Genomic DNA, 57,671 nt, shown 5'->3' on the forward strand with positions numbered 1-57,671 from the left:
GGTACATCTCCTCCGGCGTATCGTAGTAATTCTTTTTCCCCCGCAGATGTCCGGTCATTCCCTGATAAGCCTTCACAATGAACTGGAACGCCTCCGGCGTCTGGTTGACCCATTTCTCGTAATTTCGGACCGGCTGAACCGCGTAGAAGGAGCTGTCAATTTCCACAATGGGAAAATGGGCGCTGTAGGCGGGCAGGCGGTCGGCAGGTTTGATTTTGCCGTACAGCTCCTCATGGTCTCCGAAGCCGGTCAGCCCGATCTTGATCATAGAACCCCCTCCATGTCGCATGAACCTGAATTCTGCCGAACGGATCGGCTAACTCTTATTAAACTGAAAACCCGCCTATGCAAACAACAGGAGAACAGGAATGACGGAAATCAGTGCAGGGACAGGAAAGAACTGGAGAAAAAGGGGCTATGGAAGCTGGTATCACCAAAAGAGCAGGCGGATATACCCGGCGGGTGCCATTTATTCAAATATAAGAATTTTTGTTTCACGCTATAAATTATCCTCCTATTTCTCGCTGAAACGGTACCGTCCTTTGAAAGGACGGCGAAGCCGTTTCTACTTGTTATGCAGAGGGAAAGCGTGAGGTGACGCGCGGGGCAGGAAAAGATGGGCTTCTCCTCCATCACATGGGCTTGAAGCGGGTGATGGAGGAGACGCCATACAGATGAACGCTATTGCGGCCGTTACGCTTGGAGGAGTAGAGGGCATGGTCTGCTTCCGAGAGCAGCTCCTCCAGTGAGATCGAACGGCGGAAGGCTTCAGTCACGCCGAAGCTGGCTGTGATTTTAATTGTTCCTGTGATGGTGGAAAAGGTGCTCTGCTCGATGTCCCTGCGGATACGCTCAGAGATCAGGGCTGCTTCCTTCAAGGGGGCTCCCGGCAGACTTAAGACGAACTCCTCCCCTCCGTACCGTCCGAAGATATCTCCCTCCCGTACATGCTGGCGGCATACGCTTACTACATGCTGTAAGGCCATATCCCCGTGATGGTGCCCGTAGCGGTCGTTAATGCTCTTGAAGAAATCGATATCCAGCAGGATGACCGAGAAGGGGGCGGCGGAGCCGGCAGCTTCCTGCAGCCGTTGCCGGCTCAGCTCCATGAAGTGGGTCCGGTTGTAGATGCCGGTCAGGCTGTCGATGGTGGCAAGCTGCAGCAGCTTGTCCTGGAGCAGGGTGCGTTCGGTAACATCAATCAGCATGATCATCCGCCCGGCAAGATGGCCGTCATGCTTCTGGACCGGAGAGGAACGGACCTGATAATAGCAGACTTCTCCGCCGGAATGCCATACCAGCTCCTGCTCCTCGCAGATCTGCGGATTGGAATTCATTACATAATCGACAGCTTCCTTGCCGGCAGGCAGGAAGAGCTGGGCCAGCGGGCGGCCGATGGCGGAGGCATCCAGATCCTCAAGCATCTCGGCAGCGGCCCGGTTATAATCCACCAGCTTGTCGGAGAGGTCCATGACCAGTACGCCGTCGCGCATGCTCTCGAACAGATTCTCGCGGGCAATCGGTGCGGCAGTCAGCATCCCTCTGGACAGAATGGCCCATATGTACAGGGACGAGGTTACGCTCATCACAACGGGTACAGGGTCTGTTCCGTATGGAGTCAGGTCCATCAGATAGAGGAAGGCTCCCAGCGCAGGCAGGAATTGTCCGACAAAAATAATCAGCATCTGCCGCAGATAAGCCCGCCGCATCCGCCCCCAGCGCCAGAGGATCAGGCACATACCGGCCAGCATACAGCCGAAGGTCAGACTGCCCTGCACGATATACCAGGGTCCCATGACGATATCCACCAGAGGTGCAGGCGCGCCTTCCCGGAAGTATATAGCCTTATAGAACAGGTGATGGGAGTCGTTGGTCCAGACAAGCACCGTGGAGATCACGGGGACGGAGTAGAGGAGGACCAGCAGTTTTCGGGAGACTAGCTTCTCTAAGCCCACGAAGTGCATGATCATCAGCAGACTGGAGGGCGCGATGTACGGCATTCCGAGATACTCCAGCTTGATCCAGAACTTAATCTGTTCCATCGAGTTCCCCGAGAGCTCGAGCGCGAAGGCGAATGTGTACACCGCCGAGGCGGCGGAGCTGACGATGAATGCGCGCAGGCCCGAGAAGTCAGTCTTCCTGTAAAAAGCAAACAGGGCGAGCAAGGCGTTCAGCACACCGGAGATCGAAACGATAATAATGTAGTTGGAAATCAGAGATGCCATGGGGAGCGCCTCCATGAATTGGGATAAGCATTGGACATTGTGAATAGTCTCCTGGACACAAAATGAAATGCAATGGCAAAGCCGTTTCCACTTATAGTTACTTACTATTTTTATCGGCAATCAGCTCTATTATTTACACTGTAAGCGGCTCCCTAGACAAAGTGACGGAATTTCACAGTCTCAATGTTACGCTTTGTCTAATGTGGGATTCGCAGGCAACGTGTAACATGTTAATTAATCCTACATGGGATGAGGAATAGGACGGTAGTTAAGATAATTATGTGATGTTAATTAACATTTAATAGATTCAGGAATGGAGGGGGACTGGAAATGTCACTAGTAGCAGCAAAAATTCCTGAAATACAGCTGGAGCATGTCGAAATGCGTTACCAGACGGAGACGGCAGATGTGCTGGCCCTGCATCAGGTAAGTCTCGATATTGCCAAGGGGGAGTTCGTCTCCCTGCTGGGTCCTTCCGGGTGCGGAAAGACTACTCTTCTGAGGCTGATGGCAGATCTTATAACACCAACGGCTGGAAATATTATGGTGGCAGGCAAAAACGCCAAGGAGGCCCGTCTGGCACAGAAATACGGTATTGTGTTCCAGAGTCCGGTGCTGTATGACTGGCGGAAGGTCAAGCATAATATTACACTGCCGCTGGAGCTGCTGGGCGTCAAGAAATCGATCCGTGAGGACAAAGCGCTGGAGCTGCTTGATCTCGTGGGCTTGCAGGGGTTCGCCGATAAGTATCCCTGGCAGCTCAGCGGGGGGATGCAGCAGCGTGTAGCCATTGCCCGGGCGCTCTCCATGGAGCCGGAAATCCTGCTCATGGATGAACCGTTCTCGGCGCTGGATGAATTCACGCGCGAGCGGCTGAATGAAGAGCTGCTCTCCGTCTGGAGTAAGGTACAGAGCACGATTGTGTTCGTTACCCACAGTATTCCCGAATCGATCTTCCTGTCGGACCGGGTGTTCGTCCTGTCTCCGCATCCGGGCAGGCTCTCGGCGGTTGTCGATATTCCGCTGCCCCGTCCGCGTACGGCGGACATGAGGAACAGTCCGGAGTTCTTCGAGCTGATTGCCCGTATCCGCGACAGCTTCGAAGGGGTGTAGTGATGAAGCTGAACCGTGCGTTAATGCGGAACCGCGCGCTACCGCTGTTTGTCTGGATCTGCGGCCTGCTGGTGCTGTGGGAGGCGGTCTCCTGGTGGCTGCTGCATGTGGCGAAGACGCCGCTGGCCCAGTCCAAGCTGCCTTATGTCCACGAGGTGGCGCTTACTCTGTGGCAGTACAGCGGCACCCTTCTCCGTGAAGGGGGAGCTACCTTCGGCAATGCCGGGGTGGGCTTCCTGATCGGAGCGCTCTCTGGAGTGCTGCTGGCCGTGCTGATGAGTCTCTCCCGGACGATAGAGCAGCTTGCCTTCCCGTATGCGGTTGCTTCGCAGATGATTCCGATTCTGGGGCTGGCGCCGATTATATACGGGATTGTGCGGGATGAGCAGCTGTCGCGGATCATCATCTCCGGCTATATCACCTTCTTCCCGGTGGCGCTGAATATGCTGCGCGGTCTGCGGAGTGTGGACCCCTCTGCCCTGGAGCTGATGCACTCTTATGCCGCTAAACCGTGGGCTGTATATTGGAAGCTGCGCTTCCCGGCAGCGCTGCCGGGGCTGTTCAGCGGGCTGAAGATTGCAGCGCCGCTGGCTGTAACGGGTGCAATTCTGGTTGAGCTCATGGGTGCACAGCGCGGGATCGGGGTCATTATGCTCCGCAATCTCTATTACGGACCCTCCCATACGTATATGTTCTGGTCTACGGTACTGGTTGGTGCTATGCTGGGCATGGCCAGCTATTGGCTGATGAGTCTGGTGGAACGTCTGGTAGCCCCCTGGCAGCCGGAATTCCGTCCCCAAGGAGGCAGCCGCTAATGGAAAGTAATACGGTTCGCGAATTTCCGTCATCTAACAACGTTATTACGCCAGATACGGACCAAGGCGGAGATCCATGGAAATTCCTGAAATGGCTGAACCCCGGGTTCGTGCTGCCGCTGCTTGCCGGAGCTTTGTTCCTGCTGCTGTGGGAGCTCCAGATCTTTCACCGCATCTTCGATCTGAAGAAATATCAGCTCCCCTTGCCCTCCGCCATCGCTGAAGCGATGCGGGACAATCTCAGTCTGCTGCTCTCTTATACAGGGTATACCCTCACTGAAGCCGTTCTTGGTATGCTGATCGGCTCCGGCTGCGGCTTCCTGATTGCCTTGGCTGCTACGGCCTGGCCCCGCTGGGGCGGCGGCAGCCTCACGATGGTAGCTGCACTCAATGCCGTGCCCATAGTGGCGCTTGCCCCTATCATGAACCTGTGGTTCGGGGACGGCATCGGCTCGCGGGCGGCGATTGTGACCGCGACCACGATGGCGGCTATGGCGATCAATGCCTACAAGGGCATGGCGGCTGTGGACCCGCTGGCGCTGGACCTGATGCATTCCTATGCGGCAGGCAAACGGGCGGTATTCCGCCATCTGCGGATTCAGAACAGTCTGCCTTATGTATTCACCGCCTTGAAGATCAACGCTACAGCGAGCATGATCGGGGCGATTGTCGGAGAGTTCTTCTTCTCCTCGCGGGGGCTGGGTTATCTGCTCTCGAATTCCATCAAGGTGGCGAAGATGCCGCTGGGCTGGTCCTGCATCGTGCTTGCCGCGGTTGCCGGAGTAATCTTTTACCTGGTCGTAGAGCGGCTGGAGAAGGTGTTTATCAAGTGGCACCCTTCCCGGCGTACGTAGTGTGTAATTCCTGCATAGGGCAACAAGAACGCAATCATACTGTGTTAGGCCGTCTTACAAAAAAATGATTGGTAGGGGGAGTTGCTATGATGAAGGGCAAACAGGGCAAATATCGTGGAGGATTATGGCTTGCGGCGGCTCTAATGCTGATCTCGCTGCTTGCGGGCTGCGGCGGCAACAACAACGCCAGTCCCTCCGGAGCAGAAGCAACTGCGGGGAATGCGGCAACCACAGAACCGGCGGCTGAGCCGGTTACCGTGAAGCTTCAACTCAAATGGGTGCCTCAGGCCCAATTCGCCGGGTACTTCCTGGCGCAGGACAAAGGGTATTATGCGGCGGAGGGCCTGAAGGTTGAGATTCTGCCGGGCGGGCCGGATATCGTGCCTGAGCAGCAGGTGGCCGGCGGTTCGGCCGATATCGGGGTGGACTGGGTGGCGAGTCTGCTGACCAGCCAGGAGCAGGAGATGCCGCTGGTGCAGATCGCCCAGATTTTCCAGAAGAGCGGGCTGGTGCTGGTATCCAAGAAGGAAGCAGGCATCACTACACCGGCTGATCTGAAGGGCAAGAAGGTGGGCAACTGGATGGGCGGCAATGAGTTTGAGCTTCTGGCGCTTTTTGATAAATACAAGCTGGATTCAGGCAAGGATCTGAACTTCACCAAGCAGGGCTTCACGATGGACCAGTTCCTCGGCGGTGAGCTGGATGCGGCCTCGGCCATGACCTATAACGAATATCAGGTGGTGCTGGAGTCGGGCATTAAGGCAGAGGACCTCAGTGTTATCGACATGAATGACGAAGGTGTGGCGATGCTCGAAGACAATCTGTTCGCCAATAAGGAGTGGCTGGAGGGTAACAAGGAGACGGCGGCCAAGTTCGTCCGCGCTTCCCTGAAGGGCTGGGCGGATGCGATTGCTGATCCGGAAGGAGCTGTGGACAGTGTGATGAAGCTTGCGGAAGCGGGCAGTACAACCCGGGAGCATCAGCTGACGATGATGACAGAGGTTGCCAAGCTGATCCAGCCGGAGGGCTTCGATGCTTCCAAGCTGGGCTATACGGATGCTGCCGCCTTCCAGCAGACCGCCGATATCGCGCTGAAATTCGGGGTCATCAAGACGGCTTCCAAGGTGGAGGAGGCTTACACGAACGAGATTGTGGAGATGGCGGCGAAATAACAGGCAACAGGATTCCTTCATAGCTGAAGCAGATGGCCGCCTGGTAAGGCGGTCATCTCTTCTAGGGTAGCGGACGAACACAGGAAAAGAGGTGCGGACGATGACACTGCTCACGGGGCAGGCCAGTAAGGTGAAGAACTATATAAATGGAGCTTGGGTGGAGTCCTCCTCCGGGCGGCAGGAGGAAGTGTTCAACCCGGCGACCGGCGAAATCATTGCCTATGTGCCGATCTCCAGCCGGGAGGAGCTGGATGCAGCCGTGCGGGCAGCTTCCAGAGCTTATTCCGAGTGGAAAAGAGTCGCCGTTCCGCGCCGGGCCCGCTATTTCTTCCGGTACCAGCAGCTGCTGGTACAGCACAGCAAGGAGCTGGCGGAGCTGATCACGCTGGAGAACGGTAAAAGCCTGGAGGAAGCGCTGGGCGAGGTGCAGCGCGGCATCGAATGCGTGGAATTCGCCGCTGGCGCTCCCACGCTGATGATGGGCAGCCAGCTGCCGGATATCGCGACAGGCGTAGAGTCCGGCATGTACCGCTATCCCCTGGGAGTTGTGGGCGGCATCGCCCCGTTCAACTTCCCGATGATGGTGCCCTGCTGGATGTTCCCGCTGGCGGTAGCCTGCGGCAACACCTTTGTGCTGAAGCCCTCCGAGCGGACACCACTGCTGGTGAACCGGCTGGCCGAGCTGTTCGCAGAAGCGGGCTTCCCGCCGGGGGTGCTGAATGTGGTGCACGGGGCGCATGAGGTGGTGGATGGCCTGCTGGCGCATGAGGAGGTGAAGGCGGTCTCCTTCGTCGGCTCGCAGCCGGTGGCGGAATATGTCTATAAGCAGGGGACTGCGCACGGCAAGCGGGTGCAGGCGCTGGCCGGCGCGAAGAATCATTCGATCGTGCTGAAGGATGCCGATCTGGACCATGCGGTGAAAAATATCCTGTCCGCAGCCTTCGGCTCGGCGGGCGAACGGTGCATGGCCTGCGCTGTAGTGGTGGTGCAGGAGGACATTGCCGATGAGCTGGTGAGCCGGATCACGGAGGCAGCGGACGGGCTGAAGATCGGGAACGGCAAGGAGGAAGGTGTGTTCCTGGGCCCGGTCATCCGGCAGGCGAACAAAGACCGGACGATTGATTACATTGAAGCTGGGCTTGCCGAGAAAGCGGTGCTGGTGCGGGATGGCCGCAAGGATGCTGCGGCTGCGGGCAGCGGCTATTTCCTGGGCCCGACAATCTTCGATCATGTGGTGCCGGGTATGAAGATCTGGCGTGACGAGATCTTTGCGCCGCTGCTGTCAGTGGTGCGGGTGAAGAATCTGGCGGAGGCGATAGCGGTCACCAATGAGTCGCCCTTCGCCAACGGGGCGTGCATCTATACCGACAGCGCCAGGGCGGTCCGTGAGTTCCGCGAGGAGATCGATGCCGGGATGCTGGGTGTCAATCTGGGCGTGCCTGCGCCGATGGCATTCTTCCCTTTCTCAGGGTACAAGAAATCGTTCTATGGAGATCTGCACGCGAACGGCCGTGACGGTGTGGAGTTCTACACCCGCAAGAAAATGATTACCGCGCGTTACTAAAAGAAGGAAAGCCAAGGAGGAGAGTGTGCCGTGCAGAGTCTGGGCAAAGAAAGTGAGCTGGCGGTTAAGAAGGACCAGCGGTATTTGTGGCATAATATGACTCCTTACAGTGAGCAGCATCCGCCGATGATTGCCGCTTCCGCAAGCGGTTCTTGGGTTACCGATATCGACGGCAACACATTCCTGGACGGCATGTCCGGCCTGTGGTGCGTGAATGTGGGGTACGGGCGCAAGGAGCTGGCGGAGGCGGCGTACAACCAGCTGCTGAGCCTGCCGTATTTCCCGCTGACGCAGAGCCATATGCCGGCCATCGCGCTGGCCGAGAAGCTGAATGAGTGGCTGGAGGATGAGTATGTCATCTTCTTCTCCAATAGCGGCTCGGAAGCGAACGAAGCAGCCTTCAAAATCGCCCGCCAGTACCAGCAGCAGACCGGCCAGCCTGACCGCCATAAATTCATTGCCCGCTACCGGGGCTATCACGGAAGCTCGCTGGGCGCCCTGGCGGCGACCGGGCAGGCGCAGCGCAAGTACAAGTACGAGCCGCTGGGCGGCGGGTTCCTGCATGTAGCGCCGCCGGACAGCTACCGCCGTCCGGCCGGCATGACCGAAGAGGCGTTCAACCTCCAGTGCGCGCAGGCGATTGAGGATATGATTGTCTGGGAAGGCGCAGAGTCTGTAGCGGCGGTAATTATGGAGCCGGTCATTACCGGCGGGGGCGTGATTGTCCCGCATCAGGTCTATATGGACCGGGTGCAGGAGATCTGCCGGACCTACGGCGTGTTGCTGATTATCGATGAGGTGATCTGCGGCTTCGGGCGGTCCGGCCGCAAGTTCGGACATCACAATTTCGGAATCAAGCCCGATATTGTCACAATGGCGAAGGGGCTGACGAGCGGCTATCTGCCGTTATCGGCTACCGCTGTGCGCAAGGAGATCTATGAGGCCTTCAAGGATAACAGCGATGACTACGGGCACTTCCGTCATGTGAACACCTTCGGCGGCAATCCGGCCGCCTGTGCGCTTGCCCTGCGCAACCTGGAGATTCTGGAGCAGGAGCAACTGGTCGAACGCGCCGGAATTCTGGGCCGCAGGCTGGAAGGCGGGTTCGCTGGGCTTCTGGAGCATAAGCTGGTTGGCGATATCCGCAGCTTCGGGCTGGTTCTGGGGATTGAGCTGGTGGCGGATAAGGCCACCAGAGTGCCTGCTGAGCTAAGTGTGGTTAAAGGAATTCTTGCCGACTGCAAAGCCAAGGGGCTGATCATCGGCAAGAACGGCGATACGGTGGCTGGCTTCAATAATGTGCTCACCTTCGCTCCGCCGTTATCCTCGACGGATGAGGATGTGCAGTTCATCATCGATACCTTCACAGCTGTGCTGAACGGGAGCTGGGCAGAGTGAATTTCTCCGGGTACAGGAACTGGTAGGCGCGCAGGGCGACCTGAATGGAGATCCGGTTCTCCGGGAGCATGAAGTCCTCGCCGAGCAGCTCGGTGATTTTGTCCAGCCGGTAGTAGAGGGATTGCCTGACGATGAAGAGGCTGCGGGCGGCGATCTGCTTCGACCCGTCATGATCGAGGTAGACGCGCAGCGTCAGCAGCAGTTCGCTGCCCTTCGCCTCATCATGGTCAATCAGCGGGCCGATATAGCTGCGGATGAAATTCTCCAGCGTCTTGCCGTCGTTCAGGCTCAGCAGCAGCTGGAAGACGCCTAACTCCTCATACATGAGGACCGGCTTCTGGTAACAGGAATAGAGGGACAGCGCTTGTACAGCTTCCTGGTAACCGGCATGAGCATGCTTCAGGCCCTTGTGGGACTTGCTGACTCCAATGACGAGCTGCAGGTCCTTCAGCTTCTCATCCGCACGGATATGCTGCAGGGAATCAAGCGCCTGCTGCAGGCGCAGCTTGCCGGGCAGCTTGGACTGGATATCCAGTGCAATGACGGTCAGCCGGTTGTTCTTCAGGGTGATCAGCGGCCGGAGGGAGTACTTCTCGAAGATGGAGCGCAGGATGAGTGAGAGATGGAAGGTGATGGATTCCCAGTCATTCTCCGAGCTGTTCCATTTGACATCCCGGGGATTCTCAATCTCGATCAGACAGACCCGGTAGGGCAGCTCATTGACCAGGTTGAAGTCCGGGCCGACCAGCCCCTTGAGCCGGTTGTCGTCCTGAGTGCGTCCAGAGGCCAGCTCATCCACCCACAGATTCTCCGAGAACAACTTCCGCTCCTCCATGTACCGCGTGCGCAGCAGCTCCTGTGCGATGGATAAGGAGGCGGAATCGAGCAGCAGACAGTCGAATTCCTGCGGCTTGTGATTACAGACCATCAGGATATAGGCCCAGGTCTGATCCAAGGCTCCAACGGGCTTCACGGCGATGGTCTTGTGGCCGTATTCGCGGATATAGGGGGCCGCCTCGGGCTGTACCCCTTCCATCTCTTCGCTGAAGGTCTCGAAGAAGCCCAGCAGCGGGCGCTGCTCCTCGGGCGCGAGGGCCGGGAAGAAGAGAGGTTTACCTTGCAGGTGCATATAGAGAATCTGTGTGCGGGTGCTTTTACATAACAATTGCAGGACCTTAAGGGTCCCCTGGGAGGTTAGGGTCAGCCGGTGGAATTCGCGGGAGATGCTCTCCAGCTCTTGCAGCATCCGGTGATGGCGGTTGATGATGAGAGAATGCAGATCGAGTGTAATGTCGACGAACCGTACAGTGCGGGTGAATTGAATCAGCGGAAAATCATGCAGGTTTGAAAGAGCGATCATCTCCTGCGGAATGGCACTGAAGTAGGCTCCCAGCTCAATGCACAGGCAGGCGGCGTTCTTATCAATCAGATTCTGCATGAAGGACAGGGCGGCGTCCAGATCCGTGCTTGCGCTCATTCCGGTAGTCAGAATCATCTCTTCCCCGTGAATCAGACTCTCCAGGCTCGCGCTCTCCAGCACATGCACCCAGCGGACTGCCCGGTTCAGGCCGTTTCTTCCCCCGATCAGCTCAGCTTCAGCGAACAGCGGCCGCTTCAGCGCGTCGCGGATCGTAAATACAAGTTCAAAGTCCATAAGCTTCCCCCTCGTTAACATAGTTCTCAGGCCATTCTCACAGGTAAAAAATAGACTTTTGAAATTAGACAATCTGTCTAATGTAACGAAAAAACGAATTGACTATAGTTTGAATATAATATGTCAGGAAACTTAACTCAAATTGGAGTGTGATTAGCAATTTTATCGGCTTGAAGTTTATTTTACTACAATAATTCTTACAAGTATGCAAAATATTAAGGCGATCATCGTAATAATGTTATATTATATAACATAAATCGAAGCCGAGAGTGGAAGCTACTTTGGCCAGAAGGAGGGGTACCCAATGGAGCAATCTTCACCGTTAACCACATTTACACCTGAGCTGTTCATGCGTAATTTTGCCGAGGCAGAGCCGGGGCTTACCCGCAAGGGAGCTATCGAAGAATCCAACCGCTGTCTGTACTGCTATGATGCGCCCTGTATCAAGGCCTGTCCGACCAGCATTAATATCCCTTCCTTCATCAAAAGAATCGCTACCGACAATCTCAGAGGGGCGGCGCAGACCATCATGGACGCTAATCCGGTCGGCGCAAGCTGCGCACGGGTATGTCCTACGGAGGAGCTGTGCGAGGGGGCCTGTGTGCTGAACGGCGCTTCCGCACCGATTGAGATTGGCCTGCTGCAGCGTTATGCCACGGATTGGGCGATCCGCAGCGGACTTCAGCTCTTCCGTGCAGGTGAGCCTAACGGCAAGAAAGTAGCGGTGATAGGCGGCGGACCGGCAGGTCTGTCAGCGGCCAGAGAGCTGGCGCGCGAAGGCTTCCAGGTGGTGATCTATGAGGCGAAGCCGCTGGCCGGAGGTCTGGATACCCACGGGATCGTCTCCTTCCGGCTGCCGCAGGACATTTCGCTCTGGGAAGTGGAGCAGGTGGAGGGGCTGGGCGTAGAGATCCGCACGGGAATGAAGGTGGGCGTGGATATTTCCATAGAAGAGCTTAAGGCCGGATATGATGCCATTGTGCTGGCGGCCGGGATGGGTTACGTCCCTCCGCTGGGGATTGAAGGCGAGAAGCTGTCTGGTGTCTATGATGCGATCGAACTGGTGGAGACCACCAAGACCGGGATTCCTGCCCTGGAGCTGATGGGACAGCGTGTGGCTGTCATTGGTGCGGGCAATACGGCCATTGATGCGGCCACCTGCTCGGTGCGGCTCGGCGCGGCGAATGTGAAGATGATCTACCGCCGGACGCGCGGGGAGATGACGGCTTATGATTTTGAATATGAATTCGCCAAGCAGGAGGGGGTGGAATTCAACTGGCTGACGCTGCCGAAGCGGATTGTCGGGGATGAGCTGGGGAATGTCGCGGCACTGGAATGTGTGCGGATGGAGCTGACCGGTGAGGCCGGGCCGGATGGACGCCCCTCTCCCGTGCCGGTGGCAGGCTCGGAATTCCTGCTCCCGGTGGATGCTGTAGTGGTGGCTATCGGCCAGAAGCGGCGGATGGACCTCATTGAGGCGCTGGGGCTTAAGCATAAGTGGGGGGTAGTGGAGATTGATCCCGCGACCGGCCGCACCTCTGATCCGCAGATTTATGCTGCCGGCGATATTGTTTTTGGGGCAGGGACGGGGGAGGCCATGGTGGTCTCAGCCGCGCAGCAGGGCAAGGAAGCTGCCTATGCGATTGTGAAGCAGTGGTCAGGCCGTCAGGACAGCGTAGTCGGCTCTGCCGTATAACGCGGATTTCATAGAAGGGGGAGGGAATGGCAATGGCAGATCTCAGTATTGATTTTGCAGGCATCAAGTCACCGAATCCGTTCTGGCTGGCCTCTGCGCCGCCTACCAATACAGGCTATCAGGTGCAGCGTGCGTTCGAGGCAGGCTGGGGAGGCGCGGTGTGGAAGACGCTCGGAGAGCCAGTCATCAATACCTCGGCCCGGTTCGCCGCCGTTCATTTTGGCGGCCAGCGTGTAGCGGGCTTCAACAATATTGAGCTGATTACCGACCGTCCGCTGGAGGTCAACCTGAAGGAAATCTATGAGACGAAGCGGAGATTCCCGGACCATACGATCATTGCTTCCCTGATGGTGGAGCCGAAGCGGGAGAAGTGGCATGAAATTGTGAAGCGCGTGGAGGCTATCGGCGTAGACGGTCTGGAGCTGAACTTCGGCTGTCCGCACGGCATGGCTGAACGCGGCATGGGCGCGGCTTCGGGCCAGCAGCCTGATTTGGTGCAGGCGCAGACCGCCTGGGTCAAGGAGGTGGCAACCACCCCGGTCATTGTGAAGCTGACGCCGAACATCACCGACATTACCGTGGTGGCCCGGCATGCCATCAAGGGCGGGGCGGATGCAATCAGCCTGATCAATACCATCAACAGTCTGGCCGGGGTGGACATCCACAGCTGGAATACGATTCCGAATGTCGGCGGCCAGGGAGCGCACGGCGGTTATTGCGGCCCGGCTGTCAAACCGATTGCCCTTAGCATGGTGGCAGAATGTGCCCGGGACCGTGAGGTCGGCGTACCGATCTCCGGCATCGGCGGCATCTCCACCTGGCAGGATGTCGTCGAATTCATGCTGATGGGCTCGACAGGGATTCAGGTCTGCACAGCGGTTATGCATCATGGCTTCAGGATTGTGGAGGAGATGATCGACGGTCTGAACCATTACCTGGACGAGAAGGGGCTGGCTTCGGTAACCGAGCTGATTGGCAAGTCGGTGCCTAAGTATTCCAACTGGGGTGATCTTGACCTTAACTATCAAGTCGTTGCGCGGATCAACGAGGAGAACTGCATCAACTGCAATAAATGCCATATTGCCTGTGAAGACGCCTCTCATCAATGCATCGATATGCTGACGAATGCGGAGGGCAAGGCGATTCTGCAAGTGCGTGAGGAGGATTGTGTGGGCTGCAATCTGTGTTCGATTGTCTGCCCGGCAGACGGAGCCATTGATATGATTGCACTGGAGGGCGGAGCGGCCCCGATGAGCTGGAATCAGCGCAGCCGGATCATCAGCGGGGTTAACGGTTCTTATTCGGAAGCGGAGGTGGGATAAGATGAAGAAGATCATCAAGCACGGAATTATCGTTACAGCGGCAGATACGTATACGGGGGATGTCCTGATTGAGGATGGAATCATCAGTGGCATCGGCCTGAATCTGGAAGCGCCGGGAGCGGAGATCATTGATGCTTCCGGCTGTTATGTCTTTCCGGGAGGGATTGATCCCCACACCCATCTGGATATGCCCTTCGGCGGTACAGTTACCGCCGATGACTTCAAGACCGGCACGATTGCCGCTGCTTACGGCGGAACCACCACGGTCATCGATTTCTGCCTGACCACGAAGGGGCAGCCGCTCCAGCAGGCTGTAGATACCTGGCATCACAAATCGCAGGATAAAGCGGTCATCGACTACAGCTTCCACCTGATGGTATCAGAGCTGAATGACAAGGTGCTCAGCGAGCTGCCGCAGATTATCGAGCAGGAGGGCATCACCTCGCTGAAGGTGTTCATGGCCTACAAGAACACCTTCCAGGCCGACGACGGAGTTCTGTATAAGACGCTTCAGGCGGCGAAGCGCGAAGGGGCGCTGGTTATGGTACATGCCGAGAATGGGGATGTCATCGAGTATCTGGTGGACCAGGCGCTGGCCGCAGGAAATACCGATCCGCTCTATCATGCGCTGACCCGTCCTCCTGAGCTGGAGGGCGAGGCGACGGGCCGGGCGGCGTATTTGACCGGGCTGACGGATTCACAGCTCTATGTGGTGCATGTCACCTGCGCCGAGGCGGCCTGGAAAATTGCGGAGGCCCGCAAGAAAGGGCTGCGCGTCTACGGCGAGACCTGCCCGCAGTATCTGGTGCTGGATCAGTCGGCGCTGGCGAAGCCGGACTTTGAAGGCGCCAAGTATGTCTGGTCCCCTCCGCTGCGCGAACAGTGGAACCAGGAGGTCCTCTGGGATGCCCTCTGGAGCGGGACGCTGCAGACCATCGGCTCTGACCAGTGCTCGTTCAACTTCAAGGGGCAGAAGGAGCTGGGACGGGGAGACTTCTCGAAGATCCCGAACGGTGGGCCCACCATCGAAGACCGGTTCAGTGTCCTCTACTCCGAAGGGGTGCAGAAGGGCCGGATCACGCTCAACAAATTCGTGGATATCATCGCCACCTCAAGCGCCAAGCTGTTCGGCCTGTTCCCGCAAAAGGGTACGATTGCCGTGGGCAGCGATGCTGATATCGTGATCTTCGATCCTGCAGTGGAACGGACACTGTCGGCAGAGACCCATCATATGAATGTGGACTATAATGCGTTCGAGGGGCTGGAAGTCAAGGGAGAGCCGGTCTCTGTGCTGAGCCGGGGAGAGTTCGTGATCCGGGACAAAGTATTCGTCGGTGCCGCAGGCCAAGGCAAATACCTGCACCGCAAGCGCTTCGAGGCCGAAGCTCCCCATCCGGCCCAGGCAGAAATCAGCGGAGGAGTGGTCTGAGATGTCAGCATTTGCAGAGTTCGACCGGGAACGGCAGGAAATCGACAATCTCATCGGGCTAGGCTATACCGTGGCCGGGATCTATGAGGATCTGGACGGTGCCAGGGTTACCTTCATCCGCAGGGAGCCGGCCGGCGGGCCGGTGGAGCTGCTGCTGCTTACAGCGGACGCACGTAAGCATGTGACGACGCTACTTGTGGGCGGAACCAGACAGACTGCTGCTGAGATTCATCGGTGAACCCGCATTACAGTGAATCATTCCCCTTATATTCCTCACGAAGGATCGACATGATTGTCAGCGACTCAAATCCACCCTCCGTCCGGATACATTCGCGGAGGGTGCCTTCCTTTTGGAAGCCGGCCGCTTCATAGACATGCTGCGCTCTGACATTGTAATCCTTAACGTCGAGCCACAGCCGGTGCGTATCCGTGTGATTAAATGCCCAATAGATCAGCAGCTTCAGCGCCATTGTTCCGTAGCCGCGATCCTTGGTCTGTATTACAATCCGCTTGATACAGAGTGTGAGATTAGGATATGTATATACACCATAGTACAAGAAATATAGACGGCAGCTAATGATGTAAGGGATATGTATGTGGATGGAGCTGCCGCAGTTGCAGGGTACACTGCTACGTCAGAAGACGGTTAACGGACTCCAGTGCAGAGAAGACGGAGACGGACGGAGATTGGGTAATTTCGATCCTTGCCGGGGCGTTCGCTGTGACATCGGGCGAGTAGAGATAGATGCTATTCGCGGCTTCAGAGGTGCGGATTCTGGTGAATTCATTGGCCAGGCTGATCGTTGAGGAGGAGGCAAGTGTAAGTTCTTTGACCCTCAGCTTGAACGTGACCAGAGTCTGATCTACTGCCGGAATCGCCTGCTGCCCGCTGCCCGCTTCAACCTGAATATCAATGCCGCGCATACTTGTGTTTTTTCCGAGATAGATACTGCCATCCACAGGACTCTGGAAATTGAACTGGAACAGGTTATCGACCTCATTGCCAGCCGTATAATTTCCTTCCGTATAGACCGAATGCTGTGTATATTCAAGGTTATCAAATACCTGGCTGTCATATTGGATAATGAAGTTAAGATAGCTGTAGCCAAGGTCATTTGGCGCGAAGTCTTTTAAATGCACCAGCACGGTAACTTCATCCCCCGGATTATAGGCCTCTTTGTCAGTGGTCACCTCAACAGACATCGCAGGAGCGGTGGTATCCACTGCAGCCTCACGAATCATGGACATCATAAGCGGCAGTACCTTCATCCCTCTGATTGCCCGCTTGAATCTATTCCTTTTATTCATGTTACATCCCCCATTGCCATCATAATGATGCATCCCTATGCACGAATGATCTTGTATATGAACAATGGTAACAATTGTCACTGATAAAATACTGATAAACGTCGAACCATGGCGTAAAATATCGAAAAAATGCCGGGATTATAAATAAAATTCTAAAGCTCTTCTAGCCCATGCAGGAATTTCATCTCTGCAAAAGCCGATTTGTGAGTTCTGGATTTCCATCACCACCTCAGGTTCACTGGTGTTGTCGATAATGGTGACTTCATCTGAGATCTCTAAAGCAGGCTTCAGGTTGCTCAAGGATTCACCGTATCTCCAGCGGATATCTTTTTCGGCAATCCAATGCCCTCCTTGCTCCACTCTTGAAGCTACCCGATCTATATGCATTTGTACATCCTGTAATCCAATATAATACATGACGACTTTATAACCTTGTTGCTTAGCTGTCTTCATGTGACGTAAGACAAAACTTCCCGATAGAGTAGTTTCTATAGCGAAGTTTTCTTTATGACTGATTAGTTCCCTTATTTGCTTTACAGCCTCTCGTCCAGCAGACAGATCTGCACTTCTGGGATTTTCCGGATTAATCCTCTTAGCAATCTGGTCAGGATCAATAATGGTTCCAACATAGTCCCTCAACTGGAAACTAATTGTGCTTTTTCCAGCTCCATTAGTTCCGGCAAAAACCGTCATTACAGATTTAGATTCACTCATGACTAACAAGCTCAGTCCGGTTACCGGCTACATCATAAGTAATTTCGAATTTTTGACCAGTGGCATCTTCACGAATTCGTTTCCCGTTTTTTATATAATAGATGGAAGCTCCTGCTTTCTTGGCTTCTGCGACTGCATGCTGGTTTGCCTTTTTTAGTAACCGTTGTAATTCTTCTCTTTGGGGCAGCATTAGGATAGCACCTCACTTGAATATTGGGATTTATTTTATGATAGTATAACACAACCCAATTCCCCCCCTGAAAATACCCCGACCCTATTTACCCAGCCGCCGGTATTCGTCGACGAACCAGTCCGGCAAGGCGTCGCCGGTCTCTGCAATGTAGGATTCACTGAACTGGGTGAATTTGCGCTGGGCGCGCAGGGGTTTGGCGGTTTCGTAATAGATCGCAATCAGCCGCAGGGCGTAGCTCTCCTCCAGCGGCTCCAGCTCCGTCAGGCGCATGGCGTAATCTTCGGCCTCGTGTGGCCGTGCAGCCTGCACCAATCCCAGGGTAAGCTGCTCCAGCAGCTTGAGGTACAGCCGGCGGTATTTGTCACGGGCGGAATACACCCAGAGGCTGTCCAGCGACTGAAGCAGATCACCGGTGTACAGAGCGGCGGCCTGCTGCATACCCTCTAGCTGGCTGCTTTGCAGCGCAAGCGCCGCAGCTTCCTGGAATTTCTCAATGTCCCCCTCAATCCCCCTCGATTCCAGCCTGTAGTTTTCCCTGCCGAAGGTCAGCTCAATCTTGTCCTCCAGCGCGGCTTTCTTCAAGGTGGTGCGGATCTGGTAGACTGTAGTGTGCAGATATTGCTTGCCCTTCTCGTAATTCCACTGCGGAAACACATCATTCAGGATCACGCTGACACTGCCCTGCCTGTGAATCCACAGATACGCAAATAATTCCTGGGCCTTATGTGTTCTCCACTTCACCAAGCCCTGAGGGCTGGTTAGCTCATAATCCCCCAGGAGCCGGAACGCAGTTGTCCTCCCGGCTGCTCCAGTTGCTCCGGCTGCTCCGGCAGCCCCAGGCGCTAGACGCTTACTGAGCAGCTTGTTCCAGGTCTTGAGCAGCCGCGAAGGATCAACGGGCTTCAGCAGATAATCCATCGCAGACAAGTCGAAGGCTTCGACAGCATAATTCCGGTAGGCGGTTACGAATACGATGTCTGTGTCCGGAGATACTGGCAACAGCTTCTCGGCAAAAGTGAGGCCGGACAGCTCCGGCATCTGGATGTCCAGGAATAGAACATCCGGCTTCAGTTCGGAAGCAGCAGCGAGGGCTTCGCGCGGGTTATCGTACGTCAGGACAGAGGATACTCCTTCACACTGGAGCAGCAGCCGCTTCATCTGATCCAGTGCCGGCCATTCGTCATCAATTACCATTACAGAGATGCTCATACTCAGGAGACCTCCTCCTTCCATGGGATTGTTATCAGTACATCTATACCTCCGCTGGCTCCCCGGGTAAGAATCAGCGGGCGCCCGAACTGTGTGAGCAGCCGGCGGTTAATGTTCCGCAGGCCGATTCCGGTGCCTTCGCCATGCGAAGATCGGTAGTCGTCCTTCATCCACGAGGATAGCTGTTCATCGCTCATTCCCTTTCCGTTGTCCGAGACGGTGATCAGGATATCACCGCCCTCCTGCCGGGTGGAGATGATCACTGTTCCTCCGTCAATTTTCTCCATCAGTCCGTGACGAACAGCATTCTCTACAATGGGCTGCACAATCAGCGGCGGCAGCGGGAATTCACTAACCTCAATATGATACTCGGCATTCAGCCGCTTCCCGAACCGGGCCTGCTCCAGTGACAGATAGGCTTCGATCAGCTCCAGTTCCTTCTCAAATGGAATGGCGGTCTCCTGGTTGCTGAAGTCGAAGCTGCCACGCAGGAAATGGCTCAGATCGTATAGCAGCAGCTGCGTCTTCTCGGTGTCACGCGTACTCATCCAGATGATTGTATTAATAGCGTTGTACAGAAAATGCGGCTTGATCTGCGCACGCAGCATGGCGATCTCCGAGCTGAGCCGCTCGGAGACAGACCGCCTTAGCTGAACCAGCGTGTTAACCCGTCCCTTAAGATCACTCCAGATATAAGGCTTATGGATAAAATCATTGGCTCCGGCGCGGAAGGCCGCCTCGTTGAAGTGAAGCTGCTGCCCGGCTGTAGCCATCAGGATCGGCAGGTCCAGCGGGGTGTAAGTCTGGCGGATGATCCTGCATAGCTCAAGGCCGGACATCTCGGGCATCATAACATCGATCATACAGAGATCGAAATTACGGTCAACAGCCAGCAGCGCAAGCGCCTCCTTGCCGCTGCTGCGGCTTGCGATGCTGTAATTCTCCAGCGACAGCAGGTTGGTCAGAGCCTTCAGGCTGGCATAGTCGTCATCTACGATCAGGATACGCGGCGCATAGGGAACGGCTTGTCCGCTGGACTGCGGCGGATCAGCCGACCGGTATTTCCAGAGGTCATCCAGCATTTCCGGCTGGGTATACGCTTGTCTTAAGAGCGCCTGTTCTCCGGCTTGGGCGGCAGCGGCGGCTTCCGTCTCGTTGCCCGGAAGCGTGAAGGTGAATGTGCTGCCCCGGCCAACCCGGGAAGAGACGGAGATGCTCCCGCCATGCAGCTCTACCAGCTTACGGCTGATCGCAAGGCTCAGCCCGAGGCCTCCGGTCTCAAGGGAATCGGCCTCGCTCAGCTGCTCATAGTCATGGAAGATACACTCCAGCTGATCCTCGGGAATGCCCTTTCCGGTATCGGTGACGGCAATGGAGAGGAACTCCTCCTGCCAGGCGGCCTCGATGACCACGCTGCCGCGGTCCGTGAATTTCAGTGCATTATCCAGCAGGCTATAGAGGATCTGCATCAGCCGCTGTTCATCAGCCTGGACCAGGAAGCGGCCCGGCGGGATGTGATTTTTGATGCGGATGCTGCCCTTCTTGTTCAGGAACTGGAAGACCTCAATGACAATGGCTGCCACCCCCTGGACATCGACGGTCCCCCATTGCAGGGTGATGCGCTGGCGCTTGATCTGCTCATAATCGAGAATATCCCTGACCAGGAAGGCCAGCCTTCTGCCAGTACCGAGAATCAGCCGCATATCCTCCCGCTGGGACGGGCTTAGCGGTCCTCCGGCTCCCTCATGCATGGATAAAGCCACGTTAATGATGGCATTCAGCGGCATACGCAGCTCGGCGGAGGTCTTCAGCAGGAACTCATCCTTATCCCTGTCCTTGCGCTCCAACTGCCGGGACAGCTGCTTAATGGTCTCGTAGGCATGGGCGTGGCGCGCAGACAGGAACAGCCCTTCGGCAAGAATGAAGATCGGACCGGCTACCGGCGGAACAGCGTAGAGTTCGGTACCGAAGAACAGATTGCTGGCTAAGGATAAGGTGAACATGACTGCGGCAATCACACCGATCAGCAGATAGTTAGAACCGGTCTCCCTCAGCCAGGCAGCCTTGACCATGACATAGAAGGTATAGCAGACAGAGATGAAGCTGAAGGCCAGCAGGACCCCTGTAATCCGCGAATATACAGGCAGTGTGGTGAACAGTACAATGGTGCAGAAGCACAAGGCATATACGAAGCAGATCCGCTTGAAGAGCCGGGAATACAGTGCGGGAAACAAAGAATGGGTATAGCTGGACACGCAATAGAACCCGACTACACCCGACACCGCCTGCAGCTTGCTGAATCCTTCATAGGAGAGGGATGGAAGGTACTCGAAGAGCAGCTTCTCACTGTGAGTCAGCATGTAGAGGGCGATCACGAAGCAGTAGACAGCCAGCTGGAGCGAAGACTTGTCCTCTTTGCGCTGCAAGCCCTGGCCGATGAAATAGCAGCCGATAAAAGCAAAGCCTGCCACCAGCAAAGTGTCGTAGGTCCGGTTCCGCTGGTCGATGGCAGCTATAGCAGCAGGCGTGCCGATCCGGATAGGCTCCGCAATGCCTCCGTTTGAATAAGTGAAATTGGATGTATGTATCAGAATCTCCGCCAGGTTATCCTTGCTGTGAAAAATCAGGGAATACGGATGATTGCGCGGCTTGGTGGTCTCCCGGGATTCCCCCGGCGTTCCGCTTCCGCCCAGCCGCTCGCCATTTACATATACTTCGCTGGCATTGCGGATATTGCTCACCTTGAGGGCGAAGGCGGGAACCTCCGGCGGCAGCTGAACCAGCAGACGGTAGGTTGCATATCCGTAGCGGGAGAAGCCGGTAGCCTCCGATGCCCGGCCCCAAGCGCCGGGCACGGACATATAGGCCGGTGCCTCTGCTGTTCCGGATAAGGTATCCAGCGGTTCCAGCAGCTCCTGCCAATAGAATTCCCATTTCCCTTCAAGCGGGTAGACGGCAGAATTATCGAAGGTGCAGGAGGATAAATCGGCCCATCCTGACCTTGGGCTGTAGCAGGCAGACGAGGAGCCGAGCAGGGGGATCAGCGCCACTGCGGCGAGCAGGCCGATGCATAACAGGGCGAGCACTCTTTTGGCCAGCAGACTATAATCAAATGTTCTCATAATTTCATCATATCTCCGGCAGCTTGCGCTTGTCCAGCTTCCTTCTACTTCCCGCCGGAAGTGTTGTATAATTGAAATTCCAGATCGTACTTGAGGAGCGCTGAAGAAATGTTCTATATAGATATTATGTCATGGCTGACCGAGGAGCGCCTGTTGCAGCTGCTGGAGCAATACCGCTCGTTCGGGCCGCTGCCGGGTGTGGGGCTTACCTTCATGAAATCGTTCGTACCTCCGCTGCCGACTATAGCAATTGTAGGGCTTAACGGGGCGGTGTACGGGCTATGGCTGGGGTTCCTGTATTCCTGGATCGGTCTGGTCGCAGGCTGCACGGTCACCTTCCTGATTATCCGCAAGATTGCCGGACATCCCTACCTCACCAAATGGGCCAAGCGGCCCAAGGTAGCCAAAGCGATGACCTGGGTCCGCCAGAGCGGGTTCAGCTATGTGTTCCTGCTTAGCCTGTTCCCGGTGGGTCCGTTCGTGGTGATTAATATGGCGGCGGGTCTGGCCGGAATGCGGCTGCGTTCCTATCTGATTGCACTGTGTGCCGGCAAAGCCATTATGGTATTTGCGGTATCCTACATCGGCAATGATGTGCAGCGGTTCATCCGTCATCCGGCGGAAATCATCTATGTGCTGCTGTTTATCGGAGCTTCTCTGTGGGGGGTTAAAGCGATTGAAGCCAGGTTCGCCCGGCTGGCGCGGGAGCGGGAGCTGCGCGGCCAAGCGCCGCTACAGCACAAATAATTCACGAATCTCCCCGTCCTCTGTAACGCCTCTCTCCCCGGTATGAAGCCAGCTATTGGTGACAGCATTGTAGCGGTAATCCTTGCTCCATTCTCCAATATTGCTGACGATAGACTGTACGGCGAAGACCATATGCTCCACCTCCCGGTCCGTCATGATCGGGTGCAGGGACAGGCGGATCCAGCCCGGCTTCAGCGACTGGTCCCCGGCGTGGATCGCCTGGATAAATGCCTGGGATTGCGCCGGGTTCAGCCCGAGCAGCTGATGGCCGTACGGACCGGCGCAGGAGCAGCCGCCACGCGCCTGAATGCCGAAGCGGTCATTCAGCAGCCGTACCGCGAGATTGTAATGAATCTCCTTCAGCGTGAAGGAGACAATGCCATGCCGCTTACGGTGTAGGCCCTCCAGCACGGAGCAGCCGGGAATCTGCGCCAGCCCCGAGAGCAGCTTCCGGCACAGCTCTTGTTCACGGACGATCATATATTGTCCGGTTCCGTTCATCTGCTCCTTCAGCTTCACGCAGAGGGCGGTGCGGATCGCCTGCAGGAAGCCGGGGGTGCCCCCGTCTTCGCGGACCTCAACATCATCGATGTAGCGGCGTCCGCCCCAGCGGTTCACCCATACCACGGTGCCGCCGCCGGGCTCATCCGGCAGCCGGCCGGTGCAGAGCGCGGTGTCGAACAGCAGCACGCCACCGGTTCCCGGGCCGCCGAGGAATTTATGCGGCGAGAAGAAGATGGCGTCCAGCTTCTCCTGCGGGGCTGCCGGATGCATATTGATCTCCTGATAAGGGGCGCTGGCTGCAAAATCCACGAAGCATACCCCGCCATGCCGGTGCATGAGCGCAGCGAGCTGATGATACGGGGTCTCCATGCCGGTGACATTGGAGCAGGCGGTGAAGGAGCCGATCTTGAAGCGGCGGTTCCGGTAGATCGTCAGTAGCTCCCCGAGCTGCTGCAGATCCACCTCTCCTCCTGGCCCGGATGGAACGGTAACCACATCGCCGAAGCTCTCCTGCCAGGGCAGCAGATTGGAATGATGCTCCATATGACTGATGAAGATAACCGGGCGCTCCTCCGGTGCGCAGAGGGTTTCCTGCTTCAGCCATTCCGGCAGCTTCAGGCCCATAATCCGCAGCAGCTTGTTCACCGCGCCGGTGGTGCCGTTGCCGCAGAAGAGCAGGGCATCTGTGGGGGCGGCGTTCACATGCTGCCGGATGATGCTCCGTGCTTCATGATAAGCCAGGGTCATGGTCAGGCCGGTGGTGTTGGAGTCGGTGTGCGGATTGCTGACATAGGGGCCGAAGGTCTCTTGTATTTTGCGCTCAATCGGCTCATACAGTCGGCCGCTGGCCGTCCAGTCGGCGTACAGCAGCGGCTGCCGTCCGTAGGGGGTGGAGATCAGATGGCGGCTGCCGACAGTGTGCTCACGGAATGCCGCGAAATGCTCTTGCAGTGAAGACGGCGCGTCTGCCGCAGCGGCGCGGTGGATACTCAGCACGGACAATCCCTCCAGGCAATGAATGCTCTATCAATGAGACGGATTCCGGCAGGCGCTGGTGCTGCGCAAGGCAAGTATCGTGTGAGTCGCAGCCTCTGCATGCCCGCCGGGGGTAACCAATCCGTCTTCGTCTGCCTCAGTATATGCCCGGTGGCGTAATTAGGTTAAAGCCCATAGCCATCAGATGAAGAGCTGGATATCGCTCTCCAGCGCATCCTTCAGATACGCGGCGGCATCGATAATCTCCACCTCGGGCAGCAGCTCCTCCGGCTTGAAGCCCATGATCTCCACCGAGAGCTTGCAGGCGTAGAACTTGATGTTCTTTTTGCGCGCGCCCTTCAGAAAATGTATAAGCTTCGGTGCTCCTTGATCCTCCATCATCTCCTCCAGCATCAGCTTGCCGAGCCCGCTGAAGTTCATCCGCGAGAGCGGAAGCTGCTCCGGTCCCTTGGGAGTAATGACATCCATCAGCTTCTCATAGATACTCTTATCCTCTAGCGTCATAGTCTCCGGGTCCCGGACGAGAAACAGCCCCCAGAACGAGAAGAACATCGTAACCTCCACCTCAATATCCCTGGCCGCATTCGCCAAAATCAGCCCGGCCATCGCCTTGTCATACTCCCCGCTGAACATCAGCAGATTCAGTTTTTTGCCCATTCATCAGCCCTCCATCGGTATCCATAGAATGTCATTAGTATGGTTAGGGAGAGGGAAAGTATGCCTGCTGCCCGGCCGGAAGACACAGAAAAGGCTCCCTGGCAGGAGCCTGAAACGTAAATATAAGCTGGTACAGCGGCGAATGCCGAATGTATGCGAAAAACAGCATACATTGTGCTCACATACCGCGTATGGCCGAATGTATGCGAAAAACAGCATACATTGTGTTCATATGCAGGCGTATGGCCAGAATGTATGTGGAAAACAGCATACATTGTGCTCACATAATCTACTGGATGCGGATAGAGAGGGGGGCGAATGGTGGACGGGTTACTCCACGTTGTCTCCAGTCAGCTATCCCCGCTCCACGCATCAAACGCACCGTGTTCCTCACTACTCCTCTCCCTGCTCAGCCTCAGCCCGGCGGGCGTTGTCATAGCGGCGGGCGGACAGCCAGATGCTGCCGGTGAACAGGACGATCAGGCCGAGGATAATGCCGAAGCGCCAGTCTCCGGCCTTGAAGTTGAGCTGAAGGACGGTAAGCACCAGGGCGACCTGGGTCCAGACGAGGGTCCGTTTGCGGAAGGCGGTAATGTCTCCGGCCATCTTCGGCATGCCGCGGATAATCCGGTACGCCAGGAGGGCGAGGATCAGCGCAAACAGGGCGGTTCCGGCCATTTCGCCGGTAGTCAATCTATTCATGGTCTCAGAATCCTTTCGGGTTAACATCGGATGAAGCTAATTATAACGATCCCCATACCCGCGTGCAAAGCATCCGGACAGCTTCAGGAGAACAGCTTGCGGATCTCATCGGCAGGAAGCGGAGGGAAGAACAGGAATCCCTGAATATGCGGGCAATTATGCTGCACCAGGAAGGCCAGCTGCTCCTGCGTCTCGACCCCTTCGGCAATCAGGTCATAGCCAAGCTGGGAGGCGACGAAGACGATGGATTTGATGATGGTCTCATCTATGGAGCTGACGCCGATGCCTGTGATGAAGGTGCGGTCAATCTTGATTTTGTTCACGGGAAAATGCTTCAGGTAATTCAGCGACGAATATTTCGTACCGAAATCATCGATGGAGACGATGATCCCGTGATCGCGCATCTGCTGCAGCAGCGGATAATGCTCCTCTAGTAGTGCGGTGCTCTCGGTGATCTCGAATTCGAGCACACCGGTATCCAGCCCGTACTCGTCAAGCACGGCGAACAGATTCTCAATCAGGTTACGGTTGTAGAACCAGCTGTTGGAGATATTGATTGAGGTCCGCAGCAGCGGCATCCCCAGGCTGCGCCACTCGCAGAGCTGGCGGCACACCTCGCGCAGCACCCAATCGGTGAGCTGGATCATCAGTCCGGCTTCTTCAACGGCAGTGATGAACGTCCCTGGTCCAATCAGCCCCTTCTCGGGGTGATTCCAGCGGATCAGCGCCTCTATGCCGATCATTTCGCCTGTGATGGCGTTGATCTGGGGTTGATAATAAAGCACGAATTCTTCCCGTTCCAGGGCGGAGTGCAGATATTTGGCGATCATCGTCTTCTGCTCCAGCTTCTCGCGCAGCTCCCAGTCGAAGATGAAGTAATTGGTGTCCTCCTGCGACTTGGCCTGATACATCGACATATCGGCGAATTTCAGCAGATCGTCCGTATTCTGCGAATGCTCGGGGTACAGGGAGATGCCAATGCTGGTGGACAGGCTCAGATGCGCTCCCGAGATCAGGAGGGTCTGTGAGATCAGCGTGCTGATCCGCCCGGCGATCACAGGAATATCCGTGTGCGGCAGACCCGCGAAGATCATCACGAATTCATCTCCGCCGGTACGGGCGAACAGCTTGAAGGGCAGGCTCCCGGATTTGAGCCGTCCGGCCAGGGTCTTGATCACCTGATCCCCCGTAGAGTGGCCAAGCGTATCGTTGATCTCCTTGAACCGGTTCAGGTCGAAAAAGAATAAGCTATAGGTCTGTGTGGGCTCCGAGCTCTGCAGCAGACGCTCAAATTCGTCCATGAAGAACCGCCGGTTGGGGATCTCCGTCAGACTGTCGTAGTGCGCAAGCTTTTCATAGAGACGCTTGGAAATACGCAGGTCCCGGGTCCGGATGCTGACCACCCGTTCCAGCTCACGGTTGAAGCGGCTCTGATACCAGAAAATATATAGAATAAAGGCAATCACCAGCAGAAAAGCAATATCGATCCACAGTACGCTGAGCAGCACCTGCCATTTCTTATGCGGTTGCATGGAAGTACCCATCAGCCAGTGCTGATTATAGGTGTTCACGGGAACCGTAAGCTGCGGGTCCTTCGAATGGGCTTCATTGCCGAACAGGAAGGTATGATCCTTGGTGGTGACAGATATTTTGCTGTCCTTATATACAAGCTGGTTAACGATATTATCCATCTTTACGGTGACGGAGACGATGCCCTCCAGAGAGTTATCCTTATAGATGGCCTGCCGGATCACCATGCCATAGCCGCCCTGGGCAAGTGTGCGCGGACCGTCTATTGTAATGCTGCGGGAGCGGAGCGTTTCTTGGATCATGCCGGGAGAGGCCAGGGAGGAATCCAGCAGCAGGCTTCTGCCTAGCAGTGACGAATTACCTTCAAGCGGGTAGAGGTAGCGGATCAGACCATCCGGAGCGATCATGATATTCGTGACATTGCTGGTGTTCTTGGCGTGTGCGGTGACCAGGTAGCTCTGGATTAGTGCGGGATCGGCATCGAAGCCGACGGTTTGGATAAAGGAGCTGACCCCTTTCACAATGGCCACCCGCTCTTCGATGTTCGAGGCCAGCATGACCGCCTGTGAGGCCAGATCCGCCTTCTCGGCTCTATATTCCCGGGCCAGGGATACGGAATAATAATAGAACAGGCAGAGCTGCAGGATGATGATGAAGCCGATGATGATGCTTAAAGGCTTTTTACTAAGGAAAGCCATGGATTGCCCCCGATACCGGAAAAATAAAAGCCGCAGATGTCAAAGTGTATAATAAGCGGTTCCTAGACCGCAGGGAAATGTCGATAAATGTCGTTTGGGTCTCTATAGCATGTCATTATTATCGTGTTTGCGCAAGGGAATTCCTAACAAAACCCGCCTGAATCCAAAAACGGATAAACACCATCTGCATAAAAGGGCAGTAAGCATTTATCCGAGTCTTTGGAGAGAAGGGCATGGCCCTGCCCGGCTGGAAGGCCGGTGCTATTTTTTGAAGATGCCTAGCGGGGCACCAATCGGCAGGAAGGTACGTCCGAAGTGGGCGTTGAGCACAGATGCGCCGCAGCCGTAGAGCGATACGATACCGATAGCCATTTCCGATACGGCAGCCAGCTTGTGGAAGAATTCCGCAGCGACGCCGAAGGCATCCATCGAGAGTCCGAGGAACAGAAAGTCGATCAGGATGAAGATAATCAGCAGTACACGGTTTGCCTCAACAGCACCGAGCGTCATGAAGAGGGTGAACACAAGATATCCTGCAAAAACAAATCCCAGCTGCTTGGGGTCCACGCCCTCTGCCAGCACTGCACCGAATACACCGAGCTTGATCAGCCAGCTTGCCCCCATGCCGAACCAGAAGAACGCATAGGCGCCAAAGGCAGTCATGCCGAAGGTATTGTTGTGCTTGGCATCCTGGATGGATGCGAATAGCTGGGCGAAGGCTCCAAGGAAGATGGCCCATGGAATACAGTAGCTGAGACCTGTTGTAATTTCGAGCTTTTGTGAAGAAGCGACCAGGGTAACGATGGCTAGTCCGAATAAGCCGATGGCGCTGGGGTCGGCGGTAACGATTTTGACGGACTGTGCGGTGTGCGGTTGCGCTGACATAACAATGAAAGCCTCCAATTTTCATAAGTGTTCGCATAGGATAACAGCACCCTAAGTCGGGTGCTGTTATCAGCCTGCCTATCATATCATATCGCCAGTAGCTTGCCTATAAAAGAAGTCTCTTAACGGCCGGTGTAATAATTACCCTGCTCCAGAAAAGAATACAGTGCCTGGGCCTGAAGCGGCCTGCTGATATAGTAGCCCTGAAGCTCGTCGCTGCCCAGCTCCCGCAGCATATCGAATTGCTCTCTATGCTCAATGCCTTCCGAGACTACGCGCAGCCCCAGATTATGGCTCAGCTCGATAATCGCCTTGACGAGCACATCGCCCTGGGCCTCCCGTGACATCTCGGAGATGAAGGAGCGGTCAATCTTGATCACATCCACCGGGAAGCGGCGCAGATAGCTGAGGGAGGAGAAGCCGGTGCCGAAATCATCCAGCGAGATCCGGAACCCGTGGGCCCGAAGCTGCTGCAGCGACAGGAAGATGCCGTCCCCGGAGACGAGCACGCTCTCTGTGATCTCCAGCTCCAGGCTGGAAGCGGGCAGCTCATATTCATCGAGCAGCTCTAAGAGCAGCTCCAGCAGGCCCGGCTGCATGAGCTGCAGCGCGGAGATATTCACTGCGGCGGTGAGCTCAAGGCCCCGGCTGCGGAAATCGCGCATATCAGAGCAGACCTGGCGCAGCACCCAGCTGCCGATGCCAACAATGGAGCCGCTGCTCTCTGCCAGCGGGATGAATTCGGCCGGGGAGACGGGGCCATAGGCTGGGCTGTGCCAGCGCAGCAGGGCCTCCACCTTGGATACCTGCAGTTGTCCCGTGTTGAGAATCGGCTGGTAGTGCAGCTCGAACTCGTTCCCGGCGGCAGCGGAGAGGAGCTGCTGGGCTAGTACCTTTTTGCGCCGGATGCCTGCTTCCAGATCCTCTGAATACTGGAAAATGTTATTACGGCCGGTCTCCTTGACATGGAACATGGCCAGATCTGCCTGCTTGACCAGATAATCGGCGTCTTCCCCGTTCTGCGGATAAATACTGATGCCGATGCTGGCGGTATTATATAGAAGATGCCCCTTGATCCGATGCGGCATGGAGAGGGCTTCCTGAATCCGTGAGAGCTGCCGGGCAATGCTGCCTTCATCAGGCACATCATAGAGCAGAATGGTGAATTCATCTCCGCCGAGCCGGGAGACAACGTCATGCTTGCCGACAACCTGTGTGATGCGGAAGGCGGTCTCCTTCAGGATGGCATCTCCGAAGTCATGGCCGAGGGTATCGTTCACCGTCTTGAAATGATCCAGATCAATGAAGACCAGCACGATCTGCCGGTCACTTCCCTTAACGGCGGCAATCGCTTCATTCAATTTGTCAAAAAACAGCGAGCGGTTGGGCAGACGGGTCAGCGGGTCCAGCATCGATTGCTGCCGCAGCTCATCCTGGGTCTGCTCCAGCGAATCAATCATCCGATTGAATTCAACCTCCACTTCACTGAATTCATCCTTGCCTGAGCTGGGAATCCGGATGGAGAGATCCTTGCTGCTGCCGATCATTCGGATGTTGCGTACCAGAGTGGACATCCTTCTCAGAATGAACCGGTTCACGAAGAGGAGGCTGGCACCCAGCATTAGCAGAATGGAGATGAAATAGAACATACGGAAGGTGGAGAGCGACTTGAGCCCGCTGTTGTAGAACTGCCGCGGCTCCTTCAGGGTGAGGACCATCCCGGGATCTTCGAACAGGTCGTCCAGTATGGTATGGATGGACATCTGCCCGCCCCGGGCGGGGCTGGTCCAGACGCGTTCCCCTCCGCTGTCCGCAAGCAGCGGGGTAGTGAGACGCGACATCTCCATTGTGGACAGGGTATCCTCCCAGATCTGTGCGATTCCATCCTGGTGCAGCATCCGTCCGGCAATGGCCGTTCCGATGACCGGCTTGTTCTTGCTGCTGTTAAGAATAGGCGTAAGGGTAATTAGCATAGTCCCTTTATCCAGATTAACGAAGCCGCTCCGGCTCTTGCCGGGAGATCCCGGCACAGGCAGACGGCTTCGGATCAGCTTAATTAACGTCAGTTGCTCCTCAGTTAGCGGGGTGAATATTCCTGCCGGAAGGTCGTAGGAGCCGCCGTACAGTGGTTGTCCATCCAGATCAAGCAGGGCAATCATATCGAAATGATTCATTGGATAAGCAGCCGTACTGCCGGAGTCCGCAGAGCCGGTAGCCACTACGTTCTCTATGAAGCGGTAGGTTTCATCCCGGACGGCAACATCAAGGAGTCCCGTTCTCAGGTTGTCCAGCTCTTGATGATAAGCTGCGGTGGCCTTGCTCAGGTTGCGCTTCAGCTCTGCCTCGTCCAGCTTCTCGAAGCGGTTCAGCAGAAACACATGAAGCATCAGATAGGTGGAGCCAATGCCGAGGATAGCGACAAAACTAATGAAGATGATTATTTTTTTGCGGAGTTTCATCTGATCCCCTTCATTATTTAAGATTTAATAGGAAATAAGTACCATCGGTAATAGTGTACCACGATTAGGGAATATTTTGCAGCGTAAATCTGCCCGAAGTGTCGAATTTTGATGTATAATAATTTAATGATAATAATTATCAAATAATAATAAAAGGAGATTTTTCTTGGCATGCTGGAGAAGTGGACCTTATTTAAGAAAGCCTCACGGTTTGGAGTGATCCCCGTTATGCTCATACCGGTTGTCCTGGGAACAGCCGGGGCCTATGTATGGCAGGGAGTGTTCCATCCGTTTTTATTTGTAATAACGTTCATCGGAGCGGCTGCGGCCCATTTATTCTCCAATATGGTGAATGACCTCTGGGATTTCCGCAACGGCACGGATACAGAGGCGCAGCATACACCTGGAGCCATCTCTACGAACTCCGGGTTTCTGTCCGGGGGCGTCATGCGTGAGTCGCTGTTTGCCCTGCTGACCTGGGGGCTGCTGGCCGTTGCGGCTGGCTGCGGCCTGCTGCTCAGCCTGTACAGCGGCTGGGAAATTCTGTGGTTCGTGGCCGGAGGGGCGCTGATCGCCTATTTCTATGTGGCGCCGCCGCTGCGGTTCGGCTACCGGGGCAAGGGCTACAGCGAGCTTGCCATCTTCCTGGCTTTTGGACTCATGCCGGTGCTTGGCGCTTACTTCGTACAGACCGGAGCATTCAGCCTTAAGCCGGTGCTGTTATCGTTGCCGAGTGGCCTGCTCACAACCCTGCTGCTGTTCAATCATCACTTTCTGCACTGGAGAGCCGACCGGCAGGCCGGCAAACGCACACTGGTCGTGGTATGGGGGGAGCGCAGAGCGCTGATTTTCTCGCAGGTACTGCTCTACATCTCCTATGCTTCGCTGATTGTATGTGTGCTGCTTCATATCTTGCCGGTATACGCGCTGCTCGCTCTGCTTACAGCCATTGCCCCGATACGGATCTACCGCAGCCTCCGGCCGGAGAATCCTTCTGAAGCTTATCTGCCTCTTATGGGTGCCTCACAGCGCGCATCGGTACGCTGCGGAGGGGTCATGACAGCGGCGCTGCTGATCCAAGGTCTATTTTAACAATATAAGAAATAGATAGGCTACTACACTAAAGAAAGCGGGAGAATTCATGGACAAGCATCTGCCAGCGAACGAAGGTATGCCTGCAACACAGGGCAAGCAAACGGTAATTGGGGATTTCCATACCATTCTGGAGGAAGGGAAGGTCTGGCAGACGGGCGGCTTCAAGCTGCCGGACGGCTCGTTCTGGGCGTATCGTGAGCCGGAAGCAGTGGTAATTGTGCGTAATGAGTATCTGTATGTGCGGGCTCAGCTGAGCCGCCGACATGATCAGGTGCAGATTCTGGATAATGCCAAGCATATGTACTATTCGGCCCAGCCGGTAAAGATTCCGGAGGAAGGCGAAATCCGCTTCGAGCTCCAGATCCGCGCCCGCACACAGGGCACTGCACCAGGGGATCTGTATGACGGCTATGTGTCGCTGAATCTGCTGGACTTCACCACAGGCGCTGCGCTTGATTTCTTCGCCGGCAACGACAAATACGCCAGTGTGTACGGCATCCTTCCGTTCCCCGGGGTAACCGTACCCGAGACGGGAGGGACCAAATACTTCTGTATTTTCAAGGAGGATACGGACTTCAAGCCGCGCGAATTCAATACGTACACCATCACCTACCACCGGGGCAACAATGAGGCTGTCTTCTATGTGAATGGCAATGAGGTGCGGCGCGAGCGGAATGTGCCCGTGAAATTCAACAGCTTCACCATCGCGCTGGGCATTATGACGGAGAAGGACCTGACCCCGGAAGGCAGCGTGTCGGCGCACGGACAGACGGTTATCGCTGAATGGTCGCCGGTTACTATTACAACCACTGCACAATAACGTGCTCATATGACTGATAAGGATGAATGGCCGTGAATCTAAGAACTTTCTTCAAGTTTGTCGAGCTGCCGACGAAGGTGGCCAGTATGCTCCCGCTGCTGCTGGGAACGCTGTATGCCCTGTACCGGTTCGAGGACTTCTATATCCTGCGCTTCGTGTTGATGCTGGTATCCCTCTTAAGCTTTGATATGGCGACAACAGCGATCAACAACTACTATGATTTCAAAAAGGCCGCCAAAACCCATGGCTACGGGTATGAGACCCATAATCCGATTGTCCGCTTCAAGCTGAAGGAGTCTACGGTGGTGGCGCTGATCGTCATTCTCCTTGTGCTGGCGGCAGGCGGGGGCATTGCTCTGGTATTCCAGACCAGACTGCTGGTATTCTTGCTCGGGGGACTCTCCTTCCTGATCGGCATCCTGTACTCCTTCGGACCGATCCCCATCTCGCGGATGCCGCTCGGCGAGCTGTTCTCCGGGCTGTTCATGGGGTTCGTCATTATTTTCATCTCGGCCTATATTCATTCGGATCAGGCGGTGGTCACTCTGCTGCTGAAGGGCGAATGGATCAGCCTGCATATCAATTTCCTTGAGGTGCTGTATCTGTTCTGGTTCTCCGTCCCGGCCATTCTGGGCATTGCGGGAATTATGCTGGCGAACAATATCTGCGATATCGAGGATGATATCGAGAACCGCAGATACACGCTGCCGGTGTACATCGGACGGGAGAATGCGCTGCTGCTGTGGAAGCTGCTCTATTATGTGTCTTTTGCCGATCTGATTGTGCTGGTGCTGCTCGGGGTCCATCCGGTCCTGGTCCTGCTGCTCCTGCTGACCCTGATTCCGCTGCGCCGCAATATTGCACGCTTCTATCAGGAGCAGCATAAAGGCACGACCTTCATTCTGGCGGTGAAGAATTTCGTGCTGATGAGTGCGGCAAGAATCCTTGTGCTGGGTATAGCTGTTATATGGGTCACACTAAGATAAGGAAGGTGATAACTATGGCAGAGAAGCTTCGCTGGGGAATTATGGGCTGTGCGCAGATCGCCACAGGCTCGGTAATGCCGGCGATCCAGGAGTCCGAGACCGGAGTGATCCGGGCGGTGGCCAGCCGCGGACTCACGAAGAGCAGCAGCGTAGCCGCCGAATTCGGCATTGAGCAGGCTTACGGCAGCTATGAAGAGCTGCTTGCCGACCCGGAGGTGGATGCCGTCTACATTCCGCTTCCCAATCATCTCCACTGTGAATGGGTGATCCGCGCGGCTGAAGCGGGTAAGCATATCCTATGCGAGAAGCCGATTGCGCTCAACAGCCGTGAAGCGGCCGAGATGGTAGAGGCCTGCCGGAAGGCGGGCGTTCACCTGGCGGAGGCTTACATGTACCGGCATCATCCGCGCATCAATGAGCTGCAGGTGATTATCGCCAGCGGCGCGATCGGCGCGGTACGTACCATCCGCGGCACGTTCACCTACAACGATGCTACGGATACCTCCAACATCCGCTTCAACGCTGCCTGGGGAGGCGGATCGCTCTATGATGTCGGCTGCTACCCGCTCACGGCCGCGCGGCTGCTGTTCGGTACAGAGCCGGAGGCGGTAACCGTGCACGCGCTGTTCTCGCCGGAGCATGATGATGTAGATATGATGGCCTCCGGGCTGGTGGAGTTTCCCGGCGGGAAGAGCCTGATCTTCGACTGCGGGATGTGGGCGTACAACCGCCAGCTCCTGGAGGTGCTCGGTACGCAGGGACGGATCGAGATTCCGATGCCGTTCAATGCGAGATTCGATGATGCGGAGTTCTTCATATACGGCGGCGGAGAGCCCCGGCGTGTCGAAGCCGTCGGAGCCAATCCTTACGTCCAGCAGGCCGACCATTTCGCTACAGCAGTCTTCAGCGGCAAGCCCTGGATTGCGGAAGAGGACCCGGTGCAGAATATGAGGCTGATCGAGAGCTGTCTTACATCAGCCCGGAGGCGTGAGCGGATCAGCTTGACGTAATCATTTGTTCTATCTGTTAATAACGCCAAGCAGCGATTCTTCCGGTTATGGAGGAATCGCTGCTTTTTGGCGTCCTTATGCTTTTATAGAGGGAGCTTGCTTAGATTGGGTTCAGGAGGAGCTCATCATCCTCTTTATCCCCACGGTTGAAGGCTTCGCGGTCGAATTCGCCCTCTGAATTCGCCACCAGCAGGGCTGTTACGGTAGTCCCGGTAGCATTAACTGCGGTGCGGCCCATATCGATAAGGGCTTCCACCCCGGCAACGATGGCTATACCCTCAAGCGGCAAGCCTAGTGCTGTCAATACAACGGTGGTAGAGATTACAGCCGGTCCAGGCACTCCCGCTACCCCAATAGAGGAGATGATGCTAACCAATACCAGCGTGATATAGTCAGTTCCGGTAAGCTGAATCCCGTAGACCTGGGCGGTGAACACAGCCACAATGGCCGGCCATACGCCGCCGCAGCCATTGAAGTTGACGGATGCGCCGAGCGGAGCCACGAAGCTGGCAATGCGCGGTGAGACATGCAGCCGTTTCGTGATGACCTCCAGATTGATCGGCAAGGTGGCGTAGCTGCTTCTGGTAGTGAAGGCAACGGTCAGCATCGGATAGATTTTGCGGAAGAAGCGGATAGGGTTCACCTTGGCAACGAGCAGCACCAGCCCGCCGAAGATCAGGACAAAGTGCAGGATCAGTGCGGCATAAGAGGTTAGGATGACACTGCCCAGCTCCTGGAGGGTATCCCAGCCGTAGCGTGCCGTAATTCCGGCAATCAATGCGAATACGCCGTAAGGCGTCAGGCGGATGACGAATTTTACAACCTGGTGCAGCACTGTCGTCAAGGATTCAATAAGATCGCGGACAGGCTTCACAGCCTCCGGCTTTTTGGAGCCGACCTTAATAATGGCCACTGCCAGGAAGATGGCAAAAATCAGCAGAGGCACAACCTTGCCGGTAGCGGCTTCATTCACCGGGTTGGAAGGGACAAGGTCCAGGATCACCTGTGAGAAGGTGGGAATTTCACGGGCGGTGAAGTCCTCGGGAACGGTCTGCTGGATGCCTTTGCCCGGGTTAAACAGCAGAGCCACGGATAGGCCGATGATGGAGGCGATTCCGGTGGTGCCGAGGAACCAGGCGAAGGTTTTGATTCCGATTTTGCGCAGGTATTCCAGGTTAGTTAAGGAAGAGATGCTGTTCAATACCAGAATGAACACCAGAGGCACAACAAGCATACGGATCAGACTGACATAGATGCTGCCGAAGGTGCTGATGGCCTTAGTCTCCAACGTGAAATATTGAAAAAATATTCCTGCGATCAGTCCGATGCCCAGCCCTGCCAGAACACGGGTGCCGAAGCCGATTCTCTTGCGGGCCAGGAAATAAAGGATACCGAATACGATAATAGAGACCACAAAGCCATGCCAATTCGTCTCAATGGCGGTTAATAGATTGTTGTCGATATTATTCATGCTGCTCTAAAACCTCCTAATAATAGTTTTTTGGTCGGAATTATGGGTTTAAATGTATATGGTAATTTTATGAATGTCAATGTATAAATATGTTAATTTTCGTTTCCGGGTTGATGCAGAATTCCGGCTGCGATAAATCACAGGAATCAAGTGCTAAAATTTGCTAGAATAGGGTTAATGGTACTTTCTGTTGCTTGAAGGAAGAGTGTGCTTACCGAAGGGGGAGAGACGTCAATGGGCTTAGCTGAAGAGCCGGTGATTTCAATTGAGGGCTTGTGGATGAATTATAGTGACCGGATGGTGCTGCGGGGGATTGATCTGAAGGTATACCGCGGGCAGATTATCGGATATATCGGACCCAATGGGGCCGGTAAAAGCACGACAGTCAAGATTATGCTCGGTCTGGTGGAGGGTTATAACGGGACCATACGGATTTTTGGCAGGGATATCTCGGACGGGGATACGGCTTACAAAAAAAGAATCGGTTACGTGCCTGAGGTAGCAGAGCTGTATGACAGCCTGACAGCGCGGGAGTATCTGACCTTCACCGGTGAGCTGTATGGACTGAAGCAGGCGGATGCCGATGACAAGGCGCGGAAGCTGATGGGGCTGCTGGGAATGGAGAAGGCCTATGATATGCGGATTGCCTCCTACTCCAAGGGGATGAAGCAGAAGGTGCTGCTGATTGCCAGCATGCTGCATGACCCGGATATTCTGTTCCTGGATGAGCCGCTCAGCGGGCTGGATGCCAATAGTGTCATGGTGGTCAAGGAGATCTTCGCCACGCTTGCCGCCAGGGGCAAGACCATCTTTTATTCCTCGCATATTATGGATGTGGTCGAGAGAATCAGCAGCCGGATCATCCTGCTGGACGGAGGCGATATTGTCGCGGACGGAACCTTCACGCAGCTGCGGGAGCAGAGCCGGGAGGGGTCGCTGGAGGAGATTTTCAATCAGCTGACCGGGTTCGATCAATACAGGGATATTGCAAGCGAGTTCGTGGCTGTGATAGGCGAGGGTGCGGGGCATGAATGAATTCCTGATTCTGAAGCTGCTTGACCGGATACAGTGGATCTTTAAGGGCCTGGGAGCCGATTATGCGCTCATGCGCCGCATTCTTCAGGTCAAGCTGACGATGGATGGCAGACGGACACCTACCCTGTTCTCCGGGTCGCAGAATTCCAAGCTGGAGATGGAGGGCTCGCCCTTCAGAGTCCAGTGGCTCTATCTGCTGCTGGGGCTGATGCTGATCGCTATGGTCGCGCCCAGAGATCATCATATGCTGATGATGAGTCTGCTGTTCAGTATAGTGATGTTCCTGATCACCACGACGCTGATCTCCGACTTCTCGACGGTGATGCTGGATTTGCGGGATAAGAACATCCTCTTCTCCAAGCCGGTGGACCGCCGTACACTGAACATGGCCAAGAGCTTACATATTCTGATCTATCTGCTGACCTTAACGCTGACTTTCACCGGACCTTCGCTGTTATTCTCTCTATTCCGGCACGGGCCGGGCTTCTTCTTCGTGTATGCGGCTGAGATTCTGCTGATGGACGGCTTCATTCTGGTGTTCACTGCACTAATCTATCTGCTGATCCTGAGGTTCTTTGACGGGGAAAAGCTCAAGGACATCATCAACTACGTTCAGATTGTCTTGTCTGTGGGGGTAACTGTCGGCGCGCAGCTGGTTAGCCGGATGTTCAATCTATCGGAGCTGGGGCTGGATTTCACTCCCGCCTGGTGGCATTTTCTGCTGGCTCCGGTCTGGTTCGGGGCGCCGTTCGAGCTGCTGGGCGGCGGAACAGGAAGCCGGTCCGTGGTTATTCTGACAGCGCTCTCTGTGGTGGTGCCTGCCGTGATGTTCGCCGCCTACATCCGGCTGATGCCGGTATTTGAACGCAGCCTTCAGAAGCTGGCTGAGCATGGCGCAGAGGGCCGGGATAGCGGGCGGCTTGCCCGTGTGCTGTCGGAGACCGTGTGCCGGAACAAAGCGGAGGCCATGTTCTTCCGCTTCACCTGGTCGATGATGAAGAATGAACGCGAGTTCAAGCTCCGGGTGTATCCGACCATCGGCTTCTCGCTGATCTTTCCCTTTATCTTCATCTTCAATCAGGTGTGGAGCGGCGATCTGGCCGGGATCAGAAGCTCTAAGTCCTTCCTGTTTATCTATTACAGCGCACTGCTGCTGATGACGGTCGTGCAGATGGTCCGTTACTCGGCCAGCTATAAGGGGGCATGGATCTATCAGGTGATTCCTTTGCCGGGCAAGGGGCTGGTCTACCGGGGAATGCTGAAGGCAGCGGTCGTGAAGCTGCTGGTGCCGCTCTTTCTGCTGGAGGCGGCAGTGTTCACCGCTCTCTTGGGCTCCTGGATTATTGCAGATATGGCAGTCGTCCTGCTGGCTCTGCTGCTGTATGCCGTGATTTGCTTCCTTACGTTCCCGAAGGCGCTCCCGTTCTCGGAGAAGTACGAGGCGGCGCAGCGGAAGGAATTCACCGGCAGTGCTTTTGTACAATTGTTCATTCTTGGGGGGCTGGCCGGAGTGCACTATGTCTTCACCCTGATTCCTGCAGGAATATACATCTACATGGTAATTCTGGTAGCTGCAAATGCCTGGATCTGGCGCAGGGCCTTCCTGCCGGACACCTCCCGGGACAACGGATTTCCAACCCTTCGCGCAGGCGGCTGAGGACAAATATGGACAATTTTTGCCGGCGTTCAAAAAAGGGTCCAAGTTCCATTATTTACTTAGACAGCCCGGTGATTACAAGGTAAAATACAGCTAAAGTTAGTTTTCAGAGAATACCTGCAATCATTATATACTCTTCCATTTATCCGCTATCCGTATATTGATTTATAACTTAAGATAGACCCTGAAACGACGCTGATACTATAACCAGTGAAGAGGTCAACTATGGATCAAATGGGAATCCACTATAATATCTGGATCGTTTTACTATCCTATACGCTAGCTGCCGCAGCAGCGTACTCCGCGCTTAATCTGATTTCACAGGTTTCCCATTCCGCGGGCCGGGTCAGACGTCTCTGGCTGCTCTCAGGTGCCTGTGTCCTTGGCGGCGGGATCTGGGCCATGCATTTTGTCGGCATTATGGCCAGCCGCCTGCCGTTCAAGGTCAGCTACCATCCGGTGATGGCTGCCGTGTCCCTGCTTATTATTATGTCCTCCTGCTATGCAACCCTTCAGCTGGTTACGGCTCCCCGCCAGAGAAGCTGGCGGCTTCTTGCGGGCGCCGGTATACTCGGCAGCGGCATCTCGTTCATGCATTATGCCGGAATGTCCTCGATGGAGATGGAGGCCAAGATTCATTACAGGGCAATGGATCAGGCTGTATCGGTACTGATTGCCCTTGCTGCTTCCTACATCGGAGTTCTAATGTTCCGCAGATTCAAGGATCATACAGGCTTCAACCGCTGGAAGCTGTATTCGGCTCTATTCATCGCCCTGGCGGTTACCGGTATGCATTATACGAGTCTGAGAGCAAGCGACCTGCATAGTTACAGCTGGCAGGCGCCCGCCCCGATGCTGATGGAGACCGATGTGGTTCTGCTGACAGGGATTTCACTGGTTACCCTGTTCGTGCTGGCAGTCTCCGGCGGGACTGTTTTTCTGGACAGGGATGTATTGGAGCGCATGGCCTATCATGACCCGCTCACCGAGCTGCCGAACCGGCATGGTCTGGAGCGCTACTTCAAGGATGATTTCTTCGGCGGGATCTCCGGCGCCGTGTTTTTTGTTGACCTGGACCGCTTCAAATCGATTAATGATACGCTGGGCCATGATATTGGAGACTTGCTGCTGTGTGAAGTGTCTGCCAGGCTGACCTGCTGCGTGGGCGGGAAGGGGAAGGTGTTCCGGCTTGGCGGGGATGAATTCCTGATTGCGCTGCCGGATTGCACCGCCGTGGCGGCGGAGGAGGTAGCACAGCATATCCTTCAGGAGCTCAAGAAGTCTTACAGCATTGAAGGTAACGAATTGTACGTAACTGCGAGTGTGGGAATCAGCATGACTCCGGCGCACGGCACCGACCGTTCGGCGCTAATGAAGGCAGCCGATACGGCGCTATATACCTCCAAGGATTCGGGCAAGAATAAATTCAGTGTGTTCGATCTGGAGATGAACCGTCATCAGGTCCGGCGGATGTCACTTGAGAAGGATCTGCGCAAGGCACTGGCCCGCTCGGAATTCATGGTGGTCTACCAGCCCAAATGGGATTCGCTGCTGAATGTCACCGTGGGGCTTGAAGCGCTGCTGCGCTGGAGACATCCGGAGCATGGCGTCATCTCTCCGGGAGAGTTCATTCCGATCGCCGAGGAGACCGGCCTGATTGTCCCTATTACATACTGGATGCTGCATGAGGTGTGCGGACAGAATATGCTCTGGCATCAGGCGAAGGTTGCCAGTGTAGCGGTCTCGATTAATATGTCGGCGCGGATGTTTGAAGGCGGAAGCCTGTATGAGGTAGTGGAAGAGGCGTTGTCGCGTTCGGGCCTTGCGCCGCATTTCCTTGAACTGGAGATTACCGAGTCGATTGCGATGAACAATATGGAAGAGACGGTAGCCCAGCTCTCCAAGCTGCGGGATCTCGGTGTGCGGGTGTCCCTGGATGATTTCGGAACCGGTTTCTCTTCGCTTGGCAATCTGGATGAGATTCCAGTGAATACCCTGAAGATTGATCAGGTCTTCATCCGCAAGAGCAAGATGCATTCCAAGAAAGCGATCATCAGCAACATCATTGCCATTGCCAGCAATCTGAACATGGAGGTTGTGGCTGAGGGCGTGGAGACTACGGAGCAGATTGAACTGCTGCAATCGCTGGGCTGCAGCGTGATGCAGGGCTACTACTACGGCCGTCCGATGCCGGTTAACGAATTAGGCCAATGGTTCATTGAGAATACGGCATAATGCTCCTGGTTGCTGTTGCACGCAAAAGGCTGTCCTGGATGTGGAGGGTTGTTCCACATCAGGGCAGCCTTTTTAGCTACTTAGGAAATGTATGCGAAAAACAGGCATGACAAGACAGAGGCCTTGTCACCCCCAGGAATGAAAATAAGTCGGGTGCATCAGTCGCATCCCGACTTTTATTTTCGTATTAAACCGAATACAATGGGTGCTGATATGCCGAGAGAAGGGCCCCATGCTCTAAAGCCAGTAACATTTATAGAGAAATCTTGCAAGAAGTGCAACAATACTGCCCCACAGAAGCGGTCTATGCCGAAATCCTGCACGAAATGCAACAAAGTCAGCATTAACTTGCCCTCTGCCCCGGAATTTGTGCAAATAATGCAACATTGTACCCGTATCCAGTAACCTTTATAAAGGAATCCTGCAAAATGTGCAACAATACAAGCGGCGGGTGAGAGAAGGCAGCAGCATCCTTCACCCGCGGGGTGATTTTATTCTGAAAAATGTATGAGACTTCGGTCTAGATTTTGAAATTCTCGACCAATACCTGCAGCTTCTCTGCCAGGGAGGAGAGGAATGCGGCGGAGGATTCGACCTCCTGCATGGCGGCAAGCTGCTCTTGAGACGAGGCGGACAAGGTCTCGGCGCCCTCGGCCGTCTGATTGGAGACCGCTACGATCTTCTGGATCGAAGCGACCAGTCCGTCAGAGAGCAGGGCCAGCTCACGCACGGTGGCTGAGATCTGTTGGCTATGTGCAGACATATCGGAGACGGATGACTCAATCTCGGAGAAGGAATGGCCGGCCGCTATAATCATTTCTTTGCCGTGATGCATTTCTTCCGTGGAGTGCCTCATGGTCTCTCCGGCCTTGTCCATCTGCTGGACAATCAGACTGACCAGCTCGCCGATCTGGCGGGCAGATCCGGCTGAACGTTCAGCCAGCTTGCGTACAGAGCCTGCGACAACGGCGAAGCCACGGCCCTCTTCTCCAGCCCGTGCGGCTTCAATCGCCGCATTGAGGGATAACAGATTCGTCTCCTCGGCAATACTGGCTATGGTGCCGACAATATTCTCAATCTCTTTGGAATGGCTGCCCAGCGTCTCGATAATGCCAGAAAGATCCGAGATGCTTGCGCCCACAATAGCCATCTGGGAGGTGGTCGAGTCCATAGATTCCCGGCCTGTCCGGGCTTTCTGGGAGTTGATGGCTGCCTGGTTCATTGCACTGTCGGCATTGCCTGCAATTTCGGTAATGAAATGTGACATATCCTGCACAGCCTTGAAGCTGCCTTCCAAATTCTGCAGCTGGGTGTGTGCCCCGTCGGCCAGATCCAGAGTGACATTAACGCTGTGTTCTCCGGCCCGGTTGGTCTCCTGGGCGCTGGCGGACAGCTCCTGGGAAGAGGAGGCAACCAGCATGGACGTATCGTTAACCTGTGTGATCAGGTCACGCAGATTCAGGGTCATCGCATTGAAGTCGCGTGCAAGTTCGCCGATCTCGTCCTTGGCTGTGAAGAGCAGCGGTTCCCGGGTCAGATCGCCTTGGGCTACCGTGTTCACGGATGCGGACAGCTTGGTGAGAGGGCTGACCATCCGGCGGATCAGCAGATAAGCGGCGAGAATCGCAATAATCAGAATGGAGCTGCCGATCAGGAAGGGCTGGGTGATGATATCCATGGTCCGCGATTGAATCAAGGGGCCGTCGAAGTTAATCGCCATTAATGCAATGATGGGTTTGGTAGGGTCATGGTCCTGATAGATGGGGCCGTAGCCGGTTTTGAGGGAGGTGCCCTGATATGTATACACCTTCGAGTAGGCGGAGTGCTTCATCGTGGTAATCATTTCTTTATCTTCATCTGCGAAGTAGAAGGGGTCTCCAGCTTTGTAGCCGCGTTGTTTGAAGTTCTTGTCAGCGGCCAGCACCTTGCCGTCCAGTGATAGAATGAAGGCTTCTTTGAAAATAGGCTTGTGATCACTGATCCATCCGATGCGGTCTTCGATCGCAGTCAGCTTGCTGGTATCGCCGGCAGCCAGAGCGGTTATGTCGGCAGGATCGATAAGACCGGTTGTTATATTCGCGCAGCCTACCAATTCAATGCCTGCAGCTTCATCGATCTGCTTGTAAGCCGCATGATAACCGAAGAAGCCTATGGATGAACCAACCAGTAGCAATACAATCAGCATCATCCATGTTAATTTTGTTGCCAATTTCATAACAAATATCACCAGCCCTGACTCTAAAAGATTAAGTGAATTATGGGGTTCACTGCTACGATTATAGCGCATACGCTGCGGTTTGAGCAGACGTCAGAAAAAGAATTTTTGTGTCGGAAAATGATGGTTTATGTATAAAAAATCATTGAAAAGTAGGCGCTTAATCCTATTTTAGTTTCAAAAAATACTGTATGTCGGACCCGTATAATGGTACGCTTGAAGCAGAACAAACGGACTGGGAGCTGAAGGGATGTCACAAGAAGTCAATCCTTTGATCGAACGTGTGGGATTATCCATGTGGAAGGTTCAGCGCAGAATCATGTCGCAGATGTCATTTCATAAGGAATTGGGCTTGACTGTGCCGCAATTCGGGCTGCTGCATATGATCTTTCAGGAGCAGCAGGCACGGGTGATTCAGCTGGCGGACAAGATGGAGGTGAAGTCCAGTGCAGTCACCGTCATGCTGGACCGGCTGGAGCTGCTGGAGCTGATCGCCCGCGTGACGGACGAGAATGACCGCAGAGCGGTAATCGTCACGATCACCGGCAAGGGACAAGAGGTGCTGGAAGAAGCACAGCGCCGGTCACTGCTGCTGCTGGAAGAGCATCTGGCCATTCTGGAGCCGGCAGAGCTGGAGAACTTCGCGGATTATTATCTCATGCTGGAGAATCAGGAGCGTTAACATAAGCATTACAAAGAGGCAGCGCTTCTCCCGTTACGGAGAGGCGCTGCCTCTTGTCTTGTCTAGTCCGGCTATTCTGCGGCAGGTTCTTTGTCCGGCAGTTGCGTGACGTAACTGTCAGACAACTGGCGCAGCCGCAGAGCGCGGTTGTATTCATCCTCGTTGCCGGCCGGAGCAGTACCTCCGGTCGCCAGCGGATATTGGGTATTATCCTCGAAGCTGTTGCCCGGAATCAGCAGGGCAGAGCTGGAGATGAAGGAGCCGGTAGGCAGGTAATACCGCTGCGGCAGCAGATTGTAGGACTGGCTGAGCAGATCCTGGCCGAAATGAATGTTGTTATCCATGGATACCCCCAGCAGGCTGGCAGCTGTAGGCATAATATCGACTTCTCCGCCTACCTGTGCAAGCTTCTGCGGAGCAATTCCTTCGCCATGGATAAGCAGCGGAATGTTGAGCATATTGGCGTAGCTGTAATCATATCCGTAGATTTCCTTCATTAGCTGCTTGTCGTCATGGTCCAGCGAATAGATCGGCAGTCCCATATGGTCGCCGTAGACCATAACCAGACTGTTCTCCCATAATCCATTCGCCTTCAGTTCATCTACGAACTGTCCGAAGGCATAGTCTGCATAGTTCTGTGACCGGACATAATCGCCGACAAAGGTTCCTTCATACCGCTCAGGAAGCTTCATCTTGTGCTTTTCTTCAGGAATAGTGAACGGGTGATGCGCCGACATGGAGATGACCTGGGCATAGAACGGCTGGCCCGCATCGCTCATTTCCTTCAGCTTCTCCGAGGATTTGCGGTAGAGCACCTCATCGGAAGCGCCGAAGAAGAAGGCATCCTCATCACCGAAGAACTGGTGATCGTAATACTTCTGCCAGCCGAGGGCCTTGTATAGCTCGCCCCGGTTCCAGAATTCCACTACATTGGTGTGGAACGTGGCCGTCTGATAGCCGTTGTCTCCCAGCAGACGGGGGAGACTCGGCAGCTGCTTGTCGATATAAGACATGGTGGCCGCACCCTGCGGAGGAATATAGAAGGACGAATTGACCACGAATTCCGCATCGGAGGTATTGCCCTGGCCGACCATCTGATAGAAGTTCGTGAAGTACAGGCTCTCCTCCATCAGGCGGTTCAGGTTAGGGGTAATCTCCTGGCCGTCTATCTTCAGACCAAGCAGGAAGTTCTGGAAGGACTCCAGCTGGATCACAATCAGATTCTTGCCCTTGGCGGAACCGGCATAAGCCGAGACTGCTGAAGGGTCGATGCCCTTGAGCTGGTTAATCGTGCTCTGTGTGATTTCACTGGCCTGGACCAGCTCGGTTTTATCTTTGGCAAAGATCGTGTATGCTTCATAATTAAGGATGCCCATCTCCTGGGCCTTCTTGATCTCATTCATGCTCGCCTTATTCGGAAGAATATTGAACAGGCAGAGTCCGAGCGAGACCGCGAACAGTACGACATGCAGCGTCCGGCCACTGCGCCGGTTGATCTGGTCTTTTTTATAATTGCGTCCGTTCTTGTTAATGAAGAAGTAGAAGCCCAGCACGATAATATCGGTGAAGATCAACAGATAATAAGGGTCCATCAATGAGAACACGCTGTTCTTGACGGCAGTGACCTGGTTCACCTGCTCGGCGGCATGGTAAGTGACAATGACCCCGTAATATTTGAAGTACATAATGGCGGCAAAAAAGATCGCGGTAACCAGCAGATTGACCGTCATGTAATAGCCGAGCTTCCGTCTGGAAGCAAAGCGCTCAATCAGGAAAAACAGGGCCCAGACAAAGGGCAGCTCCGTCAATACGGATTTCCAGAATTGCAAATCATCAAAGATTACACCCCAGGCCAGCAGGCTTTTGAACAGAAAAAGAATGGAAAAGAACACAAATGGCTTAAGGAGCCAGCGTTTCACAGTTTGGGATGACACAGCTTCGCCTTCTTTCTGAAGAATGAACAGGTTTCCCGGGTGATAGGAAACAGCAGCATGAGGACATAAGAATACCATTATCAATAGAACTTATTATGCAGTGCCAGGGAAGGAATGTCAAAAATCAGAAGCGGCCGTATACTCCCTGGAGCGCGCGTAAACTACGGCTAGAACGAACCCGGCGCAGGCCACTCCCTCAGGCGGGGGGATATCGGCGTTAAACGAAGAATATGAGCCTTACGCAGCGGAAGCTGGCGGAAATTATTGGAGGTGGGGACGGATGGAGCATACAGAAATCATACTGTCCGTGAGGGCGCTTGTGGAATTTGCCTACAGCAGCGGCAGTCTGGAGCCGGGCTTCCGCAGCGGAGCCGCCATGGCGGAGGGGACGCGCAGCCATCAGCTGATCCAGAAGCAATACAAGGAAGGAGACCGCAAGGAGGTCTATTTGAAGACCGGAATTGCTTACGGAGAGCTGCTGTTCCAGATTGACGGGCGCTGCGACGGACTGCTTACGGCAGAGGATGGGAGCCTGACAGTGGAGGAGATCAAGTCCATGGCCGGAATCCCGGACCCTGCGCTTGAAGGGAAGGAGGTACACTGGGCCCAGGCTTATATGTACGCTTACATGCTGGCAACGGATCTTGAGCTTCCCTACATTCAGGTGAAGCTCACCTATGTGCAGCGGGGAAGCGAGGCACAGTACAGTCTCTACCGGGAGATGTCCCGTGAAGCGCTGACGGCCTTTGCGCTAGAGACAGTAAGCAGATATGCACCGTATGCCGAGATGATGGTCCGTTACAAGGCGAAGAGAGGGGAGAGCATCACGAACCTGTCTTTTCCGTTCTCGGCTTACCGGCCCGGCCAGCGCCATTTCGCAGCCGCAGTCTACACCTCCATTGCTGAGGGGGCGAACCTCTTCGCCCAGGCACCGACAGGCATCGGCAAAACCATGTCCACTCTGTTCCCGGCGGTCAAAGCGCTGGGCGAAGGCAAGGCGGCCGGTATCTTCTATCTGACCGCCAAGACCGTTACACGGATCGCGGCGCAGGAGGCAGCCACGATGCTGAACCTCCGGGGGCTGCATCTGCATGTCATTGCGCTGACGGCGAAGAAGAAGGCCTGCTTCCGGGAGGAAGGCATCTGCGGCACGGATTCCTGCGCGTATGCGGAGGGCTATTATGACCGGATCAACGGCGCCCTGATTGATATGCTGGAGCATGAGACGCTGATGACCCGGGAGACGATCGCCGGCTATGCCCATAAGCATAAGGTCTGCCCGTTTGAATTCTCGCTGGATGCCGCCTATGCCTGCGATGTTGTTATCTGCGATTACAATTATATCTACGACCCGCGCATCAGTCTGAAGCGCATGTCTGAGGAGCGTAAGAAGAACACCGTGCTGCTGGTGGATGAAGCGCATAATTTGGTGGACAGGGGCCGGGAGATGTATTCGGCCGAGCTTACCAAGGCACCCTTCCTGGCGCTCAGCCGGACCTACAAAACGGCGAATCCCCGGCTCGGCACTGCCGCCAAAGCGGTGAACGCTTTCTTCATTGCGCTGCGTAAGATCTGCGGTGATAAGGGTGCGGAAGAGTGGGCGGCCTATCCGGAGGAGCTGCCGGAGCTGCTGGAGAACTTCGCAGCCGAAGCGGAGCTGGAGCTGCTGAATTCCTCTTTCCCGGTAAGCTCTGTGCAGGCGGAGGAGGACGGGGCGGATAGCCTGCTGGATACCTATTACGCAGTACAGGGGATGCTTCGCACCTTCAAAACCTACGATGAACGTTACATTACCTATGCCGAGGTGCGCAGCGGAGATGTGTATCTGAAGCTGTTCAATCTCGATCCGTCGCATTTGCTGCAGCAAATGGGCAAGAGCTTCCGCAGCCAGATTCTGTTCTCTGCGACCCTCTCGCCGCTCTCGTATTACAGGGATATGATCGGTGCAGGCGAGGAGGACTACAGTCTGAGCCTGGCCTCACCTTTTCACAAAGAGCAGTGGCAGGTGTCTGTCCTGCCGGTATCCACCCGGTTTCATGACCGGGAGGCTTCCTTACAGCCGCTTAGTAATGCTCTTAAAGGCATGGTCTCGAAGAAGGGCAACTACCTGGTCTTCTTCCCCTCTTATGTGTACTTGAGGAATGTCTATGAGGTGTTCACCGAGAAGTACCCTGAAGTCCCTACGCTGCTGCAGGGCAGCGGGATGAGCGAGCCGGAGCGGGAGAGCTTCCTGGCGGCCTTCCGCCCGGATAACCCGGAGCCGCTGCTTGGCTTTGCCGTGCTGGGCGGTATTTTCTCCGAAGGGGTGGATCTGCCCGGCGACCGGCTGAACGGGGTGATGGTCGTAGGTGTAGGACTCCCGCAGGTGGGTCTGGAGCGCAATCTGCTCCGGAGCTATTTCCAGTCACAGGGCAAGAACGGCTTCGATTATGCTTATATCTACCCTGGCATGTGCAAGGTGCAGCAGGCTGGAGGACGGCTGATCCGCAGTGAGAGCGACAGCGGGGTCATTGTGCTTGCAGACGACCGCTTCATGCAGCCTTCCTACCGGCAGCTGCTTCCAGAGGAGTGGCGGGACTACTCTGTTATGACCTAAGCGGGTATAATCTACTGAAAAGGCATTCACCAGACAACTCAGGAGGTAATGACATGACGCTTAATATCGGACTTGTTGGAACAGGCTGGTTCTCCAAGGTACATGCGGATTTGCTGGCGGGCATGGAGGATGTGTCGCTGAAGGCGGTCTGCGGCAGCAGCAAGCTTAAGGGAGAAGAGATGGCCCGCCCTTACGGGGCCGAAGGCTACGGGGAGATTACCGAGATGCTGGACAGCCACAAGCTGGATGCCGTCTACATCTGCGTGCCGCCACAGTCGCACGGGGCGATTGAGCGGGCGCTGATCCGCAGGGCTATCCCCTTTTTCATCGAGAAGCCGCTAGGCTCAAGTACGGCCATTCCGGCCAGTCTGCTGGAGGATATCAAGCAGCATCAGCTGCTGACCTCGGTAGGCTATCATTTCCGCTATCAGGAGAATATCCAGCGGCTGAAGCAGACGCTTGCCGGAGACAAGGTAGGGATGATTACCGGAGAATGGATGGGCGGAATGCCCGGCGTGGCGTGGTGGCGCAATCAGGAGCAGTCCGGCGGGCAATTCACGGAGCAGACGACGCATATTGTTGACTTGCTGCGTTATCTGGCCGGTGAGGTGACAGAGGTCTACGGCATGTTCGGCAACCGGATTATGCATGAGAAGCATGAAGGGGTGACCGTAGCCGATGTAGGCACCGTATCGCTGAAGCTTGCAAGCGGCATTATCGCCAGCATCTCCAATACCTGTGTGCTGCCAGGAGAGGTGAACAAGGCTGGAATCAGCTTCTATAATGACAACGGCATGCTTGACTGGAACCCGGAGCGTCTGCTTGAAGTCCGCAGCGGGGACAGCAAGGAATACAAGAATACGGGCAACCCTTACGCTGTAGAGAGCGAGGCCTTCCTGTACGCTGTCCGCACCGGAGACCGCTCCCGTATTCTCAGCGATTACGAGGACGGGTACAAGACGCTGAAGGTAACCTGCGCCGCGTATGAATCCGCCCAGAGCGGATTGCCGGTGAAGCTGTAGGACTCTGTCCTAGGGTCAGGGAGCTGCTTAATGAATGAACACTGCGATCAGTGCGGGTGCCAGCCCAATGGAGAACAGCGCCGCCAGAATCATCGAGATACTGGAGATGGTGCCGGTCAGCGAGCTAAGCTCGAAGGCCTTGGAGGTGCCGGTGCCATGCGCTGCGGTGCCCAGCGAGACTCCGCGTGCCACTTCATTCTCAATGTGGAAGAGGCGCAGCACCGCGGGTCCCATCATCGTTCCAAGCACACCCGTGAGAATGACGAAGACTGCGGTGATGCTGGGAACTCCGCCGATGCTCTGCGAGATGCTCATGGCAATCGGCGTAGTTACCGAACGGGGGACCAGGCTGGTGGCGAGATCTCCGCTCAGGTGCATTAATTTGGCCAGCAGCATGGAAGACAGTACAGCCGTTACCGTTCCTGACAGCACGCCTGCCGCAATTTCGGCGGCGTGCTTTTTGAGCAGCTTGAAGTTCTTGTGCAGCGGAATCGCAAAGGCGATTGTCGCCGGCTGAAGCAGGTCTGACAGCCATTTGCCGCCTGCATTGTAGGATTCATAGGAGCTGCCTGTGATCAGCAGGAAGCCGATGATTACCAGCGGGGTGATGATCAGCGGAGAGGCGTACATTTTGCCGCTGGCCGCATAAATCCGTTTGGTTACAAGGTATACCGCAATGGTAAGTCCAAGGAATAATAGTCCGGTCATCATGAGCTTCTACGCTCCTTTACTTTATAGATCATCCCTGTCAGCAGACCCGAGCTGGCCATGACAGCAAAGGTGCCCACGAGCACAACAGCCAGTACCTGCAGGCCGAAGGATTCCAGCAGCTTCGAGTAGTTCATGACCCCGATAGCCGATGGAATGAAGAACAGCAGCAGCTCAGCCAGCAGCCAAGAAGCTCCTGCCTCCACCCAATTCAGACGGATCACGCCGGATTCGAGCAGCAGGAATAATAGAATCATCCCGATAATGCTTCCGGGAAGCGGAATATGCAGTAGTGTGGTTAATCCGTTAACGAGCAGGGAGAACACGGTTAGTCCGGCCACCTGCAGTAAGCCTAAGGCAATCTTTTTCATCATGATTACCTCCTTTCATCTCTTACTGAAATTTTACATCTAATTCTTTCATAGGTACAATGAATGGATTGAATAGCTCGCATTCTAATTGTCTATGCATGGAGGTTACCTAATGGATATCAGACAGCTGGAGTATTTCGTGCAGGCCGCCAGGCTGAACAGCTTCTCCAGAGCCGCAGAATCGCTGTATATCACCCAGCCGACCATCAGTAAGATGGTCCGCAATCTGGAGACGGAGCTGGGGGCCGACCTGTTCTACCGCGAGGGCCGGAGCATCCGTCTGACGGATGCGGGAGAGCTGCTGCTCGTCAAGGCGCAGAACATTGTAGAGTCCTTTGCCAGCCTCTCCTCCGAGCTGGACAGCCTGCGCAATCTGAAGCAGGGGCATATCCGTATCGGACTTCCGCCCATGGTTGGAGCCAGCTTCTTCCCGGCGGTCATCGGGGAATTCCACCGGAAGTATCCCGAGGTGACGATCCGGCTGCATGAGGACGGAGCGAAGAAAGTGGAGGATGACGTAGAGTCCGGCCTGCTCGATATCGGGGCGATTGTACTGCCGGTGGACCCGGCCAGATTCCACTGCTTCACCTTTGTGGAGGAGAAGCTGGAATTGCTGGTTCCCGCAGGCCACCGTCTGGACGGAGCGCAGCAGGTGCCGCTGAGAGAGCTGGCCGAGGAGGAGTTCGTCCTGTTCCGGGAGGACTTCGCCCTCCATGACCGGATTATCTCGGAATGTGTCAAAGCTGGCTTTCAGCCCAAGGTGGTCTATGAAAGCTCCCAGTGGGATTTGATCAGCCGGATGGTCGCCGCCGGGATGGGCATTGCGCTGCTGCCGGAGACCATCTGCCGGGATATCGACCGTTCGCGGATTGCGGTGATTTCCCTGACCGAGCCGGTAATTCCCTGGCAGCTGGGCATGATCTGGCGCAAGGACCGCTATTTGTCCTTTGCCGCCAGGGAGTGGATTGCTTTTGCAATGAATGTACTAGGAGAGCGGTATTCGCGGCCGGAGCCTCCGGAGGATATATAAATAACAGAGCTTATTTATACTTCCGCCGACATTTTTTTCTTTTTTTGCAAATTTTGTTTTTTGGCATCATGATTTATGATAAGGGAGAAGTTGATAGAGAGAAGGTGAGTAACCGTGAACCTTTACCAGAATTCTCCTGATGTTAGCGGCCGGGATTACAGAGAAGATGAGCTGTTCCTTACTATAGAGAATTTAAGAAGCGAGCTGCTGGAGGTGGCCCGGGAACGGAGTCTGAGCGACCATGCAGTGCTGGAGCTTAGCCAGCGGCTGGACGGATATATTGTGATGGCCCAGAACCTGATGATGGAGAGCCTGCGCAGCCGCAAGAATGGAGCCGCGCCCTACGGCAAGAATAAGAAGAGCCAGCGGATCAGGAATCAGGCGGCTCTGCAGCAATAATCTATAATACATCCGAGCATCTGACGGTGTTTGTTAATCATGGTCCTACTAAATGTGGGGCCATTTTGTTGTGCTTTTCATAGTGTTGTCCTATAATGGCAATTAATAGAAGGATAACCTGAATGATGGATAGGGAGGTGCCGGGTGGAGGCGAAGCTGACTACATTACGTACGGAAATCGAGAAGAGTCTGTCCCGCTCGGGCCATAATCTTGCCTCATTTGCCAAAGTCTCCGGCCTGAACCGCGGCAGTCTCAGCGCCATTCTTCACGGCAATCCGCCGAAGCCCATCTCGCTGGGACAGCTCGATGCCATGATCCGGGCCTTCGGCTTCCCGGAAGGCTGGCTGTATCCGCTGTATGTGGATGAGTGCTTCAGTGAAGAGCGGATCTCCCGCCGCCGTATCGAGCCCTTCCTAGTTAAATGTGCCGAGATGGGCAAGCAGCAATGCATTGAAGAGGTCTTAAGGCGGATTATGGAATATCAGCGGCCGCTGGATATCATCTACAGGGTGGCAGAGAGGCTATTCTGCAGCGGCAAAGTACAGGAGTCCATCGTATTCTACAAGCTGATTGTAGACCATGAACAAGATAGCTATTCCGAGCGGATGGCGATCAGCCAGTACCGTATCTTCATGTCTTTGCAGACCACTCCGGATGTGGATATGGAGCAGAAGCTGCGCGCCGTAATCAGCTTCGAGCCTTACCGCGGGCTGCTTCCCGAGGAGATGCAGCTGGACGGACTGCTGAAGCTGGCGAAGGTATGCTTCGCGCTGCACCGCTGGAAGGATGTTGAGAAATTCGCTGATGAGCTGAGGGCATTAGCAAGCGGAATCTACCGCGAGGAACTACGCCGCAGTAAGGGGAAGAGGGCAGAAGCTTTTCAGGCGGAACGTCCGCTGGTGGTCTATTACGGGCACGGTTATCTGCTGAAGGCATCGGCGCTTACCAAGCAAGGGGAGTATGAGCAGGCCAAGAAATATACCGCCGGCTATGCGGACCTGGGATGGTTCGAGATGCTGGATGACGAGGGGCGCAGCAGTGTGGATAGCTTCAAGCTGTTTGCCACGGCCAACGGGTTCACGCTGGAGATTCTGATGGGCAATATCTCTGTATTGCCGTCCTATATCGCTTTCTTGTCCGAGCATCCCGGCGAGATTCTGTCCGGCATGGTGATCATTATGGAGTCGGCCAACCGCTTCGGGTTCTCCGCTGATACGGTGATGTCGCGCTTTTCCCGGGAGATGCTGCGTTTTGAACAATTCCAGGATACGATCAATGTAGACCGGGTGTACCGTCTCTATTATCAGATTGCGATCTACCATATCTCCCGCCAGCAATATGCCAAGGGAATCGACTATATCATTCATTGTCTGCGTCTGACCATCAGGCTGAACAGCGGCAAGGACTTTATTAATTGTGTAACCTTATTTGAACTGAACAGAGACTATGCCTCCGATACCCAGCAGAATGCTTACCGGGAGCTGATCAGGGAGGTGAGAGCGCATGAAGAGATCACTGTTGATGACGGCCAGCGTTTTGGTATTGTTTAGCTTCATTCTTGCGGGTACAGGAACTGAACAGAAGTCCAAGGTAAGAGGCTTTACCGCTGTTGAACACGGAGTGGAATTCTAGAGCAGATTAGAGCAGTTAATTGTATAGCTAAGAGAGACTCCCCGGCCCTCTGTGTCGCGGGAGCGTTTGCGCGTGGTAATGTGAAATAAATTACATAGTAAGAGCGTAATCAGGAATTGACAAATTGCAGGCACGAAAATATAATTAGGTAGCCTAATTAATACATGCTTTAATTATTTGGAAACCTAACTAAAAATGGGGTGGAAGCATTGGGATAAATCGCGAAGGTGAAAACTCAGTCGGACACAAGCTTTTCTCTGCACTTCGGAAGCTGCGCAAAGGGCATTGGCACCACTCGGTGGAGGGGCATAAGCCAAGTGAGATGACTTTACTGATATGTATTGCACGGGCGTCGCATACTTCAGATCTGGGACTTAAGGTGTCGGAGATCAGCCGCTTCCTGGGACTGACTCCGCCAACAGTAACCCAGCTGATTAACAGTCTTGAAGCCAAGCAGATGGTAGAACGGCAGGCTGATCCGTCTGACCGGAGGGTAGTGCGCATCAAGTTGACCGAACAGGGGAAAATTATTACCCGCAGGGCCAGGGACCATATGGACGCCACACTTAACAGGATGGTGGAGTATTTAGGTGAGGAAGAATCGGATCAACTGGCGGAACTGCTGCTGAAAGTCTATGCCTTTATGGAGGATAATCCTCCGCCTAATCTAGACCGGCTACAAATGAACGGAGATGAGAAGCATGATTAAATTAATGAAACAACTGAAGCCCTTTCGCTGGGCCATTGCGGCCGTACTGATTCTTGTATTTCTGCAGTCCATGGGGGATTTGTATCTTCCGACCCTGATGAGTGACATTATCGACAAGGGGATTGTGGACGGCGACCAGCCTTATATCTGGAGAATCGGCGGCTTCATGCTGCTGGTGGCGGCTGGCGGTGTGCTATGCTCTATTATTGCCAGCTATCTGTCAGCCAGAGTGGCGGCAGGCTTCGGGAAGAATACCCGTTCCCGGGTGTTCAATCATGTGGAGAATTTTACGCTCCATGAATTCGATAAGCTGGGTACGGCCTCATTGATTACACGTACCACTAATGATATTACACAGGTTCAGACGGTACTGACTATGATGCTCCGCATGATGGTCGGTGCTCCGATGATGATGATCGGCGGGATTATTATGGCGGTGTCTGAGGACGCCAAGCTCTCGCTAATTTTTGTAGTGGTGATTCCGCTGCTGGTTGGAGCGATATTCTTTATCGGAATGAAGGGTCTACCGCTGTTCAAGGCGATCCAGATCAAGCTGGACAAATTAAATCTGGTGCTGCGCGAGCATCTAACCGGTATCCGCGTCATCCGCTCCTTCAACCGGATTGAGCATGAGAACAGACGATTCAGTTCGGCGAACCGCGACCTTACCGACACGGCGATTAAAGTTAACAAGGTGATGGCGGGACTGATGCCGCTGATGATGATCGTCATGAATTTTTCGATGATTGCCATTCTGTATTACGGTGGAATCCGCATTGGCGATGGGGATCTGAAGGTTGGCTCCCTGATGGCATTCATTCAGTATGCAATGCAGATTATGTTCTCGCTGATCATGGTGTCGATGATGTTCGTGCTGATTCCAAGAGCTTCTGCCTCAGCGCTGCGCATTAATGAAGTGTTGGATATGCAGCCAGAGATTAAGGACCCTACCTCTGCAGAACTGAAGAATACGGCTACAGCTACACATGAGGATGGCCGTGACGGATTGCGCGGGTATGTGGAGTTCGACAATGTATCCTTCGCTTATCCGGGTGCAGAGCAGGCAGCCTTGTCGGGAATTACCTTCAGTGCGCGCCCCGGTGAGATTACCGCCATTATCGGCGGAACCGGGTCAGGCAAGTCCACGCTGCTGAACATGATTCCGAGATTCTATGATGCCATAGAAGGTACGGTAAGTGTGGACGGTGTGGATGTGCGCCAGATGACGCAGGAGGAATTACGGGGCAAGATTGGTTATATTCCGCAAAAAGCCGTGCTGTTCACCGGTACCATCAACGAGAATATCCGTTACGGCAAAGAGGATGCTACCGAGGAGGAGATTCTTCATGCCGCCAAGGTGGCACAGGCCTATGACTTTGTCACAGCGATGAAGGAAGGCTTCGATTCAAGCATCTCCCAGGGGGGCGGTAACGTCTCCGGCGGCCAGAAGCAGCGTCTGTCGATAGCCCGTGCCCTCGTCCGCAAGCCGGAGGTATATCTGTTCGATGACAGCTTCTCCGCGCTGGACTTCAAGACCGATGCCAAGTTGCGTGCCGCGCTCAAGGAGGAGACTACGGAATCTACTGTCCTTATCGTCGCACAGCGGGTAAGCACGGTAATGGATGCAGACCGGATTATCGTACTGGATGAAGGTCAAATTGTCGGTATGGGCACGCACCGCGAGCTGCTGGACAACAATGAGGTGTACCGCGAGATCGTATCCTCGCAGCTGTCAGAGGAGGAAATAGCATGAGTGAGCAGAACAAAGCAATGAAGCCGCCCGCCCGCAGACACGGCGGATTCGGCCCCGGCCCGGGCGGACCCGGCATGGGTATGCCTCCCGAGAAGGCGAAGGATTTCAAGGGCACCCTGCGCCGCCTGATCCGGTATTTGCGCCCGCGCCAGGTACAGCTGATTATCGTATTCGTAATGGCGATTGCCAGTACCGTATTCAGTATTTTCAGCCCCAAGGTGATGGGTAAGGCAACGACCAAGCTTTTCGAAGGCGCTTATGGCAAGATGATGGGCGTGCCTGGGGCGGCGATTGATTTTGGCTATGTGAATGATATTCTGATCCTGCTGGCAGGCCTGTATCTGTTCAGCGCGCTGTTCAGTTATATCCAGCAGTATGTCATGGCCGGTGTGGCGCAGAAGGTCGTATACGACATGCGCGAGCAGATCAACAGCAAGCTGGAGCGGCTGCCGCTGAAATATTTCGATTCCCGGACCCACGGGGAGATTCTTAGCCGGGCGACCAATGATGTGGACAACATCAGTACCACCCTGCAGCAGAGCTTAACCCAGCTGATCACCTCCATTGTGACGATTGTCGGGGTTATTGTGATGATGCTGACGATCAGCCCGTGGCTGACCCTGATTACGATCGTAACGCTGCCGCTGAGCTTCGTGGTGATTATGCTGATCACCAAGCGCTCCCAGACCTATTTCGTCGGACAGCAGAAATCGCTGGGCCAGCTGAATGGTCATGTGGAGGAGATGTATACCGGGCACCGGATCATCAAGGCTTTTGGACGGGAGAAGAATTCCCTGAAGGATTTCAATGCCATCAATGAGGATCTGTATAACTCCGGCTGGCGCTCCCAGTTCATCTCCGGGATTATTATGCCGCTGATGATGTTCATCGGGAACCTGGGGTATGTGCTGGTATGTGTGGTCGGCGGGATCTTCGTGACCAAAAAAGCGATCGATGTCGGTGACATCCAGGCATTCATCCAGTATTCGCGCCAGTTCACCATGCCGATTACGCAGACTGCCAATATTGCCAACATCATTCAGTCCACCATCGCTTCGGCAGAACGTGTATTTGAACTGCTGGATGAGGACGAGGAAGTCCCTGAAGTGGCTGCTACACTGGCGAAACGTTCAGCAGCTGCAGAAGAGGGCTCTGTGGAATTCCGTCACGTGCAGTTCGGCTACAAGCCGGGTGAACTCCTGATTGAAGACATGAACATCGAGGTCAGTCCGGGACAGACCATTGCGATTGTAGGGCCAACCGGAGCCGGTAAAACCACACTGATCAACCTGCTCATGCGCTTCTATGAGATCAGCGGCGGGGAGATTGTGATCGACGGTGTGA

Annotated in this window: 47 protein-coding genes (2 of these 47 only partly in view); 27 read left to right on the plus strand and 20 right to left on the minus strand. The window is 55.0% G+C overall.

Going from position 1 to position 57,671, the window contains the following annotated elements; translation table 11 throughout:
• Positions 1–268, minus strand: partial view of a DUF72 domain-containing protein gene (locus MKY64_RS29445; protein ID WP_340957421.1) — the start only. Its footprint begins 578 nt before the window's first position; 268 of the gene's 846 nt are visible here — the first part of the coding sequence; its start codon is at positions 266–268; the stop codon falls past the left edge of the window.
• A 364-nt stretch (positions 269–632) separates the two neighbouring features.
• Entirely contained in the window at positions 633–2,225 is a 1,593-nt protein-coding gene (locus MKY64_RS29450) for a histidine kinase N-terminal 7TM domain-containing diguanylate cyclase (RefSeq protein ID WP_340957422.1), read from the minus strand.
• 330 nt (positions 2,226–2,555) lie between these two features.
• On the opposite strand from MKY64_RS29450, the gene MKY64_RS29455 reads away from it, so the two are divergent.
• The 6 genes from MKY64_RS29455 to MKY64_RS29480 all read left to right on the plus strand — a co-directional run bounded on the left by MKY64_RS29455 (position 2,556) and on the right by MKY64_RS29480 (position 9,141).
• Positions 2,556–3,338 (plus strand): ABC transporter ATP-binding protein, encoded by a 783-nt coding sequence (locus MKY64_RS29455; protein WP_209868620.1) that lies wholly within the window; start codon positions 2,556–2,558, stop codon positions 3,336–3,338.
• 2 nt (positions 3,339–3,340) lie between these two features.
• A complete protein-coding gene (locus tag MKY64_RS29460; RefSeq protein WP_083685816.1) occupies positions 3,341–4,153 on the plus strand; it encodes an ABC transporter permease subunit in 813 nt (270 codons plus the stop codon).
• Complete coding sequence (locus MKY64_RS29465; RefSeq protein WP_051478257.1) at positions 4,153–5,007, plus strand: ABC transporter permease; 855 nt, start codon at positions 4,153–4,155, stop codon at positions 5,005–5,007. Before MKY64_RS29460 ends, MKY64_RS29465 begins: the two co-directional genes overlap by 1 nt.
• Before the next feature lie 86 nt (positions 5,008–5,093).
• Positions 5,094–6,179 (plus strand): ABC transporter substrate-binding protein, encoded by a 1,086-nt coding sequence (locus MKY64_RS29470; protein WP_340957424.1) that lies wholly within the window; start codon positions 5,094–5,096, stop codon positions 6,177–6,179.
• Positions 6,180–6,279: 100 nt separating this feature from the next.
• Positions 6,280–7,743 (plus strand): CoA-acylating methylmalonate-semialdehyde dehydrogenase, encoded by a 1,464-nt coding sequence (locus MKY64_RS29475; protein ID WP_340957426.1) that lies wholly within the window; start codon positions 6,280–6,282, stop codon positions 7,741–7,743.
• A gap of 30 nt (positions 7,744–7,773) precedes the next feature.
• Positions 7,774–9,141, plus strand: coding sequence for an aspartate aminotransferase family protein (locus MKY64_RS29480; RefSeq protein WP_340957430.1), 1,368 nt, complete (start codon positions 7,774–7,776; stop codon positions 9,139–9,141).
• On the opposite strand, the gene MKY64_RS29485 is transcribed toward MKY64_RS29480, so the two are convergent.
• Entirely contained in the window at positions 9,107–10,795 is a 1,689-nt protein-coding gene (locus MKY64_RS29485; RefSeq protein WP_209868610.1) for a PucR family transcriptional regulator, read from the minus strand. The genes MKY64_RS29480 and MKY64_RS29485 overlap by 35 nt on opposite strands.
• A 304-nt stretch (positions 10,796–11,099) precedes the next feature.
• Here MKY64_RS29485 and MKY64_RS29490 point away from each other — a divergent pair, with 304 nt between their 5' ends.
• The 4 genes from MKY64_RS29490 to MKY64_RS29505 are packed head-to-tail and all read left to right on the plus strand — an operon-like array spanning position 11,100 to position 15,480.
• Entirely contained in the window at positions 11,100–12,491 is a 1,392-nt protein-coding gene (locus MKY64_RS29490) for an NAD(P)-dependent oxidoreductase (RefSeq protein ID WP_340957434.1), read from the plus strand.
• Positions 12,492–12,523: 32 nt separating this feature from the next.
• On the plus strand, positions 12,524–13,813 hold the full coding sequence (gene preA / locus MKY64_RS29495) for an NAD-dependent dihydropyrimidine dehydrogenase subunit PreA (RefSeq protein ID WP_340957436.1): 1,290 nt from the start codon (positions 12,524–12,526) through the stop codon (positions 13,811–13,813).
• Position 13,814: 1 nt separating this feature from the next.
• Entirely contained in the window at positions 13,815–15,242 is a 1,428-nt protein-coding gene (hydA, locus tag MKY64_RS29500) for a dihydropyrimidinase (RefSeq protein WP_340957438.1), read from the plus strand.
• A 1-nt stretch (position 15,243) separates the two neighbouring features.
• Positions 15,244–15,480: a hypothetical protein gene (locus MKY64_RS29505; RefSeq protein WP_340957440.1), complete on the plus strand. Its 237-nt coding sequence runs from the start codon at positions 15,244–15,246 to the stop codon at positions 15,478–15,480.
• A 7-nt stretch (positions 15,481–15,487) separates the two neighbouring features.
• Here the strand turns inward: MKY64_RS29505 and MKY64_RS29510 are convergent, their stop codons facing one another.
• From MKY64_RS29510 to MKY64_RS29535, 6 genes are all read right to left on the minus strand, one after another.
• Entirely contained in the window at positions 15,488–15,799 is a 312-nt protein-coding gene (locus MKY64_RS29510) for a GNAT family N-acetyltransferase (RefSeq protein ID WP_340957442.1), read from the minus strand.
• Positions 15,800–15,872: 73 nt separating this feature from the next.
• Positions 15,873–16,550, minus strand: a complete 678-nt coding sequence (locus tag MKY64_RS29515; protein WP_340957445.1) for a cohesin domain-containing protein — start codon at positions 16,548–16,550, stop codon at positions 15,873–15,875.
• 138 nt (positions 16,551–16,688) lie between these two features.
• Positions 16,689–17,264, minus strand: coding sequence for a zeta toxin family protein (locus MKY64_RS29520; protein ID WP_340957446.1), 576 nt, complete (start codon positions 17,262–17,264; stop codon positions 16,689–16,691).
• Positions 17,257–17,454 (minus strand): hypothetical protein, encoded by a 198-nt coding sequence (locus MKY64_RS29525; protein ID WP_036728216.1) that lies wholly within the window; start codon positions 17,452–17,454, stop codon positions 17,257–17,259. The genes MKY64_RS29520 and MKY64_RS29525 overlap by 8 nt, the downstream gene beginning before the upstream one ends.
• A gap of 84 nt (positions 17,455–17,538) precedes the next feature.
• Positions 17,539–18,666: a response regulator gene (locus MKY64_RS29530; RefSeq protein WP_340957447.1), complete on the minus strand. Its 1,128-nt coding sequence runs from the start codon at positions 18,664–18,666 to the stop codon at positions 17,539–17,541.
• Between the two features lie 2 nt (positions 18,667–18,668).
• The gene (locus tag MKY64_RS29535; RefSeq protein ID WP_340957448.1) at positions 18,669–21,788 is read right to left on the minus strand and encodes an ATP-binding protein; all 3,120 of its coding nucleotides are present in this window, start codon (positions 21,786–21,788) and stop codon (positions 18,669–18,671) included.
• 108 nt (positions 21,789–21,896) lie between these two features.
• Between MKY64_RS29535 and MKY64_RS29540 the strand changes: the two genes are divergently transcribed.
• A complete protein-coding gene (locus MKY64_RS29540; RefSeq protein WP_036728222.1) occupies positions 21,897–22,535 on the plus strand; it encodes a TVP38/TMEM64 family protein in 639 nt (212 codons plus the stop codon).
• Here MKY64_RS29540 and MKY64_RS29545 read toward each other — a convergent pair.
• From MKY64_RS29545 to MKY64_RS29570, 6 genes are all read right to left on the minus strand, one after another.
• Entirely contained in the window at positions 22,521–24,035 is a 1,515-nt protein-coding gene (locus MKY64_RS29545) for an aminotransferase class V-fold PLP-dependent enzyme (protein ID WP_036728224.1), read from the minus strand. The genes MKY64_RS29540 and MKY64_RS29545 overlap by 15 nt on opposite strands.
• Before the next feature lie 180 nt (positions 24,036–24,215).
• A complete protein-coding gene (locus MKY64_RS29550; RefSeq protein WP_076080972.1) occupies positions 24,216–24,692 on the minus strand; it encodes a DsrE/DsrF/DrsH-like family protein in 477 nt (158 codons plus the stop codon).
• 393 nt (positions 24,693–25,085) lie between these two features.
• Positions 25,086–25,394: a hypothetical protein gene (locus tag MKY64_RS29555; RefSeq protein WP_036728227.1), complete on the minus strand. Its 309-nt coding sequence runs from the start codon at positions 25,392–25,394 to the stop codon at positions 25,086–25,088.
• 83 nt (positions 25,395–25,477) lie between these two features.
• Positions 25,478–27,622, minus strand: a complete 2,145-nt coding sequence (locus MKY64_RS29560) for a bifunctional diguanylate cyclase/phosphodiesterase (protein ID WP_051478262.1) — start codon at positions 27,620–27,622, stop codon at positions 25,478–25,480.
• A 261-nt stretch (positions 27,623–27,883) separates the two neighbouring features.
• On the minus strand, positions 27,884–28,507 hold the full coding sequence (locus MKY64_RS29565; RefSeq protein WP_036692138.1) for an acetate uptake transporter: 624 nt from the start codon (positions 28,505–28,507) through the stop codon (positions 27,884–27,886).
• Between the two features lie 122 nt (positions 28,508–28,629).
• The gene (locus tag MKY64_RS29570) at positions 28,630–30,966 is read right to left on the minus strand and encodes a bifunctional diguanylate cyclase/phosphodiesterase (RefSeq protein ID WP_340957454.1); all 2,337 of its coding nucleotides are present in this window, start codon (positions 30,964–30,966) and stop codon (positions 28,630–28,632) included.
• 171 nt (positions 30,967–31,137) lie between these two features.
• Here MKY64_RS29570 and MKY64_RS29575 point away from each other — a divergent pair, with 171 nt between their 5' ends.
• Genes MKY64_RS29575 through MKY64_RS29590 form a run of 4 tightly spaced genes read left to right on the plus strand, consistent with a single transcriptional unit; the run spans position 31,138 to position 34,877 of the window.
• On the plus strand, positions 31,138–32,058 hold the full coding sequence (locus MKY64_RS29575; protein ID WP_327196473.1) for a prenyltransferase: 921 nt from the start codon (positions 31,138–31,140) through the stop codon (positions 32,056–32,058).
• A 49-nt stretch (positions 32,059–32,107) separates the two neighbouring features.
• On the plus strand, positions 32,108–32,881 hold the full coding sequence (locus tag MKY64_RS29580; protein WP_235191976.1) for a DUF6081 family protein: 774 nt from the start codon (positions 32,108–32,110) through the stop codon (positions 32,879–32,881).
• Between the two features lie 32 nt (positions 32,882–32,913).
• A complete protein-coding gene (locus MKY64_RS29585; RefSeq protein ID WP_036728342.1) occupies positions 32,914–33,867 on the plus strand; it encodes a 1,4-dihydroxy-2-naphthoate polyprenyltransferase in 954 nt (317 codons plus the stop codon).
• Between the two features lie 14 nt (positions 33,868–33,881).
• Positions 33,882–34,877 (plus strand): Gfo/Idh/MocA family protein, encoded by a 996-nt coding sequence (locus MKY64_RS29590; protein WP_340957457.1) that lies wholly within the window; start codon positions 33,882–33,884, stop codon positions 34,875–34,877.
• A gap of 100 nt (positions 34,878–34,977) precedes the next feature.
• On the opposite strand, the gene MKY64_RS29595 is transcribed toward MKY64_RS29590, so the two are convergent.
• Positions 34,978–36,348 carry a dicarboxylate/amino acid:cation symporter gene (locus tag MKY64_RS29595; RefSeq protein ID WP_200869579.1) on the minus strand — a complete coding sequence of 457 codons (1,371 nt, stop codon included), beginning with the start codon at positions 36,346–36,348 and terminating at the stop codon, positions 34,978–34,980.
• A 234-nt stretch (positions 36,349–36,582) separates the two neighbouring features.
• Here MKY64_RS29595 and MKY64_RS29600 point away from each other — a divergent pair, with 234 nt between their 5' ends.
• The 3 genes from MKY64_RS29600 (at position 36,583) to MKY64_RS29610 (ending at position 41,275) form a co-directional block, all read left to right on the plus strand.
• Positions 36,583–37,383 (plus strand): ABC transporter ATP-binding protein, encoded by an 801-nt coding sequence (locus MKY64_RS29600; RefSeq protein ID WP_340957460.1) that lies wholly within the window; start codon positions 36,583–36,585, stop codon positions 37,381–37,383.
• A complete protein-coding gene (locus MKY64_RS29605; protein ID WP_340957463.1) occupies positions 37,376–39,040 on the plus strand; it encodes a hypothetical protein in 1,665 nt (554 codons plus the stop codon). The genes MKY64_RS29600 and MKY64_RS29605 overlap by 8 nt, the downstream gene beginning before the upstream one ends.
• Positions 39,041–39,265: 225 nt before the next feature.
• Positions 39,266–41,275 (plus strand): putative bifunctional diguanylate cyclase/phosphodiesterase, encoded by a 2,010-nt coding sequence (locus MKY64_RS29610; protein WP_036728233.1) that lies wholly within the window; start codon positions 39,266–39,268, stop codon positions 41,273–41,275.
• Between the two features lie 520 nt (positions 41,276–41,795).
• Here MKY64_RS29610 and MKY64_RS29615 read toward each other — a convergent pair.
• Positions 41,796–43,490 carry a methyl-accepting chemotaxis protein gene (locus tag MKY64_RS29615; RefSeq protein ID WP_036728235.1) on the minus strand — a complete coding sequence of 565 codons (1,695 nt, stop codon included), beginning with the start codon at positions 43,488–43,490 and terminating at the stop codon, positions 41,796–41,798.
• Between the two features lie 250 nt (positions 43,491–43,740).
• On the opposite strand from MKY64_RS29615, the gene MKY64_RS29620 reads away from it, so the two are divergent.
• Positions 43,741–44,172, plus strand: coding sequence for a MarR family winged helix-turn-helix transcriptional regulator (locus tag MKY64_RS29620; RefSeq protein WP_051478265.1), 432 nt, complete (start codon positions 43,741–43,743; stop codon positions 44,170–44,172).
• Positions 44,173–44,243: 71 nt separating this feature from the next.
• Here MKY64_RS29620 and MKY64_RS29625 read toward each other — a convergent pair whose 3' ends face one another.
• Positions 44,244–46,106, minus strand: coding sequence for an LTA synthase family protein (locus MKY64_RS29625; protein WP_445671711.1), 1,863 nt, complete (start codon positions 46,104–46,106; stop codon positions 44,244–44,246).
• A gap of 280 nt (positions 46,107–46,386) precedes the next feature.
• Between MKY64_RS29625 and MKY64_RS29630 the strand changes: the two genes are divergently transcribed.
• Together MKY64_RS29630 and MKY64_RS29635 are read left to right on the plus strand one after the other, a co-directional pair.
• Positions 46,387–48,702, plus strand: coding sequence for an ATP-dependent DNA helicase (locus MKY64_RS29630; RefSeq protein WP_340957465.1), 2,316 nt, complete (start codon positions 46,387–46,389; stop codon positions 48,700–48,702).
• 53 nt (positions 48,703–48,755) lie between these two features.
• Positions 48,756–49,724 (plus strand): Gfo/Idh/MocA family protein, encoded by a 969-nt coding sequence (locus MKY64_RS29635; protein ID WP_339251994.1) that lies wholly within the window; start codon positions 48,756–48,758, stop codon positions 49,722–49,724.
• A gap of 27 nt (positions 49,725–49,751) precedes the next feature.
• Here the strand turns inward: MKY64_RS29635 and MKY64_RS29640 are convergent, their stop codons facing one another.
• Positions 49,752–50,432, minus strand: a complete 681-nt coding sequence (locus MKY64_RS29640; RefSeq protein WP_340958197.1) for a CidB/LrgB family autolysis modulator — start codon at positions 50,430–50,432, stop codon at positions 49,752–49,754.
• On the minus strand, positions 50,432–50,803 hold the full coding sequence (locus MKY64_RS29645) for a CidA/LrgA family protein (protein WP_340958199.1): 372 nt from the start codon (positions 50,801–50,803) through the stop codon (positions 50,432–50,434). Before MKY64_RS29645 ends, MKY64_RS29640 begins: the two co-directional genes overlap by 1 nt.
• 112 nt (positions 50,804–50,915) lie before the next feature.
• Here MKY64_RS29645 and cidR point away from each other — a divergent pair, with 112 nt between their 5' ends.
• The 6 genes from cidR to MKY64_RS29675 form a co-directional block, all read left to right on the plus strand.
• A complete protein-coding gene (gene cidR, locus MKY64_RS29650; protein ID WP_209868560.1) occupies positions 50,916–51,833 on the plus strand; it encodes a cidABC operon transcriptional activator CidR in 918 nt (305 codons plus the stop codon).
• Between the two features lie 114 nt (positions 51,834–51,947).
• On the plus strand, positions 51,948–52,232 hold the full coding sequence (locus MKY64_RS29655; protein ID WP_036728248.1) for an aspartyl-phosphate phosphatase Spo0E family protein: 285 nt from the start codon (positions 51,948–51,950) through the stop codon (positions 52,230–52,232).
• Between the two features lie 144 nt (positions 52,233–52,376).
• A complete protein-coding gene (locus tag MKY64_RS29660; RefSeq protein WP_340957471.1) occupies positions 52,377–53,783 on the plus strand; it encodes a DNA-binding protein in 1,407 nt (468 codons plus the stop codon).
• Positions 53,784–54,187: 404 nt separating this feature from the next.
• Complete coding sequence (locus MKY64_RS29665) at positions 54,188–54,574, plus strand: MarR family winged helix-turn-helix transcriptional regulator (RefSeq protein ID WP_339251986.1); 387 nt, start codon at positions 54,188–54,190, stop codon at positions 54,572–54,574.
• Positions 54,567–56,327, plus strand: coding sequence for an ABC transporter ATP-binding protein (locus MKY64_RS29670; protein WP_340957473.1), 1,761 nt, complete (start codon positions 54,567–54,569; stop codon positions 56,325–56,327). The genes MKY64_RS29665 and MKY64_RS29670 overlap by 8 nt, the downstream gene beginning before the upstream one ends.
• Positions 56,324–57,671: the 5' portion of an ABC transporter ATP-binding protein gene (locus MKY64_RS29675; RefSeq protein ID WP_036728258.1), read on the plus strand. The gene runs 551 nt beyond the window's last position; 1,348 of the gene's 1,899 nt are visible here — the first part of the coding sequence; it begins with the start codon at positions 56,324–56,326; its stop codon lies off the right edge, out of view. The genes MKY64_RS29670 and MKY64_RS29675 overlap by 4 nt, the downstream gene beginning before the upstream one ends.

The organism is Paenibacillus sp. FSL R7-0210, from assembly GCF_038009085.1.
Taxonomy (GTDB): Bacteria; Bacillota; Bacilli; order Paenibacillales; family Paenibacillaceae; genus Paenibacillus_AQ; species Paenibacillus_AQ silagei.

What these genes read in the sequence shown, in the direction of transcription:
- MKY64_RS29450 (WP_340957422.1), bottom strand. Translation starts at nt 2,225, where the DNA reads ATGGCATCTCTGATTTCCAACTACATTATTATCGTTTCGATCTCCGGT.
- MKY64_RS29455 (WP_209868620.1), top strand. Translation starts at nt 2,556, where the DNA reads ATGTCACTAGTAGCAGCAAAAATTCCTGAAATACAGCTGGAGCATGTC.
- MKY64_RS29460 (WP_083685816.1), top strand. Translation starts at nt 3,341, where the DNA reads ATGAAGCTGAACCGTGCGTTAATGCGGAACCGCGCGCTACCGCTGTTT.
- MKY64_RS29465 (WP_051478257.1), top strand. Translation starts at nt 4,153, where the DNA reads ATGGAAAGTAATACGGTTCGCGAATTTCCGTCATCTAACAACGTTATT.
- MKY64_RS29470 (WP_340957424.1), top strand. Translation starts at nt 5,094, where the DNA reads ATGATGAAGGGCAAACAGGGCAAATATCGTGGAGGATTATGGCTTGCG.
- MKY64_RS29475 (WP_340957426.1), top strand. Translation starts at nt 6,280, where the DNA reads ATGACACTGCTCACGGGGCAGGCCAGTAAGGTGAAGAACTATATAAAT.
- MKY64_RS29485 (WP_209868610.1), bottom strand. Translation starts at nt 10,795, where the DNA reads ATGGACTTTGAACTTGTATTTACGATCCGCGACGCGCTGAAGCGGCCG.
- MKY64_RS29490 (WP_340957434.1), top strand. Translation starts at nt 11,100, where the DNA reads ATGGAGCAATCTTCACCGTTAACCACATTTACACCTGAGCTGTTCATG.
- preA (WP_340957436.1), top strand. Translation starts at nt 12,524, where the DNA reads ATGGCAGATCTCAGTATTGATTTTGCAGGCATCAAGTCACCGAATCCG.
- hydA (WP_340957438.1), top strand. Translation starts at nt 13,815, where the DNA reads ATGAAGAAGATCATCAAGCACGGAATTATCGTTACAGCGGCAGATACG.
- MKY64_RS29505 (WP_340957440.1), top strand. Translation starts at nt 15,244, where the DNA reads ATGTCAGCATTTGCAGAGTTCGACCGGGAACGGCAGGAAATCGACAAT.
- MKY64_RS29515 (WP_340957445.1), bottom strand. Translation starts at nt 16,550, where the DNA reads ATGAATAAAAGGAATAGATTCAAGCGGGCAATCAGAGGGATGAAGGTA.
- MKY64_RS29520 (WP_340957446.1), bottom strand. Translation starts at nt 17,264, where the DNA reads ATGAGTGAATCTAAATCTGTAATGACGGTTTTTGCCGGAACTAATGGA.
- MKY64_RS29525 (WP_036728216.1), bottom strand. Translation starts at nt 17,454, where the DNA reads ATGCTGCCCCAAAGAGAAGAATTACAACGGTTACTAAAAAAGGCAAAC.
- MKY64_RS29530 (WP_340957447.1), bottom strand. Translation starts at nt 18,666, where the DNA reads ATGAGCATCTCTGTAATGGTAATTGATGACGAATGGCCGGCACTGGAT.
- MKY64_RS29535 (WP_340957448.1), bottom strand. Translation starts at nt 21,788, where the DNA reads ATGAGAACATTTGATTATAGTCTGCTGGCCAAAAGAGTGCTCGCCCTG.
- MKY64_RS29540 (WP_036728222.1), top strand. Translation starts at nt 21,897, where the DNA reads ATGTTCTATATAGATATTATGTCATGGCTGACCGAGGAGCGCCTGTTG.
- MKY64_RS29550 (WP_076080972.1), bottom strand. Translation starts at nt 24,692, where the DNA reads ATGGGCAAAAAACTGAATCTGCTGATGTTCAGCGGGGAGTATGACAAG.
- MKY64_RS29555 (WP_036728227.1), bottom strand. Translation starts at nt 25,394, where the DNA reads ATGAATAGATTGACTACCGGCGAAATGGCCGGAACCGCCCTGTTTGCG.
- MKY64_RS29560 (WP_051478262.1), bottom strand. Translation starts at nt 27,622, where the DNA reads ATGGCTTTCCTTAGTAAAAAGCCTTTAAGCATCATCATCGGCTTCATC.
- MKY64_RS29565 (WP_036692138.1), bottom strand. Translation starts at nt 28,507, where the DNA reads ATGTCAGCGCAACCGCACACCGCACAGTCCGTCAAAATCGTTACCGCC.
- MKY64_RS29570 (WP_340957454.1), bottom strand. Translation starts at nt 30,966, where the DNA reads ATGAAACTCCGCAAAAAAATAATCATCTTCATTAGTTTTGTCGCTATC.
- MKY64_RS29575 (WP_327196473.1), top strand. Translation starts at nt 31,138, where the DNA reads ATGCTGGAGAAGTGGACCTTATTTAAGAAAGCCTCACGGTTTGGAGTG.
- MKY64_RS29580 (WP_235191976.1), top strand. Translation starts at nt 32,108, where the DNA reads ATGGACAAGCATCTGCCAGCGAACGAAGGTATGCCTGCAACACAGGGC.
- MKY64_RS29590 (WP_340957457.1), top strand. Translation starts at nt 33,882, where the DNA reads ATGGCAGAGAAGCTTCGCTGGGGAATTATGGGCTGTGCGCAGATCGCC.
- MKY64_RS29595 (WP_200869579.1), bottom strand. Translation starts at nt 36,348, where the DNA reads ATGAATAATATCGACAACAATCTATTAACCGCCATTGAGACGAATTGG.
- MKY64_RS29600 (WP_340957460.1), top strand. Translation starts at nt 36,583, where the DNA reads ATGGGCTTAGCTGAAGAGCCGGTGATTTCAATTGAGGGCTTGTGGATG.
- MKY64_RS29605 (WP_340957463.1), top strand. Translation starts at nt 37,376, where the DNA reads ATGAATGAATTCCTGATTCTGAAGCTGCTTGACCGGATACAGTGGATC.
- MKY64_RS29610 (WP_036728233.1), top strand. Translation starts at nt 39,266, where the DNA reads ATGGATCAAATGGGAATCCACTATAATATCTGGATCGTTTTACTATCC.
- MKY64_RS29615 (WP_036728235.1), bottom strand. Translation starts at nt 43,490, where the DNA reads ATGAAATTGGCAACAAAATTAACATGGATGATGCTGATTGTATTGCTA.
- MKY64_RS29620 (WP_051478265.1), top strand. Translation starts at nt 43,741, where the DNA reads ATGTCACAAGAAGTCAATCCTTTGATCGAACGTGTGGGATTATCCATG.
- MKY64_RS29630 (WP_340957465.1), top strand. Translation starts at nt 46,387, where the DNA reads ATGGAGCATACAGAAATCATACTGTCCGTGAGGGCGCTTGTGGAATTT.
- MKY64_RS29635 (WP_339251994.1), top strand. Translation starts at nt 48,756, where the DNA reads ATGACGCTTAATATCGGACTTGTTGGAACAGGCTGGTTCTCCAAGGTA.
- MKY64_RS29640 (WP_340958197.1), bottom strand. Translation starts at nt 50,432, where the DNA reads ATGACCGGACTATTATTCCTTGGACTTACCATTGCGGTATACCTTGTA.
- MKY64_RS29645 (WP_340958199.1), bottom strand. Translation starts at nt 50,803, where the DNA reads ATGAAAAAGATTGCCTTAGGCTTACTGCAGGTGGCCGGACTAACCGTG.
- cidR (WP_209868560.1), top strand. Translation starts at nt 50,916, where the DNA reads ATGGATATCAGACAGCTGGAGTATTTCGTGCAGGCCGCCAGGCTGAAC.
- MKY64_RS29665 (WP_339251986.1), top strand. Translation starts at nt 54,188, where the DNA reads ATGACTTTACTGATATGTATTGCACGGGCGTCGCATACTTCAGATCTG.
- MKY64_RS29670 (WP_340957473.1), top strand. Translation starts at nt 54,567, where the DNA reads ATGATTAAATTAATGAAACAACTGAAGCCCTTTCGCTGGGCCATTGCG.